General features: G+C 58.4%; 53 protein-coding genes and 1 tRNA gene (2 of these 54 running past the window's edge). 30 read left to right on the forward strand and 24 right to left on the reverse strand.

Annotated features, from left to right (window positions below; all coding sequences use genetic code 11):
* The 3 genes from MRK42_RS01075 to MRK42_RS01085 all read left to right on the forward strand — a co-directional run.
* Window positions 1-422, forward strand: partial view of a LysR substrate-binding domain-containing protein gene (locus tag MRK42_RS01075; protein WP_042025300.1) — the 3' portion only. 550 nt of this gene lie to the left of the window's left edge; 422 of the gene's 972 nt are visible here — the last part of the coding sequence; its start codon lies beyond the left edge, outside the window; the stop codon is at window positions 420-422.
* Window positions 423-525: 103 nt separating this feature from the next.
* On the forward strand, window positions 526-1365 hold the full coding sequence (locus MRK42_RS01080; RefSeq protein WP_354688769.1) for a PfkB family carbohydrate kinase: 840 nt from the start codon (window positions 526-528) through the stop codon (window positions 1363-1365).
* A 288-nt stretch (window positions 1366-1653) separates the two neighbouring features.
* Complete coding sequence (locus MRK42_RS01085; RefSeq protein WP_026456341.1) at window positions 1654-2106, forward strand: Rrf2 family transcriptional regulator; 453 nt, start codon at window positions 1654-1656, stop codon at window positions 2104-2106.
* A gap of 56 nt (window positions 2107-2162) precedes the next feature.
* On the opposite strand, the gene MRK42_RS01090 is transcribed toward MRK42_RS01085, so the two are convergent.
* Complete coding sequence (locus MRK42_RS01090) at window positions 2163-2687, reverse strand: ferredoxin-type protein NapF (protein WP_201981862.1); 525 nt, start codon at window positions 2685-2687, stop codon at window positions 2163-2165.
* 140 nt (window positions 2688-2827) lie between these two features.
* Here MRK42_RS01090 and MRK42_RS01095 point away from each other — a divergent pair, with 140 nt between their 5' ends.
* Both MRK42_RS01095 and rmuC read left to right on the forward strand, forming a co-directional pair.
* Entirely contained in the window at window positions 2828-3043 is a 216-nt protein-coding gene (locus tag MRK42_RS01095) for a hypothetical protein (RefSeq protein WP_026456343.1), read from the forward strand.
* A complete protein-coding gene (rmuC, locus tag MRK42_RS01100) occupies window positions 3040-4380 on the forward strand; it encodes a DNA recombination protein RmuC (RefSeq protein WP_042072552.1) in 1341 nt (446 codons plus the stop codon). Before MRK42_RS01095 ends, rmuC begins: the two co-directional genes overlap by 4 nt.
* Window positions 4381-4491: 111 nt before the next feature.
* Here rmuC and MRK42_RS01105 read toward each other — a convergent pair whose 3' ends face one another.
* The 6 genes from MRK42_RS01105 to glnA all read right to left on the reverse strand — a co-directional run bounded on the left by MRK42_RS01105 (window position 4492) and on the right by glnA (window position 11129).
* A complete protein-coding gene (locus tag MRK42_RS01105; RefSeq protein WP_354689036.1) occupies window positions 4492-4995 on the reverse strand; it encodes a class I SAM-dependent methyltransferase in 504 nt (167 codons plus the stop codon).
* Window positions 4996-5317: 322 nt separating this feature from the next.
* Window positions 5318-6319: an adenosine deaminase gene (gene add / locus MRK42_RS01110; protein WP_354688770.1), complete on the reverse strand. Its 1002-nt coding sequence runs from the start codon at window positions 6317-6319 to the stop codon at window positions 5318-5320.
* A gap of 142 nt (window positions 6320-6461) precedes the next feature.
* Window positions 6462-7880, reverse strand: coding sequence for a nitrogen regulation protein NR(I) (gene glnG / locus MRK42_RS01115; protein WP_354688771.1), 1419 nt, complete (start codon window positions 7878-7880; stop codon window positions 6462-6464).
* Window positions 7881-7889: 9 nt separating this feature from the next.
* Window positions 7890-8945, reverse strand: coding sequence for a nitrogen regulation protein NR(II) (glnL, locus tag MRK42_RS01120; protein WP_042025293.1), 1056 nt, complete (start codon window positions 8943-8945; stop codon window positions 7890-7892).
* 80 nt (window positions 8946-9025) lie between these two features.
* Window positions 9026-9604, reverse strand: a complete 579-nt coding sequence (locus MRK42_RS01125) for a DUF4124 domain-containing protein (RefSeq protein WP_042025292.1) — start codon at window positions 9602-9604, stop codon at window positions 9026-9028.
* A 115-nt stretch (window positions 9605-9719) separates the two neighbouring features.
* Window positions 9720-11129, reverse strand: a complete 1410-nt coding sequence (glnA, locus tag MRK42_RS01130; protein ID WP_026456606.1) for a glutamate--ammonia ligase — start codon at window positions 11127-11129, stop codon at window positions 9720-9722.
* Between the two features lie 354 nt (window positions 11130-11483).
* Here glnA and typA point away from each other — a divergent pair, with 354 nt between their 5' ends.
* Window positions 11484-13295 (forward strand): translational GTPase TypA, encoded by a 1812-nt coding sequence (typA, locus tag MRK42_RS01135; RefSeq protein ID WP_026456607.1) that lies wholly within the window; start codon window positions 11484-11486, stop codon window positions 13293-13295.
* A gap of 190 nt (window positions 13296-13485) precedes the next feature.
* Here the strand turns inward: typA and MRK42_RS01140 are convergent, their stop codons facing one another.
* The 5 genes from MRK42_RS01140 to def all read right to left on the reverse strand — a co-directional run bounded on the left by MRK42_RS01140 (window position 13486) and on the right by def (window position 19295).
* Window positions 13486-14928 (reverse strand): TrkH family potassium uptake protein, encoded by a 1443-nt coding sequence (locus MRK42_RS01140; RefSeq protein WP_354688772.1) that lies wholly within the window; start codon window positions 14926-14928, stop codon window positions 13486-13488.
* Between the two features lie 96 nt (window positions 14929-15024).
* On the reverse strand, window positions 15025-16401 hold the full coding sequence (gene trkA, locus MRK42_RS01145; protein ID WP_042025290.1) for a Trk system potassium transporter TrkA: 1377 nt from the start codon (window positions 16399-16401) through the stop codon (window positions 15025-15027).
* Window positions 16402-16487: 86 nt separating this feature from the next.
* Window positions 16488-17780, reverse strand: a complete 1293-nt coding sequence (gene rsmB / locus MRK42_RS01150) for a 16S rRNA (cytosine(967)-C(5))-methyltransferase RsmB (RefSeq protein WP_354688773.1) — start codon at window positions 17778-17780, stop codon at window positions 16488-16490.
* A gap of 45 nt (window positions 17781-17825) precedes the next feature.
* Window positions 17826-18770 (reverse strand): methionyl-tRNA formyltransferase, encoded by a 945-nt coding sequence (fmt, locus tag MRK42_RS01155; RefSeq protein ID WP_354688774.1) that lies wholly within the window; start codon window positions 18768-18770, stop codon window positions 17826-17828.
* Window positions 18771-18782: 12 nt separating this feature from the next.
* Window positions 18783-19295 carry a peptide deformylase gene (gene def, locus MRK42_RS01160; protein WP_026456707.1) on the reverse strand — a complete coding sequence of 171 codons (513 nt, stop codon included), beginning with the start codon at window positions 19293-19295 and terminating at the stop codon, window positions 18783-18785.
* A 108-nt stretch (window positions 19296-19403) separates the two neighbouring features.
* On the opposite strand from def, the gene MRK42_RS01165 reads away from it, so the two are divergent.
* The 8 genes from MRK42_RS01165 to MRK42_RS01200 all read left to right on the forward strand — a co-directional run bounded on the left by MRK42_RS01165 (window position 19404) and on the right by MRK42_RS01200 (window position 26039).
* Window positions 19404-20495: a LysM peptidoglycan-binding domain-containing protein gene (locus MRK42_RS01165; protein ID WP_354688775.1), complete on the forward strand. Its 1092-nt coding sequence runs from the start codon at window positions 19404-19406 to the stop codon at window positions 20493-20495.
* 1 nt (window position 20496) lies between these two features.
* Entirely contained in the window at window positions 20497-21612 is a 1116-nt protein-coding gene (dprA, locus tag MRK42_RS01170) for a DNA-processing protein DprA (RefSeq protein ID WP_354688776.1), read from the forward strand.
* Window positions 21605-22078, forward strand: a complete 474-nt coding sequence (locus tag MRK42_RS01175) for a DUF494 family protein (protein ID WP_354688777.1) — start codon at window positions 21605-21607, stop codon at window positions 22076-22078. The genes dprA and MRK42_RS01175 overlap by 8 nt, the downstream gene beginning before the upstream one ends.
* Window positions 22079-22133: 55 nt before the next feature.
* Window positions 22134-22691 carry a topoisomerase DNA-binding C4 zinc finger domain-containing protein gene (locus MRK42_RS01180; protein WP_082043443.1) on the forward strand — a complete coding sequence of 186 codons (558 nt, stop codon included), beginning with the start codon at window positions 22134-22136 and terminating at the stop codon, window positions 22689-22691.
* Between the two features lie 595 nt (window positions 22692-23286).
* Entirely contained in the window at window positions 23287-23847 is a 561-nt protein-coding gene (locus MRK42_RS01185) for an L-threonylcarbamoyladenylate synthase (protein WP_354688778.1), read from the forward strand.
* Window positions 23848-23948: 101 nt separating this feature from the next.
* Complete coding sequence (hemF, locus tag MRK42_RS01190; RefSeq protein ID WP_354688779.1) at window positions 23949-24857, forward strand: oxygen-dependent coproporphyrinogen oxidase; 909 nt, start codon at window positions 23949-23951, stop codon at window positions 24855-24857.
* 103 nt (window positions 24858-24960) lie between these two features.
* Window positions 24961-25782, forward strand: coding sequence for a shikimate dehydrogenase (gene aroE, locus MRK42_RS01195; protein ID WP_354688780.1), 822 nt, complete (start codon window positions 24961-24963; stop codon window positions 25780-25782).
* Complete coding sequence (locus MRK42_RS01200) at window positions 25779-26039, forward strand: DUF1488 domain-containing protein (protein ID WP_201942237.1); 261 nt, start codon at window positions 25779-25781, stop codon at window positions 26037-26039. Before aroE ends, MRK42_RS01200 begins: the two co-directional genes overlap by 4 nt.
* A 777-nt stretch (window positions 26040-26816) precedes the next feature.
* On the opposite strand, the gene yihA is transcribed toward MRK42_RS01200, so the two are convergent.
* A complete protein-coding gene (yihA, locus tag MRK42_RS01205; protein ID WP_026456286.1) occupies window positions 26817-27473 on the reverse strand; it encodes a ribosome biogenesis GTP-binding protein YihA/YsxC in 657 nt (218 codons plus the stop codon).
* Between the two features lie 142 nt (window positions 27474-27615).
* Here yihA and MRK42_RS01210 point away from each other — a divergent pair, with 142 nt between their 5' ends.
* The 4 genes from MRK42_RS01210 to hemN all read left to right on the forward strand — a co-directional run bounded on the left by MRK42_RS01210 (window position 27616) and on the right by hemN (window position 31488).
* On the forward strand, window positions 27616-28233 hold the full coding sequence (locus MRK42_RS01210; protein WP_026456285.1) for a c-type cytochrome: 618 nt from the start codon (window positions 27616-27618) through the stop codon (window positions 28231-28233).
* An 825-nt stretch (window positions 28234-29058) separates the two neighbouring features.
* A complete protein-coding gene (yihI, locus tag MRK42_RS01215) occupies window positions 29059-29631 on the forward strand; it encodes a Der GTPase-activating protein YihI (RefSeq protein ID WP_224210811.1) in 573 nt (190 codons plus the stop codon).
* A gap of 11 nt (window positions 29632-29642) precedes the next feature.
* Window positions 29643-30083, forward strand: coding sequence for a DUF2489 domain-containing protein (locus MRK42_RS01220; RefSeq protein WP_354689037.1), 441 nt, complete (start codon window positions 29643-29645; stop codon window positions 30081-30083).
* Between the two features lie 31 nt (window positions 30084-30114).
* Window positions 30115-31488, forward strand: coding sequence for an oxygen-independent coproporphyrinogen III oxidase (gene hemN, locus MRK42_RS01225; protein ID WP_026456282.1), 1374 nt, complete (start codon window positions 30115-30117; stop codon window positions 31486-31488).
* Window positions 31489-32154: 666 nt separating this feature from the next.
* Here the strand turns inward: hemN and MRK42_RS01230 are convergent.
* From MRK42_RS01230 to MRK42_RS01240, 3 genes are all read right to left on the reverse strand, one after another.
* Complete coding sequence (locus MRK42_RS01230) at window positions 32155-32523, reverse strand: CopG family transcriptional regulator (RefSeq protein ID WP_354688781.1); 369 nt, start codon at window positions 32521-32523, stop codon at window positions 32155-32157.
* A 1-nt stretch (window position 32524) separates the two neighbouring features.
* Entirely contained in the window at window positions 32525-33172 is a 648-nt protein-coding gene (locus MRK42_RS01235) for an AAA family ATPase (RefSeq protein ID WP_026456280.1), read from the reverse strand.
* A gap of 97 nt (window positions 33173-33269) precedes the next feature.
* The gene (locus tag MRK42_RS01240; protein ID WP_201981949.1) at window positions 33270-33446 is read right to left on the reverse strand and encodes a hypothetical protein; all 177 of its coding nucleotides are present in this window, start codon (window positions 33444-33446) and stop codon (window positions 33270-33272) included.
* Window positions 33447-34194: 748 nt separating this feature from the next.
* Between MRK42_RS01240 and arcA the strand changes: the two genes are divergently transcribed.
* The 4 genes from arcA to MRK42_RS01260 all read left to right on the forward strand — a co-directional run bounded on the left by arcA (window position 34195) and on the right by MRK42_RS01260 (window position 38984).
* Entirely contained in the window at window positions 34195-35415 is a 1221-nt protein-coding gene (arcA, locus tag MRK42_RS01245; RefSeq protein WP_026456279.1) for an arginine deiminase, read from the forward strand.
* A 62-nt stretch (window positions 35416-35477) separates the two neighbouring features.
* The gene (gene arcC, locus MRK42_RS01250) at window positions 35478-36404 is read left to right on the forward strand and encodes a carbamate kinase (RefSeq protein WP_026456278.1); all 927 of its coding nucleotides are present in this window, start codon (window positions 35478-35480) and stop codon (window positions 36402-36404) included.
* Window positions 36405-36453: 49 nt separating this feature from the next.
* Entirely contained in the window at window positions 36454-37458 is a 1005-nt protein-coding gene (gene argF / locus MRK42_RS01255) for an ornithine carbamoyltransferase (RefSeq protein ID WP_042025270.1), read from the forward strand.
* 122 nt (window positions 37459-37580) lie between these two features.
* Window positions 37581-38984, forward strand: a complete 1404-nt coding sequence (locus tag MRK42_RS01260; RefSeq protein WP_026458484.1) for a YfcC family protein — start codon at window positions 37581-37583, stop codon at window positions 38982-38984.
* A 186-nt stretch (window positions 38985-39170) separates the two neighbouring features.
* Here MRK42_RS01260 and MRK42_RS01265 read toward each other — a convergent pair whose 3' ends face one another.
* From MRK42_RS01265 to MRK42_RS01280, 4 genes are all read right to left on the reverse strand, one after another.
* Entirely contained in the window at window positions 39171-39662 is a 492-nt protein-coding gene (locus tag MRK42_RS01265) for an ArgR family transcriptional regulator (RefSeq protein ID WP_042025268.1), read from the reverse strand.
* A 200-nt stretch (window positions 39663-39862) separates the two neighbouring features.
* The gene (gene pyrI / locus MRK42_RS01270; protein WP_026455957.1) at window positions 39863-40327 is read right to left on the reverse strand and encodes an aspartate carbamoyltransferase regulatory subunit; all 465 of its coding nucleotides are present in this window, start codon (window positions 40325-40327) and stop codon (window positions 39863-39865) included.
* A 10-nt stretch (window positions 40328-40337) separates the two neighbouring features.
* A complete protein-coding gene (gene pyrB, locus MRK42_RS01275; protein WP_042025267.1) occupies window positions 40338-41258 on the reverse strand; it encodes an aspartate carbamoyltransferase in 921 nt (306 codons plus the stop codon).
* A 274-nt stretch (window positions 41259-41532) separates the two neighbouring features.
* Window positions 41533-42075, reverse strand: coding sequence for a hypothetical protein (locus MRK42_RS01280; protein WP_042025265.1), 543 nt, complete (start codon window positions 42073-42075; stop codon window positions 41533-41535).
* A gap of 201 nt (window positions 42076-42276) precedes the next feature.
* On the opposite strand from MRK42_RS01280, the gene MRK42_RS01285 reads away from it, so the two are divergent.
* Both MRK42_RS01285 and MRK42_RS01290 read left to right on the forward strand, forming a co-directional pair.
* A tRNA-Trp gene (locus tag MRK42_RS01285) sits at window positions 42277-42353 on the forward strand.
* 280 nt (window positions 42354-42633) lie between these two features.
* The gene (locus tag MRK42_RS01290; protein WP_026455960.1) at window positions 42634-44526 is read left to right on the forward strand and encodes a methyl-accepting chemotaxis protein; all 1893 of its coding nucleotides are present in this window, start codon (window positions 42634-42636) and stop codon (window positions 44524-44526) included.
* Between the two features lie 61 nt (window positions 44527-44587).
* Here MRK42_RS01290 and MRK42_RS01295 read toward each other — a convergent pair whose 3' ends face one another.
* Together MRK42_RS01295 and MRK42_RS01300 are read right to left on the reverse strand one after the other, a co-directional pair.
* Window positions 44588-45100 (reverse strand): lipocalin family protein, encoded by a 513-nt coding sequence (locus tag MRK42_RS01295; RefSeq protein ID WP_354688782.1) that lies wholly within the window; start codon window positions 45098-45100, stop codon window positions 44588-44590.
* Window positions 45101-45117: 17 nt separating this feature from the next.
* Window positions 45118-46020, reverse strand: a complete 903-nt coding sequence (locus MRK42_RS01300; RefSeq protein ID WP_216993242.1) for an AraC family transcriptional regulator — start codon at window positions 46018-46020, stop codon at window positions 45118-45120.
* 146 nt (window positions 46021-46166) lie between these two features.
* Between MRK42_RS01300 and yqhD the strand changes: the two genes are divergently transcribed.
* Entirely contained in the window at window positions 46167-47330 is a 1164-nt protein-coding gene (yqhD, locus tag MRK42_RS01305; protein ID WP_224210816.1) for an alcohol dehydrogenase, read from the forward strand.
* A 310-nt stretch (window positions 47331-47640) separates the two neighbouring features.
* Here yqhD and MRK42_RS01310 read toward each other — a convergent pair whose 3' ends face one another.
* Window positions 47641-48621, reverse strand: a complete 981-nt coding sequence (locus MRK42_RS01310; RefSeq protein ID WP_279458731.1) for an IS5-like element IS5 family transposase — start codon at window positions 48619-48621, stop codon at window positions 47641-47643.
* A gap of 415 nt (window positions 48622-49036) precedes the next feature.
* On the opposite strand from MRK42_RS01310, the gene pntA reads away from it, so the two are divergent.
* The 5 genes from pntA to MRK42_RS01335 all read left to right on the forward strand — a co-directional run bounded on the left by pntA (window position 49037) and on the right by MRK42_RS01335 (window position 56728).
* Window positions 49037-50563, forward strand: coding sequence for a Re/Si-specific NAD(P)(+) transhydrogenase subunit alpha (pntA, locus tag MRK42_RS01315; RefSeq protein ID WP_354688783.1), 1527 nt, complete (start codon window positions 49037-49039; stop codon window positions 50561-50563).
* Between the two features lie 11 nt (window positions 50564-50574).
* Window positions 50575-52059 carry a Re/Si-specific NAD(P)(+) transhydrogenase subunit beta gene (gene pntB, locus MRK42_RS01320; RefSeq protein WP_042025258.1) on the forward strand — a complete coding sequence of 495 codons (1485 nt, stop codon included), beginning with the start codon at window positions 50575-50577 and terminating at the stop codon, window positions 52057-52059.
* 423 nt (window positions 52060-52482) lie between these two features.
* On the forward strand, window positions 52483-53781 hold the full coding sequence (locus MRK42_RS01325; RefSeq protein ID WP_354688784.1) for an L-serine ammonia-lyase, iron-sulfur-dependent, subunit alpha: 1299 nt from the start codon (window positions 52483-52485) through the stop codon (window positions 53779-53781).
* 137 nt (window positions 53782-53918) lie between these two features.
* The gene (locus MRK42_RS01330; protein ID WP_026455966.1) at window positions 53919-55319 is read left to right on the forward strand and encodes an L-cystine transporter; all 1401 of its coding nucleotides are present in this window, start codon (window positions 53919-53921) and stop codon (window positions 55317-55319) included.
* Window positions 55320-55399: 80 nt separating this feature from the next.
* Window positions 55400-56728 (forward strand): CoA-disulfide reductase, encoded by a 1329-nt coding sequence (locus MRK42_RS01335; protein WP_354688785.1) that lies wholly within the window; start codon window positions 55400-55402, stop codon window positions 56726-56728.
* Window positions 56729-56820: 92 nt separating this feature from the next.
* Here MRK42_RS01335 and MRK42_RS01340 read toward each other — a convergent pair whose 3' ends face one another.
* Window positions 56821-57501, reverse strand: partial view of an outer membrane protein assembly factor BamD gene (locus tag MRK42_RS01340; protein WP_042025307.1) — the 3' portion only. 75 nt of this gene lie beyond the right edge of the window; only the last 681 of its 756 coding nucleotides appear in the window; the start codon falls outside the window, past its right edge — the gene reads right to left on this strand; the stop codon is at window positions 56821-56823.

The following is a 57501-nucleotide window of genomic DNA, read 5'->3' on the forward strand; positions in this document are numbered from 1 at the left end:
CTCTGGAACAGCTCTGCCAGTACCCCATCCTCAGCTACGAGAGTGGCGCAACCGGCCGTCAGGTGCAGGATGACGCGTTTCAGGCTGCTGGCCTCTCGCCGAGCTACTACATGACGGTGATGGATGCGGGGGTGATTAAGCGTTACGTGGAGCTGGGCTTTGGCATCGGCATCATCTCGTCGCTGGTGGCCAACGATACCGACAGCCCCGGGCTGGTCTCTATCAATCTGGAGCACCTGTTCAAACCCTGCCCGGCGCAGATCTGTTTCAGCAAGAGCATCCTCTTGCAGAACTACATGTATGACTTCATCAGCTCCTTCTCGCCCCACCTCACCAAGGAGGTGATCCAGAATGTGATGCAGCAGCCGACCCAGGCGCGTATCGATGAGCTGATGGCCGGGGTGGAGCTGCCCATCTATTGATCCGGATCGGATCCTGCCCCTCTGCCGGTTGCACCTCTGGGCTGGCTGAGCTCTACTCTGGGTTCTGCCCGTGCCGTTTTCAGACTCGTCGTTAGAGGTCGCTATGTCCCGGATTCTGCTGCTTGCCAATCTCAACTGTGATCATGTGCTCTCCCTCTCCGAACCCCTGGTGGCCGGTGCCCGTCTGCAATATGTGGATCAGGGGCGCAGGCTGGGTGGCGGCGCTGCCAACACCGGCATCGGGCTGGTCTGGGCCGGTCATGAGGTGACCATCGCCTCTCGCATCGGGCTGGACGAGACGGGAGACTGGCTGCTGGAACAGGCGGCCGGTTACGGGCTGGATTGTAGCCACGTGGAGCGCTTCGGGGGCGAGACCGGCGAACTGCTGATCCTGGTGGATGCCACCGGCGAGCGCACCATCCTCAGGCGCCCCCGGCGCCCGGATCTGCCCGGCGACATGCCGCTGGAGGGGGTGGACTGCCTCTATGTGAACTATCCGGGCACCGCCATGGTGGGTTATATGCGCCAGATGCTCGGCAAGAGCTTCGTGGTAGCCCAGTACCCCAAGGGCGGGCAGGTGCGCCGCCCCTGCCACGTGCTGATCGCCTCCCGTTCCGATCTCGGGGAGGTGGGCGATCCCTGGCAACACGCCCGCCAGCTGGCCGGTGAACAACTGGCGTGGCTGGTGCTGACGGAAGGCAAGGCCGGCGCCGTGGCCATTCATGACGAGGAGCAGATCCGGGTGGCGGCGCGGCCCGTCTCCGTGGTCGATACCACGGGGGCTGGAGATGCCTTCGCCGGCGGCCTGATCCACGGGTTGGCGCGGGGCATGGCAATCGAGGAGGCTCTGCAGTGCGCGGTGGATTGGGGGGCCTTTGCGGTCGCCTCCGAGAGCTCCATCCCTTCCCTTGCCCTCAAGAAATGGCTGAAACAGCCCCACTGAAGTTCCCCTGACAAGGGGCGAACGCGAGAGCTGGTAGTGTGCCAAGTTCTGGAAATTTCCCCGCCATAATGCCACCAAACGCCGGGATAACCCGGCAAGTTTGCGATCAATCAAAGAAAGTGTCGATTTATGTGCATCTTCATCGACACCCGGTTGTGCTGCTCTTAACCTGTCATTCCGCAACTCAGATTAAGAGACAGGCCCGCACAGGCGACGCGGTTGTCTCCTGCCTCTTAGCTCAATGTTGTCGTCCTGATTTCTGGCTTGTAGTAAGAGGCAAGTGCGACCATGCAACTGACACGATTTACCGACTATGCCCTGCGTACCCTGACCTTCCTGGCCGTCCAGCCGAGCGATCGCCTGTCGACCATCACCGAAGTGGCCGACACCTTCGGTATCTCCCGCAACCACGTGGTCAAGATAGTGCACCAGCTCGGGATCAAGGGGTACATAGAGACGGTACGTGGCAAGCATGGCGGCATCCGCCTTGGCCGTGCAGCGGTATCCATCAATCTGCGGGACGTGGTGATGGACATGGAGCATGTGCTCTGTCCGGTCGACTGCAAGCGCGAGAACTGTCGCCTCTCCGGCGGCTGCCGCATTCAGGGGATCCTGCGTCGCGCCATGAACGCCTTCCTGGAAGTGCTGGGTGAGTACACCCTGGCCGATGCGGTACGCGATCCTACCCGTCTGTGCCACCTGCTGGGTATAGAACAGGAGTCCATCCTGGCGATGGCGTGATCCGAAACGGGAACGAACAAGACATAAGAGGGGCCCTTGCTGGCTCCTTTTTCGTATCAGCGGTTGCCCGGCTGGCGGATCAGGGTGATGGCACCGTGCAGGCAGGCCAGTCCGCAGGCGCCACAGCCGTCACACGCTTCCATATTGACGCTGACTCCATCGGCGGTGGCCTTGATCGCCTGCTGGGGGCAGGCATCTTCACACAGCAGGCAGTAGAAGCCCTGACGGGCCTGGCAGCTGGCCTCGTCGATCTGGACCCGGGTCTGCACCTGGCGTCCCAGCTGCAGGTCGAGGGCGCCGGTGGGGCAGGCTCTGGCGCAACTGCCACAGTAGCTGCACTGGCCGCATTCGAGATCCAGCACCGGGGTGCCGGCGATCGGGCTGCCTTGATATTTTTCCCGGGAGGCGGGTTTGAGCAGGCCGCGCGGGCATGCCTTGAAGCACTCACCGCAGCGGGTACAGAGGGAGAGATACTGGGATTCCTCGATGGCCCATGGCGGGCGTGCTTCCTGGCACACTACGGCGGGTGCGCGGGAAGCCTGCCAACCTTGTGTCAGCCAACGGAGGAAATAATGAGTCATGCCCACCCCTAATACCTATTAGGGGTTAATTTTATCGGAGTTTATGGACGCAAGCCAGAGAATCGCGGCAGTCAGGATCGCAAGGGCGGTTGCCCTTGTGTAAGCTAGGCGGGTCTTTTTGCGTGACTGAATGAAAACATATGTGGTTATTTCTCTGGCGTGCCTCCCTGCTGTATGTGTTTCCTCTGCTGATGTGGATCTACTGTCGCATCAAGGGTATCGAGTTTGTCGAGCTTGATACCGGCGTCAACATGCACAAGTGGGTGGTGCTGGCCGCCTATCTCCTCTATGTGGTGATCTGGTTGCTGGCTAACCGCTATCTTGAACTCTTTCTGCGTCAACGGAGTCGCAAATGATCGAGCCCGGGCTCTGGGAGATCCTGCTGCCTGCCGCCGTGCTGGCCCTGGGGATTGGCTGGCTGGCCGGACGCCGGGCCAGTGCCGCCCAAGCCAGGGAGCTGTTGCTGGCTCAGGAGCGTTATCAGGCGCTGCAGGATCGTTTCGACGAGCTGCAGGATGAGCGGATGCTGGGTCAGCAGAAGCTGGATCAGCAGCAGACCCTGTTGATTAAGCTCACCGCCCGTCTCAAGGATGCCGAGGCGACCCTGCGCAGCGAGCGGCTGGCTGCCGCCGAGAAGCTGCAGTTGCAGCAGGAAGCGGAGCAGCGCCTCAGCCAGCAGTTCGAAAATCTCGCCAACCGCATCTTCGAGCAAAACTCGGGCAACTTCCGCGAACTGAATCAGAACAGTCTCGATCTGCTGCTGACACCGCTGAAAGAGCAGCTCGAGGGTTTTCGTCGTCAGGTAGGGGAAACCCACGCTCAGGAAACGGCCCAGCGTCACAGCCTCAAGTTCGAGCTGGAGCGCCTTGCCGAGCTCAATGCCCGCATGACCGAAGAGGCGGCGGCCCTGACCCGCGCCCTCAAGGGGGACAGCAAGCAGCAGGGTAACTGGGGCGAGGTTGTGCTGGCCCGCATCCTGAGCGAATGCGGCTTGCGCGAAGGGCACGAGTACCACACCCAGGTCAATATCGAGGTGGACAAGGGCAAGCGCTATCAGCCTGACGTCATCGTCCACCTGCCGCAGGAAAAAGACATCATCATCGATGCCAAGGTGTCGCTGACCGCCTACGAGCGCTGGTACAACAGCGACGACGAGCTGGAGAAATCGGTCGCCCTCAAGGAGCATGTCGCCTCGGTGCGCAACCATATCCGCGAGCTGGGCCGCAAGGATTACCAGCAGCTTCCCGGGGTGCGTACCCTCGACTATGTGCTGATGTTCGTCGCAGTGGAGCCCGCCTTTCTCACCGCCCTCGAAGCGGATCCCTCGCTGGTGCGCTACGGGCTCGATAACAACATACTGCTGGTGAGCCCCACCAACCTGATGGTGGCGCTGCGCACCATCGAAAATCTGTGGCGCTACGAACGGCAGAACCAGAATGCCCGTCATATCGCCGAGCGCGCGGGGCGTCTCTACGAGAAGCTGCGGTTGTTTGTCGAAGAGATGCAGCAGATGGGCGGCAGCCTGCACAAGGCGCAGGAGAGCTATGACAAGGCGATGGGGCGGCTGGTCAATGGCCGTGGAAACCTGATTGCCCAGGCCGAGCGTTTTCGCGAGCTGGGGGTGGAGGTTACCAAGACCCTGCCCGAGCCGCTGGTGGAGCGGGCGCTGGAGCGTGATCAGGCGCGGGATTAATCGCTCACTTTCTTCGGCGTCAGCCAAGGCCCAACCATGAGCGCTATGCACTCCGAGGGAGGGGGATCATACGCGATGGCTTGCCAGCGTCTTCATTACCAGGGGAAATAGTCATGGCTGTTTTTTCAAAATAGCCAAGTAATTACCATCGTCCTCCTTATGACGTATTTCAGTGGAGAGGCCATATATTTCGCCCTGATGGCGCAATGTGTCCTGATCGATATCCAGCCAGCTGACGGTTTCATCAGTTTCACCGTTATATGCAAAGGAGAGTTTGCGTATTGTCGTCAGGTTGGTTGTGCCGTTGGTGGAATTCAGAATGAGCCGGCCATTTGCCGACAGATATTGATGGGCAAGAGAGAGAAAGCAAGAGAGCATGGGAAGGCTCCCCACCGCGCCTATGCTACGGCCCAAAAGCAACCATGTATCGAATTCTGCATCGAAACGGGCGGAAAAGATGTCCGCGTTGATGACCCTATTGACCCCTCTCCAATGCATCACTTCACAAGCCAATGGTGATATGTCCAACGCGGTCACATCGCGGCGATGCTTTTGCAGGAATAGCGAGTGTTCACCTGCCCCCGCGCCTATATCTAAAATACGTCCACAACACAGGGAAAGGCTAAACGATCAATGGCATAGTAATCTGCCGGTCGAAAAAATATCGATAATGGGAGACGGTATGATTCTTGTCCCTCAATATTAATTTGTAGCATCTCATTACCTTGATTCAGGTAGTGATCTCGTAGAGCCTTGCCGAATATATCCAGATTCTTTTCCATGGCTATGTTTCCCCTCATGCCAAACTCGGCCAAGATATCTCATGTTGTCGATATTGAATTTGTGGAGAGCACGATGTTTTTGAAACTATGAGTCGTCATAGCCAAATAAAAACGGCCCACTTCAGTGGGCCGTTTTTATATAAATGGGAAGCTGATCAGCGGCTGGCGGCGCGGGCGCTCAGCGCGGCTTTTTCGGCATCGCTCAGGAAGGCCAGGGTCAGGCCATTTTGCTGGGCGGTGCGGATCTCGCTCGCCGTCATGCCGGCGGCCGGGGCGGCTACATCGTATTCGTAGGGCAGATCGATGCCTTCCACCGCCGGATCGTCGGTGTTGAGGCAGGCCAGTACGCCGGCGGCCAGGAATTGGCGGATCGGGTGCTCGGCCAGGCTCGCCACCGTGGTGGTCTGCAGGTTGGAAGTGAGGCAGGACTCGATGCCGATGCGGTGCTCGGCCAGATAGGCCATCAGGGCCGGATCCTGAATTGCCTTGACGCCGTGGCCGATACGTTCAGCACCCAGCTCGCGAATGGCTTGCCACATGCTCTCGGGGCCGGCGGCCTCACCGGCGTGCACGGTGACGCGCATGCCGGCATCCCGCACCTGGCGGAAGTGATCGGTAAACAGCTCGCCCGGGAAACCCAGCTCGTCGCCAGCCAGATCGATGGCGACCAGCCTGTCGCGATGGGCCAGACAGGCTTCCAGCTCGCTGCGGCACTGTTCGGTGCCGAAGGTGCGGCTCATGATGCCGATGAGGTTGGTCTTGATGCCGAAATCGCGGCTGCCGGCGGCCACGCCGTCGATGACGGCTTCTACCACCCCTTGCGGGTGCAGCTTGTGGGCCATCGCCATGTAAGCGGGGCTGAAGCGCAGCTCGGCATAATCGATGCCGGCGCGCAGCAGATCTTCCACGTTCTCGTAGGCGACCCGGCGACAGGCGTCATAGTCGGCCAGCACGGCCACGCCCCAGTCCAGCTTCTTCAGGAAAGCGACCAGGCTCGGCTCGTTCTCGACGATCTGGACGTGGGGGCGCAGCGCCTCCAGTTCATCGGCAGGCAGCCGGATATTGTGCTGACGTCCCAGCTCGAGGATGGTCTGCGGGCGGATGTTGCCGTCCAGATGGCGGTGCAGGTCGGTCAGGGGGAGAGATCTGTCAATCATGATATCGCCTTCTTCGAGTCGGGGTTGAAAGCCTGCCATTCTAGGGGGGGCTTTCAAAAAAGATACCCCGTTTGAAATCAAACGGGGCTCTTGTTGCGCAATGATTTACCAAGGCGTGATGGGAATCGTTTTTCCTCTGGACTCAGGAGAGGTCTAGCTCTTTCAGCTTGCGGGTCAGAGTGTTGCGACCCCAGCCGAGCAGGCGGGCGGCCTCCTGCTTGTGGCCGTGGGTATGTTCCAGCGCCGTCTCCAGCATGATCCGTTCGAACTGGGGCATGGCATCCGCCAGGATATCGATCTCTCCCAGCGCCAGCTTGGCGGCCACCCACTCCTGCAACTGCTGTTGCCAGCCGCCGGACAGGGCTGGCTGGCCCGGCTCGGCGGTATTGGTTATGGGGGTGAGCAGCTCGGTGGGCAGGTCGCTTACCAGCACCTCCTGCCCTGAGGCCATCACGGTGAGCCAGCGGCAGACGTTTTCCAGCTGACGGACGTTACCCGGCCAGGGCAGGCGGCTGATGTAGGCCTGAGTATCTGAATGCAGGCTCTTGGCTTCTACGTTCAGCTCCTTGGCGGCGCGCAGCAGGAAGTGGCGGGCCAGCTGGGGGATATCCTCGCGGCGCTCCTTGAGGGCCGGAATATGGATGCGGATGACGTTGAGGCGATGGAACAGGTCTTCACGAAACTCGCCGTCGGCGACCCGTTTCTCCAGGTTTTGGTGGGTGGCGGCGATGATCCGCACATCTACCTGCACCGGCTGATGGCCACCGACCCGGTAGAACTGGCCATCCGCCAGCACCCGCAGCAACCGGGTCTGTACATCCAGCGGCATGTCGCCGATCTCGTCGAGAAACAGGGTGCCGCCGTCGGCTTGCTCGAAGCGGCCATGACGGATGTTGTTGGCGCCGGTGAAGGCTCCCTTCTCGTGGCCGAACAGCTCGGATTCGATGAGATCTTTCGGGATGGCCGCCATGTTGAGGGCGATGAAGTTCTTGTGGGCGCGCGGGCTGTGCTTGTGCAGGGCGTGGGCGACCAGCTCCTTGCCGGTGCCGCTCTGGCCGTTGATGAGGACCGAGATGCTGGAGCGCGACAGCCGGCCGATGGCGCGGAATACCTCCTGCATCGCCGGTGCCTCGCCGATGATCTCCGGGGTATTGCTCGCCTCCTGCTGGCGCGCCTTGCGCTTGGTGCGCTGCTCCTTGAGGTGATTCTCGGCGCGCCGCACCAGGGTCACGGCCTCGTCGATGTCGAACGGCTTGGGCAGGTATTCGAAGGCGCCGCGCTGATAGGCGTTGACCGCGCTGTCGAGATCCGAGTGGGCGGTCATGATGATGATGGGCAGATCGGCCTGACGGCGGTGGATCTGCTCCAACAGGCTGAGGCCGTCGATCCCGGGCATGCGGATATCGGAGAGGATCACGTCGGGGGAGCGCAGCTCCAGGGCATGGAGCAGTGCTTCACCATCGGCAAAGCTCTCGCAGGTGAAGCCTTCGCTGCCGAGGGTGCGCTCCAGCACCCAGCGGATAGAACTGTCGTCATCGACGATCCACACTTTGGCGGTCATGGTGGTCCCTTACTTGCGAAGCGGTAGAAAGATGGTGAATTCGGTGTGGCCCGGCCAACTGATGCAGTCGATGCGCCCCTTGTGCTGGTCGATCAGATTCTGGGCGATGGAGAGGCCGAGCCCCGTGCCTCCCTCCTTGCCGGTGATCATGGGGTAGAACAGGGTGTCGCGGATGGCATCGGGAATGCCGGGGCCGTTGTCGATGATCTTGATCTCCGCCGCGAGCCGGTAACGCTGGCCGTGGATGGTGATCTGGAAGGCGGTGCGGGTCTTGATGCGAATAAGGCCGGTCTGATCGCCGATGGCTTCGGCGGCGTTGCGCACCATGTTGAGAAACGCTTGCTGTAGTTGGTCCGGCTCCATCTCGAACTCGGGAATGCTGGGATCGTAATCTCGCTCGATGCGTACCGAGGGGGGCAGCTCCAGCTCCACCAGACGGCGTACCTGCTCCAGCACCGAGTGGACATTGTGCATCTGGTGGCGACCGGGGCGCTGGGGACCGAGCAGGCGATCGACCAGTACCCGCAGCCGGTCGGCCTGCTCGATGATGATGCCGGTGTATTCGCGCAAGGAAGGATCTGGCAGTTCCTTTTGCAGTAGTTGGGCTGCGCCGCGCAGACCGCCGAGAGGGTTCTTGATCTCGTGGGCCAGGCCGCGTACCAGCTCCTTGGCCGCCTGCTGCTGGGCGTGTTGCTGCTGTTCCTGGCTGATCTTCTTCTGCTGATCGATCTTGCGCAGCTCCACCACCAGGAGTCGCTGCTCGTGATCGGCCATGGGGGTAGCGCTGAGTTCCACCAGGCGGGGCTCCCCTTCCACCACCAGGGTGACTTCGCTATCGGTGAAGCCCTGCCCCGAGATGAGGCAATGCTTGAGCCGCTGCAGATCTAGGGAGATGTGCTCCAGCAGGTGGGGCAGTTCGATGCCGATCAGTCGCCGTTCACTGAGGGAGAGCAGCTGTTCGGCCGCCGGGTTGACGAATTGAATGCAGAGCCGCTCATCCATGAGGATCACGGCGGTCAGCAGATTATCCAAGAGTGTCTTGGCACTATCCGAGCGGGTTGGCACAGGTTTCTCCCTAAAACGGTGCTTTGCACCTGTAATGCACCGATATGGTGCATTGAGTTTACCCGCATCGGTGCGCTATATCACCCCTGATTGGCCTTCGGGGTGGGTTTGGGAGCCGCAGCCACACTCGCTCTATGCAGGTAAAAGGTGACTGGAGTGGATTTAGCAAGGATCGTACCGTCTTTGGCGAGCAGCTCGAGCTGCGCCTCGTGGGCACCGCGATCGAGGTTTTCAACCCGGATCGCCAGGCTGTTGCTGACGATGGGAGCGGCCTTGCCATCAAGTTTCAGGCGTACGTCATATTGCGTCGGCGGCTGGGGGGTGATCTGTCCCTGAAACACTATGTTGCCGGTGTTGTCGCGCAGGGTGCTGCCTTGTTCCGGTGATAGCAGCTCGATGACCAGCTTGGCGGCCTCCTGTTCTTTCTTGGCATCGGCGCCGGTCAGGGCGTTGAAGTTCTCCACCTGCACCGAACGGGGTGAGCTGCCGATGAGGGGGGCCGTGCGCAGATCGACCTCCTGGGCCTTCTTGCCGGGGGGCGGGGCATCCGTGTAGTGGGTCACGCCATTGCCATCAACCCAAGAATAAACCTTGGCGGCCTCGGCACCGGCAGTGATCAGCAACAGGGTGAGCGTCCATGCGATGTAGCTTCTGTTCATCCATCTCTCCTTGACGGTATTTTGCTTAATCCTATCAGAGAAAAAACCCGCCAGATGGCGGGTTTTGTCACGATTAGGCAAGCTGACCGGATTTAAATGGACTGCGTGTCCGGGTTTAGACGGAGTAGTACAGCTCGAACTCCAGCGGGTGCGGGGTCATGCGCACGCGGTCAACGTCCTGCTGCTTCAGCTCCAGGTAGGAGTCGATGAAGTCGTCGCTGAACACGCCACCACGGGTCAGGAACTCGCGATCGCTGTTCAGGGCTGCCAGGGCTTCGTCCAGAGAACCGGCCACGGTCGGCACTTCTGCAGCTTCTTCCGGCGGCAGGTCGTACAGGTTCTTGTCCATGGCATCGCCCGGATGGATCTTGTTGATGATACCGTCCAGACCGGCCATCAGTTGGGCTGCAAACGCCAGGTACGGGTTGGCAGCCGGGTCCGGGAAGCGCACTTCGATACGACGGGCTTTCGGGCTCGGTACCACAGGGATACGGATGGACGCTGAGCGGTTGCGGGCGGAGTAGGCCAGCATGACCGGGGCTTCATAGCCCGGCACCAGACGCTTGTAAGAGTTGGTGGTCGGGTTGGCGAAGGCGTTGATGGCCTTGGCGTGCTTGATGATGCCGCCGATGTAGTGCAGCGCCATCTCGGACAGACCACCGTACAGGTCGCCGGCGAACAGGTTAACGCCGTTCTTGGCCAGGGACTGGTGGCAGTGCATGCCGGAGCCGTTGTCACCGAACATGGGTTTCGGCATGAAGGTGACGGTCTTGTTGTAGGCGTGAGCCACGTTGTGGATCACGTACTTCAGTACCTGTACTTCGTCAGCCTTCAGGGTAAGGGTGTTGAAGCGGGTCGCGATCTCGTTCTGACCGGCAGTGGCCACTTCGTGGTGATGCGCTTCAACAACCTGGCCCATCTCTTCCAGCACCAGACACATGGCTGCACGGATGTCCTGGGAGGAGTCAACCGGGGCAACCGGGAAGTAGCCACCCTTGACGAAGGGACGGTGACCCTTGTTGCCGTGCTCGTAGTTGGTACCAGAGTTCCAGGCAGCTTCTTCGGATTCGATCTTCACGAAGCTGTGACCCATGGTGTTGGAGAAGGTGATGTTGTCGAACATGAAGAATTCCGGCTCCGGCCCGAACAGCACTGTGTCGGCGATGCCGCTGGACTTCAGGAAATCTTCGGCGCGCTTGGCGATGGAGCGCGGGTCGCGGTCATAACCCTGCATGGTGGCAGGTTCCAGCACGTCACAGACGATGTTCAGAGTGGTCTCTTCGGTGAAGGGATCCAGTTTGGCGGAGGCCGGGTCCGGCATCAGTACCATGTCGGACTCGTTGATGCCCTTCCAGCCGCCGATGGAAGAACCATCGAACATCTTGCCGTCTTCGAAGAAATCTTCATCAACCTGATGAGCAGGGATGGATACGTGCTGCTCTTTACCCTTGGTGTCGGTAAAGCGCAGATCAACAAACTTGACTTCGTGTTCCTGGATCAGGGCCAAAACGTTCTGGGCTGACATGCTAAGTAACCTCCGGTGTTAAAACTCTTTTGGGTGAATGCGTCGTCGTATTCACATAAGCCAGTATCGTGCCAAGTTTGTGACAGCTTGATTTCAGGGCAGTCCCGGCAGGATGGCTCCCCAAAAGTAGGCGCTTTCGCGTCGGAATGCATCAAATTAGTGCGCCACTGGATCGTTTTGGTGCACTGAAATGGTGCGCAATAATGGAGTCACGAGACGCCCAAGCAGGCTTTGTGGGACGGGTCTATGATCCAGATCCGTTGATGTGCGCGAATGTACTGCAATTCTGCTAGGCAGATCACAAAGGCGAGAGTACAATTAGCGCCCAATTTTACCCGGTGTATTGAGGCGAGAATGTTAGATAATTTACGCAATATTGCGATTATTGCGCACGTTGACCACGGCAAAACCACGCTGGTGGACAAGCTGCTGCAGCAGTCCGGTACCCTGGACCGCTCCACGGAAGGTCAGGAACGGATCATGGACTCCAATGATCTGGAACGGGAACGTGGCATCACCATTCTCGCCAAGAACACTGCGATCCGCTGGAACGACTACCGCATCAACATCGTGGATACCCCGGGTCACGCCGACTTCGGTGGTGAAGTTGAGCGCGTACTCTCCATGGTTGACTCCGTGCTGCTGCTGGTTGACGCGGTAGACGGCCCTATGCCGCAGACCCGTTTCGTGACCCAGAAGGCATTTGCCCAGGGTCTGAAGCCGATCGTGGTGATCAATAAGGTTGACCGTCCGGGTGCCCGTCCTGACTGGGTAATGGATCAAGTATTCGACCTGTTCGACAACCTGGGTGCCACCGACGAACAGCTGGACTTCAAAGTTGTTTACGCCTCTGCACTGAACGGTTGGGCCACCATGGATCTGGACACTCCGTCCGAGAACATGGAACCCCTGTTCCAGGCCATCGTCGACAACGTGGAAGCGCCGAAAGCTGACACCAACGGCGCATTCCAGATGCAAATCTCCCAACTGGACTACAACTCCTACGTGGGCGTTATCGGTATCGGCCGCATCACACGCGGTCGCGTCAAGACCAACCAGCAGGTGACCGTGGTTGGCGCCGATGGCAAGACCCGCAATGGCAAGGTTGGCCAGGTGCTGGGTTACCTGGGTCTGTCCCGTACCGAAGTGACCGATGCGCAAGCGGGCGACATCATCGCTATCACAGGTCTGGGCGAGCTGAAGATCTCCGACACCATCTGCGACACCGGTGCCGTTGAAGCGCTGCCGCCACTCTCCGTTGACGAGCCGACCGTGAACATGACCTTCCAGGTCAACACCTCCCCGTTCGCTGGTAAAGAAGGCAAGTTCGTGACCTCCCGCAACATCCTGGAGCGTCTGAACCAGGAACTGGTCCACAACGTGGCCCTGCGCGTGGAAGAGACCGATGATCCGGACAAGTTCCGCGTATCCGGTCGTGGTGAGCTGCACCTCTCCATCCTGATCGAAAACATGCGTCGCGAAGGCTACGAGCTGGCGGTATCCCGCCCGGAAGTTATCCTGCGCACCGTCGATGGCGAACTGCAAGAACCGTTCGAAACCGTCACCGTGGACGTGGAAGAAGCGCACCAGGGTTCCGTCATGGAGCAACTGGGTCTGCGTAAAGGCGAAATGACCAACATGACCCCGGATGGCAAGGGCCGTGTTCGCCTCGACTTCATGATCCCGAGCCGTGGCCTGATCGGCTTCCAGACCGAGTTCATGACCCTGACCTCAGGTACCGGTCTGCTGTACCACACCTTCGACCACTACGGTCCGCACAAGGGTGGCAACATCGGTGAGCGTCAGAACGGCGTGCTGATCTCCAACGCAACCGGCAAGGCCCTGACCTACGCCCTGTTCGGTCTGCAGGACCGTGGTCGTCTGTTCATCGGTCACGCGACCGAAGTGTACGAAGGCCAGGTGATCGGTATCCACTCCCGCTCCAACGACCTGACCGTCAACTGCCTGAAGGGCAAACAGCTGACCAACATGCGTGCCTCCGGTACCGACGAAGCCCAGGTGCTGACTCCGCCGATCCGCATGTCTCTGGAACAGGCCCTCGAGTTCATCGACAACGACGAACTGGTAGAAGTGACTCCGAAGAGCATCCGCATTCGCAAGAAGTTGCTGACCGAGCTGGATCGCAAGCGCGCCGGCCGTGGTTGATATGATGCGTTGAGTGGCCATGGCCACTCCATGCAGGCAAGCGGGCCCAAACCTCTGGTTTGGGCCCGCTTTTATTGTCTGGCACTGCTCTGTTCAACCTATGCATTACTGATGGCGAGGCAGGGCAGTGGATAAACAAAAGCCGCGGGTCGTGAGACTCGCGGCTTTTTCATTGCTTCGTCGGTAGCGCTTACTGGCGCCAGAATGAGGGGAAGAAGAGCACGGCGACGGTCAGGATCTCGAGGCGCCCCAACAGCATACCGAACGACATCAACCACTTGGCCGAATCGGGCAGGCTGGCGAAGTTGGTGCTGGGACCGACCACAGGTCCCATCCCGGGACCCACGTTGGCCACCGCCGTGATGGCGCTGGAGATGGCGGTGAGCGGGTCCAGCCCGATGGCGCCGAGCAAGGCGGCGATCACCAGTATGATGGCGAAGTAGGCCAGCACGAAGGAGATCATGGAGCGGATGATGGCGTCATTGACGGTGCGGCCGTTGTATTTCTGTGGAAACACGGCGGAGGGGTGCATCAGCTGGCGCATCTGCTTCTTGAACAGGGCGAAGGCAACCTGAATACGGAATATCTTCAGGCCCCCCGCCGTCGAGCCGGAGCAGGCCCCCAGCGCCAGCAGCACGATGAAGAGAATGCTGGTGAGCGGCCCCCAGGTGCCGAAGTCGCCGAGGCCGTAACCCGTGGTGGTGAGTACAGAGACGATATTGAAGCTGCTGATGCGCAGGGCGTCCCAGAAATCGAATACGTCCCGCTGCCACAGGTAGAGGGTCATGATGAGGGTGACCCAAACTACCAGCCAGAAGAAGCCCAGCACCTGGGCATCCTTGAACAGGCTGTAGTCCCTGTGATTGAGGCTCTGCACATAAAGCAGGAAGGGCAGGCCGCCCAGGAACATGAAGACGGTACCGATCCAGTGGGCAGAGGGGGAGAAGTGGGACATGGATTGGTCAGAAGTGGAGTAGCCGCCGGTACTCAGGGTAGTCATGGCGTGATTGACCGCCTCAAACATGGTCATGCCGCTCGCCCAGTAGGCCATGAAGCAGAGCATGGAGAGCACCAGATAGACCACGACGATATTGTTGGCCACCGTTTTAGCGCGCGGAGCGCTCTTGTCGGACCAATCCGAGCTTTCGGTCTGGAACAGCTTCATGCCACCGACGTTGAGGTAGGGCAGTACTGCTACCGCCATCACGATGAAACCGACCCCGCCGAGCCACTGCAGGATGGATCGCCACAACAGGATGCTGTGGGCCATGTTGTCGAGCCCGGAGAGCACGGTGGAGCCGGTGGTGGTCACTCCCGACATGGTCTCGAAGTAGGCGTCAGCAAACGTGATGTGAGTGATGAAAACGAACGGCAAGGCGCCGAAGACGCAGGCCACCACCCAGACCGAGGTGGTGAGCAGAAACATCTCCCGTACGCCGAGGTGAAACTCCGCCTTGCGACCATAGTGGAGGCAGAGCAGGGCGGCGCCATGGGTGATGAGCACCGACTTGAGAAATTCGACGAAGCCTTCGGAGCCGGTCAGCAGTGCCAGCAGGGTGGGCAGCCACATGAAGAGCGCCAGCTTGGAGAGCACCAGTCCGAGGGTGAAGATGATAGGTCGCAGCTTGATCATGCCGGATAACCTGGTCGTTGATTAAAAAAAGACCCGGACCATTCCCTTGGAGGAAGCAGGCCGGGTCGGATTTGGCTGTCTGTACGCATTTGAACGTTACAGGAAGAAGGGGCTTGGCTGGAACAGTCGCTCCACTTCCGGAATGTACTTCTTGTCCACCAGGAACATGACCACATGGTCATCTTGCTGGATCTGCGTGCGGTCGTGGGCGATCAGTACTTCATCTCCTCGCACCACGGCACCGATAGTGGTGCCGGGCGGCAGTTTGAGTTCGCCTACCGTCTTGCCCACCACCTTGGAGGTGTTCTCGTCGCCGTGGGCGATGGCCTCAATGGCCTCGGCGGCACCGCGGCGCAGGCTGTAGACGTTGGCGATATCGGCCCGTCGCACGTGGGTCAGCAGGGCCGAGATGGTGGCCTGCTGGGGCGAGATGGCGATGTCGATGGAGCCACCCTGCACCAGATCCACGTAGGCACCGCGCTGGATCAGTACCATGGTCTTCTTGGCGCCCATCTTCTTGGCGAGCAGGGCCGACATGATATTGGCCTCGTCCTCGTTGGTCACCGCGATGAAGACGTCGATCTGGTCGATGTGCTCCTCGGCCAGCAGCTCCTGATCCGCCGCATCGCCGCAGAAGACGATGGTGTTCTCCAGCAACTCGGAGAGTTGCTCGGCCCGCTTCAGGTTGCGCTCGATGAGCTTGACGCTATAGCGCTTCTCCAGCTGGCGAGCGAGGCCGGCGCCGATATTGCCGCCCCCGACGATCATGATGCGCCGGTAGGGGCTCTCGAGTCGCTGCAGCTCCGACATCACGGCACGGATATGGCCGGCGGCGGCGACGAAGAAGACCTCGTCATCCGCTTCTATGATGGTGGTGCCTTGCGGGCGGATGGGGCGTCCCTGACGGAAGATGGCCGCCACCCGGGTCTCGATGTTGGGCATGTGTTCACGCAGGGTGGAGAGGGCATTGCCCACCAGCGGGCCGCCGTAGTAGGCCTTGACCGCCACCAGGCCGACCCGGCCACCGGCGAAATCCACTACCTGCAGAGCCCCCGGATATTCGATAAGGCGCCGCACATAGTCGGTCACCAGTTGCTCGGGGGCGATCAGGTGATCCACCGGCACGGATTCCGGCAAGAACAGACGATCCCGCTCGGTCAGATAGGCCGGTGAGCGGATCCGCGCCACCTTGTTCGGCGTGTTGAACAGGGAGTAGGCCACCTGGCAGGCGATCATATTGGTTTCGTCGCTGTTGGTGACGGCTACCAGCATGTCGGCATCCTGGGCCCCAGCCTCGCGCAGCACCTTGGGGTGGGCGCCGTGGCCATTAACCACCCGCAGATCGAACTTGTCCTGCAACTCGCGCAGCCGCTCGCTGTCGGTGTCGACGATGGTGATGTCGTTGTTCTCCCCGGCCAGGTTCTCGGCCAGAGTGCCGCCGACCTGGCCGGCGCCCAAAATGATGATCTTCATACGGACCGTTTACTCACGTTGGTGCGGTAAAAGGGGCCGCCAGCACAGGCCAGGCGGGACTCCCGAATGATGCCGGACTGCCGGGCTCACTGCTTGATCAGCTTGGCATAGTAGAAGCCGTCCATTTCGGCCTCGCCCGGCAGGAACTGACGCCCCGGGCACTCCGGCGTGTCCTCTGCGTGCAGTGGTACCAGGGTGGCATCCGGCGTCGCCGCCAGGAAGGCGCGGATCTGTTCGCGATTCTCCTCCGGCAGTACGGAGCAAGTTGCGTAGAGCAGGGTACCGCCGCTCTTCAGCTTTGCCCAGAGTGCGTTGAGGATGCGGCGCTGCAGCTCGGCCAGTTCACGGATGTCCTGATCCCGGCGCAGCCACTTGATGTCGGGGTGACGGCGGATGACGCCGGTCGCGGAGCATGGGGCATCCAGCAGGATGCGATCAAACTGCCCCTCTGGCCACCACTGTTCCGGTGCGCTGGCATCGCCGTGGATCACTTGGGCGGTGAGGCCGATACGCTCCAGGTTTTCCCGTACCCGAGTCAGGCGGTGTTCGTCGGCATCTACCGCGACGACGCCTGCCAGCTTGGGTTGGCGCTCCAGCAGGTGTGCTGTCTTGCCGCCAGGGGCGGCGCAGGCATCGAGCACCCACTCGCCCGGCTGCGGGTCGAGCAGGGCTGCGGCCTGTTGGGCCGCACCATCCTGTACCGAGCAGTCACCCACCTCGAAACCGGGTAGCTTGGCCACGTCGCAGGGGCGCTCCAGCAGGATGCAGTCCTCACCCTGTTCACCAGCCACCGCATTGATGCCGGCTTCGGCCATGCGTGCCAGCATCTGTTCGCGGCTCTGGCGCTGGCTGTTGTTGCGGATCCACATGGGCGGGCGCTGGTTGTTGGCCTCCATGATGAATTCCCACTCGTCGGGATAGGCCTGACGCAGGCGCTTGGTGAGCCACTCGGGATGACCGAGGCGAATGCTGGGGACGCGGTCGATGCGCAGCAGAATGACTTCGGCGCTGCGCTGAAAGTTGCGCAGCACGCCGTTGATTAGGCCGCGCAGGGAAGAGCCCTTGAGCAGCTTGACGGCATTGACGGTCTCGGCCACAGCGGCGTGAGCCGGAATGCGGGTGTAGATGAGCTGGTAGAGGCCGACCAGGATCAGGTAGTGGAAGATACGGCTCTTGTTCTTGAGCGGTTTGTCCATCATCTCGCCGACCGCCGCATCGAGGCGGGGCAGCCAGCGCAGGGTGCCGTAGCAGAGTTCTTGCAGGAGGGCGCGATCGCGAGGCGCAACCTTCTCTTGAGCAGCAGGCAGTACGGCTGAGAGGGACTGGCCCTGATCCAGCACCTGTTGAATGACTAGAGCGGCCTGTGCACGTGTTTTCATATGATTACCTTAGATGCGCAAGTCGGGGCCTGGGCCCCGCTTGGTTCAATTCAATTGCGTGCCGGGTTCAAACCAGTCGCGGCGAGAGTTGAGCAGATCCGTGACGGACATGGCTTTCTTGCCGGGCGGTTGCAGGGTCAGCAGGCGCAGCACACCCTTGCCGGTGGCGATATCGATCCCCTGCTTATCGGCCTTGAGCAGGGTACCGGCACTCTGGCCGTGTTCGTGCTCGATGACATCGGCCTGCCACACCTTGATGGTCTGGCCGGCGACCTCGCACCAGCTGATGGGCCAGGGATTGAAGGCGCGGATGCAGCGCTCGATGGCAACGGCGTCCATCGTCCAGTCGATGCGGGCCTCTTCCTTGGAGAGCTTCTGGGCATAGTTGGCCAGGGCATCGTCCTGCGGTTCGGCGGTCGTGTTGCCGGCAGCCATGGCATCGACGGTATCGACCAAGGCTTGCGGGCCCAGCTCTGCCAGCTTGTCATAGAGGCTGGTGGAGGTTTCGTCGGCTGCGATGGGGCTGCTCACCTTGCGGATCATGGCGCCGGTATCCAGCCCCACATCCATCTGCATGATGGTCACGCCGGTCTCGGCATCGCCAGCCCAGATGGCTCGCTGAATAGGAGCAGCACCACGCCAGCGCGGCAGCAGGGAGCCATGCACATTGATGCAACCCAGATGCGGGGTATCGAGCACGGCCTTGGGCAAGATCAGGCCATAGGCCACCACGACCATCAGATCGGCGCCCAGTGACGCCAGTTCAGCTTGCGCCTCTTCGTTGCGCAGGGAGGCGGGCTGGTAGACCGGCAGATTATGGGCGAGGGCCAGTTCTTTGACCGGGCTGGCGGTGAGTTTCTGGCCGCGGCCGGCCGGCTTGTCCGGCTGGGTGTAAACGGCGACGACCTCATGGTCGGAAGACAACAACGCCGCCAAGTGACGGGCGGCGAAGTCGGGAGTACCGGCAAAAATCAGTTTCAACTTATTCAATGCAGCAGATCCTCAAAGGGCTTTGCGATCTTCTCGGGCCATTTTTTCCAGCTTTTGGCGGATGCGCTGGCGCTTGAGCGGCGACAGGTAATCCACAAAGAGTTTGCCCATCAGATGATCCATCTCATGCTGGATGCAGATGGCGAGCAGATCGTCGGCCTCCAGTTCAAAGGGCTTGCCGTGACGATCCAGAGCCCGGATCTTGACCTGTTCGAAACGGGGAACCAGAGCCCGGCTGCCCGGGACGGAGAGACAGCCTTCTTCGATACCAGTGCTGCCACTCTGCGCAATTATCTCCGGGTTGATCAATACCAGAGGATGTTCACGGTTTTCAGAGACATCGATCACTATGATGCGCTGATGAATGTCGACCTGAGTCGCGGCCAGGCCAATGCCTTCCTCCGCGTACATGGTTTCGAACATATCATCTACAATCTGTTGTAACTCGGGTGTAAAGGTCTCGACAGGGGCTGCGATCGTACGCAGACGCTCATCGGGGAAACGCAATACATCTAGAATGGCCATAGTTTTTTCTTTAGTTTCGTATAAATGCAGTCAATATTGGCGTAATTCTAGTCATTTACGCCGACAAAAAACAGCAACACTTTGCGCGCAGAAGTAACAGGGAGTGTTATGTATCTGAAGCAAACCATCTTTGCCTGCCTGCTGGCTACCGTGAGTCAGGGCATTCTGGCCGATCAGCTGAAGCTGAAAGCAGGCTACCCCGAGAGCTATGTGGTGCAGAAAGGAGACACTCTGTGGGATATCTCCGGCAAGTATCTGGCCGAGCCCTGGCTCTGGCCCCGTCTCTGGAACATCAATCCGCAGATTGCCAATCCGCACTGGATCTACCCCGGTGATGTGCTGCACCTGAGCTGGGTCAATGGCGAACCACGCTTGGGCAAAGCGACGCAGGGGGGCAAGCAGGTCATCCGCCTCAGCCCCAAGAGCCGCTACGAGAACAAGGCCAACCCGATTCCCACGCTGCCCATCAGCGAGATAGGCCCCTTCCTGCAAACCGATCATATTCTGGCGGATACCCGCCAGCAGAAGAACCTGCCTTATGTGCTGGGGTCGGACAAGAAACATATTGGCATGCTGGAGGGGGATACTCTCTACGTGCAAGGAGACCTAGTGCCGGGCCAGAATTATGGCATCTATCACCCCGGCGTCATCTACAAGGATCGTGAAACGGGTGAGTTGCTAGGTCAGGAAGCGATTTTTGCCGGCACGATCCGTGCCGTGGCCCGCCTGGATGGCAACCGGACCGAGGCAACCCTGACCCATAACCAGCGTGAAGTCATGCAGGGTGACAAGGTGATGGTGTTGCCCGAGCAGGAGAATTTGCCAGCGGTATTTATGCCGAAGGCGGCGCCGACCATGACTCCGGGCTATGTTATCGACTTGCCCAACAAGACCCGTGGCGGTGGCAAATTTGACGTGGTGCTGATCAACAAGGGAAGCCGGGATCTGTTGTCGGCAGGGGATGTGCTGGACATTCGTCGCCCGGGTGCCGGCTTGGTGACCAAGAGTGGCAAAGTACAGTACAAAGAGTTTTCCTCTGTCTATGACAAGCTGTTTCACAGCAACAGCCGCAAAGCGGCTCTGCCTTCTGAAGCCATTGCCAGAGTCATGTTGTTCAAGGTGTATGACAAGCTGAGTTACGGTCTCATCATGCAGAGCAACGACATGGTGAGTTCGGGTTATCAGGTTACCCATTTCTGAGGTGAACTATCCCGACGGGCGGCTGGCCCTCTGGCTGACATTGGAAGCCGTCACGGGGATCGGCCCTGTGACGGCTTCTCGTTTGCTGGAACGGGTGGGTGGCGACATCCTGACATTGTTTGAGAGCGATGAAGCCAGTCTGCATGGCATGGGACTCTCTTCCGAGCAGATCAGACAGTTAAGATGGCCATCACCGGTTGTTGAAGGGGGGCTGAGGTGGGCCTGTGATCCCGGTAATCATCTTGTTCCTCGTGATCATCCGGCCTACCCGGCTTTGCTGGGTGAAATCCCGGCGGCCCCCTTGCTGCTCTATTGTCGTGGTGATTTGTCAGCCCTGGTGTTGCCGCAGCTGGCCATGGTCGGCACCCGTCATCCTACCTATGCCGGTAAAGACAATGCTGCGCGTCTGTGTGCCGAGCTGGTAGCGTGCGGGCTGGCGATAACCTCAGGACTGGCGCTGGGGATCGATGGCATCTGTCATCAGCAGGCCTTGACGAGTGGCGGTGTCACACTTGCCGTATTGGGCTCTGGCCTTGACTGCATCTATCCCAAGCGTCATCAGGGGCTGGCGGTTAATATTCTGGAGCGTGGTGGTTTGCTTGTCTCCGAGTTTGCGCCGGACAAGGGGCCGCTTGCCGAGCATTTTCCTCGCCGTAATCGCATTATCAGCGGCCTCTCTTTGGGGACTCTGGTGGTGGAGGCGACCGAACAGAGTGGCTCGCTGATCACCGCTCGTTATGCGCTTGAGCAGGGGCGCGAGGTTTTTGCGGTTCCCGGTGCCCCTCAAAATGAGCAAGCAGCGGGCTGCAACAGATTAATTCAACAAGGTGCCAAACTTGTGCTGAATGCGGCCGATATAGTGGAAGAGCTACCCATGTTGATGGGAACTTGGCAAAGGCAACGATTGGCCCCTGCGCCACAGATTAATAGCGAATTGCCTTATGCCGATTTGTTGGATAACGTAGGTTATGAGACCACGAGCGTGGATACCGTCGCCGAACGGGCTCAGCTCCCTGTCGAAGTGGTACTGGGCAGGTTGGTGGAGCTGGAACTGGCCGGGGCAGTGATGGCGGTAGCCGGTGGATACGTCAGAACGAGGAGGGCGAATCATGTTTGATGTACTGATGTACCTTTTCGAGACCTACATCCACAGCGATGCAGATGTGATGGTGGAACAGGACGAGCTCACCGACGAGTTGAGCCGTGCCGGTTTCGACAAAGACGAGATCGAAAAAGCGCTCAGCTGGCTGGAGCGGCTGGCCAATCTGCATGATAGCGAGCGGGAGGTGTACGTCACCGCCAGCGCGCAAGGCTCGATACGTATCTACGCTCCGCAAGAGCTGGCTCGCCTCAGCACGGAATGTCGTGGCTTCCTGCTCTTCCTGGAGCAGGCTCAGGTACTGAATGCCGAAACCCGTGAAATCTGCATCGAGCGCCTGCTCGAGCTGGACAAGCCGGATATCGAGCTGGATGACCTGAAATGGGTGGTCATGATGGTGCTGTTCAACGTTCCCGGTAGTGAAAATGCCTATCAGCAGATGGAAGAGCTGGTGTTTGACGAGTCAGACGGCGTCATCCACTGACAGTCCGCCGCCGCGCTGGTAGAATCTGGGGCATCTGGATTTCAAGGCGCGGCACATGTCAAAAATCGATCACCACCTCTTCTCTGCCCATGAGCATGCGTTCGAGCGCGAGCCCTGCCCGCAATGTGGCGCCGAGCTGGTGATCCGTCAGGGCAAACATGGCTTGTTTCTTGGCTGCTCCGCCTACCCTTCCTGCGACTATATCCGCTCCCTGACGCCATCCGGTCGTGATATCGAAAAAGTGCTCGAAGGTTCCGTCTGCCCGGATTGCGGTCATCCCCTGGCGATCAAAAAGGGGCGTTATGGCCTGTTTGTGGGATGCACCCAGTATCCAGCCTGCCAGCATATCGAATCCCTGCAGGAAAGTGATGACACCCAGATCCTGTGTCCTGATTGTGGCAAGGGGCATCTGGTGAGCCGAACCTCTCGCTATGGCAAGCAGTTTTACTCCTGTGATGCTTACCCCCATTGCAAATATGTGGTGAACGACAAACCTATCCCCATGCCATGTCCCGAGTGTGGTTGGGGCATCATGGTAGAGAAAAAAGTGAGGGGTGCGTTGCGCTGGGTGTGCCCGCAAAAGAAATGTGGCCATCAAAGTGAGCGGTTATAAGTCCGCTGCACAACCAGGTTGCAGCATTGCTAGTAAATTCAATCCTTTGGACTAGGGAAATTACCTGCCATACATAGCCCTTCGTTACCGTATCACTGGGTTCTGATCCAACCTTTCCCGTAATGCAGAGTGCTCTCGATAAGCTCAACTCGTTTGAGATCAAGGCTGAAGTCAGCGTCATCTCCGTACTCTGCCAGTCATCTCTCGGTCGGTGACCGACCTAGAGGCCCGTGGCTGCCAGGTCTCAATATGTGCCATTGGCCGGGCGGTTCAGCAGACAGGTCATTGCCGGCATCGCGCCCGCTCCATGATGGGGGTTCCCATCGATAGTGGTTTACTCAAAGAGCTGGTTGCTCAGATGCTGGTGGTGAGGGATGATGCGTGGGCAGCCAAGGGTGTGCCAAACGCCAGCTCAAGGTCGAGGAGATGGTAGCCAGGGATGCCGCACTGCAAGTACGACTCAACGTAGATTAAATGATGTGGCTGTTATCCGATTGGGCGTATTTTCCTCTCTGGAAAATGCAATCACAGCGGTGGCGGTCATGTAACAGGTTTAACCCAATGATGAGGTGGCAGCCCGACTGCCGCATGTATTATGTCCAACGAATTTCAACTCGCCGTTGCCGCCCTTCGCCAGGAAGGGGTGATTGCCTATGCCACCGAGGCCGTATTTGGTCTGGGTTGTGATCCTGATTCCGAGCCGGCGGTCCAGCGCTTGCTGGCCATCAAGCAACGTCCGGTGGAGAAGGGCCTTATCCTGATCGCAGCCGACCTGGCGCAGTTGCAGGATTATATCGACCTGGATCAGCTGAGCGATGAACAGCGCAAACGGGTCGAAGTGAGCTGGCCTGGCCCCTTTACCTGGATCATGCCCGCCAAACCAAATACCCCCTCATGGTTGACTGGCCAATTCGATACTCTGGCTGTTCGGGTGACGGCACATCCTCAGGTGCAGGCCCTGTGCCGTGCTTTTGGCAAACCGCTGGTCTCTACCAGTGCCAACTTGACCGGTGAGGAGCCTGCCCGCCGGGTGGCGGATATTGGAGAATTGCTGGCAAGCCAGCTGGCCTATATTCTGCCCGGAGAAGTTGGTGGTCAGGCGAATCCATCAGAAATCAAGGATGCCAGAACCGGCGCCATCATCCGGGCTTCCTGACCCGGACGGTGAACCTGGCTTGGCTATGACGGGCGTCGAGGGCGCCACAATCGCACAATAACAAGGACAGGGCGAACAGATCCTGCCTCACTGGAGACAAGATGAGCAAACCGGATGTGGCCAAGGTCAAGGCCTTCCTGTTGCAGCTACAGGACGAAATCTGTCGCGGTCTGGAACAGGCCGATGGAACTGGACACTTTGTTGAGGATGCCTGGCTGCGTGAGGGGGGCGGCGGTGGCCGAACCCGGGTGCTGCGTCACGGCGCCGTCATCGAGCAGGGGGGGGTCAACTTCTCCCGCGTGTATGGTGATGCGATGCCGGCATCGGCGACTGCCCATCGTCCCGAGTTGGCGGGGCGCCGGTTCGAAGCCATGGGGGTGTCGCTGGTGATCCACCCGCATAACCCCTATGTGCCGACCAGCCATGCCAATGTCCGGTTTTTCATTGCCGAGAAAGAGGGTGAAGAACCCATCTGGTGGTTTGGGGGCGGTTTCGATCTGACGCCGTTTTATCCGTTCGAAGAGGATGTGTGGCACTGGCATCAGGTATCCCATGAGCTTTGCCAGCCCTTTGGCGAGGAGATTTACCCCGAGTTCAAGGCGTGGTGTGACCGCTATTTCTATCTCAAGCATCGCAACGAGACACGTGGGGTAGGAGGCCTCTTCTTCGATGACTTGAATCGTTGGCCGTTTGCCGACTGTTTCGCCTTCATGCAGGCGGTGGGCCGAGGCTATCTCGAGGCTTATCTGCCGATTGTCGAGCGACGCAAGGCCTTGCACTATGGTGAGCGGGAGCGAGAATTCCAGCTCTACCGACGTGGCCGCTATGTAGAGTTCAACCTGGTTTATGACCGTGGCACTTTGTTCGGGTTGCAGACAGGGGGGCGCACCGAATCCATCCTGATGTCGATGCCGCCTCTGGCGCGCTGGGAATATGACTGGCAGCCTGCTGCAGGTAGCCCGGAGGCCCTGCTCTACAGCGATTACCTCACGCCTCGAGAGTGGCTGTGACAAAAGGGGCCGCCTGCGGCCCCTTTCTGTTGCCGAGATTCGGCTTGTCCCTGAGAGGGAAAACCCGTTAAATCGGGACATCGCCCTCTGCTGGAATGCTTTGATGGATCATTATCTGGTTTTTGGCCACCCGGTGCGCCATAGCAAATCTCCCTTCATCCACACCCTGTTTGCCAGACAGACTCAACAAGAGTTGGAGTACGGGCTGGCCGAGCCTGCCGTCGATCAATTTGCCGCGGCCTTGCACGATTTTTTTGTCCAGGGGGGCAAGGGGTGCAACGTCACGGTGCCATTTAAAGAGCAGGCGTTCGCATTGGTGAATCAACTGAGCCCTCGGGCCAAGCGGGCCGGGGCCGTCAATACCATCAAGCTGACTGACGATGGTGTGTTGCTTGGAGACAATACCGACGGCGCCGGCCTGGTAGCCGACCTGAAATCCCATGGGGTGTCTCTGGCTGGTTGCCGGATCTTGTTGCTGGGTGCAGGTGGCGCGGCTCGTGGGGTCTTGGCGCCGTTATTGGCAGAACAACCACGCGAACTGGTGATTGCCAACCGTACTCACGCCAGAGCCGAACAGCTGGCTGCCGAGTTTAGTGATTTGGGCACGGTAACGGCGCAAACTTATGAACAGCTGAGCGGATCTTTCGATCTTGTCATCAATTCAACCTCTGCCAGTTTGCAAGGTGAGTTGCCTCCGCTGTCGCCTGCCCTGATCCATGCTGAAATCGCCATCTATGACATGATGTATGGTGCTACGGACACCCCATTCATCGCCTGGGCCAGGCAACAGGGGGCCCGTCATACCATGGACGGACTGGGCATGCTGGTGGAGCAAGCTGCAGAAGCGTTCACCGTGTGGCGTGGCATCCGGCCAGGTACTAAACAAGTATTGAGAGAGCTGAAGCGTAATCTGGGGATCCTATGAACCAAGGTATTCTTTTTCCCGACTTGATGGAGTGGCAAGCTCAAGAGCAGCGGGTGCACTTCCCGGCCCAGCAGATGGGTGCGCTGATCAATTGCTACATCAGCCGCCGCAGACTGGAGAAAATGACCGGGCTTGTACTGACGAAGGAAGATGACATAGTGCGGGCATTCGAAAGTGTGCGCTTTGACATTGAGGATATAGCGGAAAAACTCATTGAAGAACAAGAGTTTGGCGAAGATGGCGCCATCTATCTTTGATTTTTTCAAGTTTTTTTTCTTTGCGTCGGAACTTCCATGGCCCGCCGTGGACTAACTAGATAGTTGAGGAAGTGCTAGCTAGTCACCTTTATAACTCCCCGGTATTCGTACTGGGGATTTTTTTATCTAAATGAAAAATAAAGATTTTTTGTCCAATCTTGGGTTTGGAATTTAATTACATAAATTCCTTTCACTTTTTGCTGCTTTGTTGTACGATTCTAGATGTAGGGTACAGAGGTAAGATGTTCTATCTTTCAGACCTTTTATTTCACGTAATTGAATGTGGCTGAATAGCAGCCCCGATGAGATTCTCGTCGGGGTGTTTTTTTATACGCAGCTTTTAGAGTAAATGCTTTAATTTCTCAGTGCATTTGTTAGAATGAGGTGCTTCTTGAGGAAATACCTATCGTCGTGGTTCTCAAGAATCAGCTTCTTCCCAATTTTTTGAACTTCTTGTTTCAGGCCGGGTGACAGCACTGTCATTCGGCCTCATTTTTATCCCGTCTCGTGCGTGCAATGTAATTAAATTACAATATTGTCTTTTTAGGTGATTTTATTACTTCTTGCACGCACCAGTGTGAAAACGATATCAGAATTTTGAAAGGTTAATTCTCTTTGAGAATTAAATCTCTATCTATCTGATAATTAAGGATGACTCTGTTGATGCGAGTAAGGGATGGGGATGGGGAGAAAGAATGGAGAGAAAATATCAATCTGAAACCCTTTCAATCAGCGGAGGGGGATCTCCGCCAATTGCAAGGAAAGACGAGGAGCGGATTACTCCTCGCTAGACTCCTGTTCGTCGGCATCGACGAGACCTTCATCCGCACCAGCCAGATACCAGTCGGTCAGGGTTTTCGCCAGCTTTTCTACGCCGATATTGCTGAGTGACGAGAAGGCTTCCACCTGGATCTGCGGGCCTAGGCTGGCAACAGCTTGACGTACCTTGATCACCTGATTGTTGCGGGGACCCGGGCTCAATTTGTCCGCCTTGGTCAGCAACAGCATCACCGGCAGCTCGCGGTGAGTACTCCACTCCAGCATATTCATATCGGTGTCTTTGAGCGGGTGGCGAATGTCCATCAGGATTACCAGTCCTTTCAATGACTCACGACGCTGCAGATACTCTGCCAGTGATTTTTGCCACTTGAGCTTCATTTCCAGCGGAACCTGGGCATAACCGTAGCCTGGCAGGTCGACCAGACGTTTGCCCGGTTCCAGTTCGAACAGGTTGATGAGCTGGGTACGGCCCGGGGTCTTACTGGTCCGAGCCAGGTTCTTGTGTTTGGTCAAGGTGTTCAAAGCAGATGACTTGCCGGCATTGGAACGGCCTGCAAACGCGATCTCGACACCCCCATCATTTGGCAGGTGACGGATGTCGGGTGCGCTGGTCACAAAATGCACCTTATTGAAATTCAGAATTTGTGTATCCAACGTAAATTCCCTATGGAGATAGAGGGTTATGGAGTTACTTTTTTGTAAAATAGTGTAAAATGGCGTCGCTTAAACGCGTTTATTTTAACATGCCTTCAGCGGCATGGGATCTGGAAGCCTAATAACGAAAAGTTGGAACGCCATGAAGAACCTAGTCATTACTCTTGCTCTGATGGTTGGCGTAACGGGGATGGCACAAGCCACAGGCGATGCCGCTGCGGGACAGACCAAGGCTGCCGTTTGTGCGGCGTGTCATGGACCGGACGGAAACAGCCTGGTTGATATGTACCCCAAAATTGCTGGTCAGCACGCATCATATATCAAAAAGCAGTTGATTGAACTCAAGGCAGCCGCTTCCGGCCAAACTGGTCGGGTCGCGCCCGTGATGGGGCCGATGGCATTGCCTTTGTCTGAACAGGACATGGATGACCTGGCGGCTTATTTCTCCAGCCAGAAGGTGACGCCGATCGCCGTCCCTGACGATGTCGTCGAAGCAGGCAAGGCTCTCTATATGGGAGGCGACTTGAGTCGTGGTTTGGCTGCCTGTACCGCCTGTCATGGTCCGCGTGGTTCCGGAGTCGAGCAGGCCAAGTATCCGAATCTGTCCGGGCAGCATCCGGCCTACATCAAGGATCAGTTGACCAAGTTCCGTGCTGGCACTCGGGATAACGATCCGAATGGCATGATGCGCGATGTGGCCAAGAAACTGACCGATCAAGATATCGATGTGTTGTCCAAGTATATTGCCGGACTGCACTGATTAAACGATCTCACCATAGAGTTGCATAACGGGGAGCTTCTGCTCCCCGTTGTTTTTGCTTTCACCTTCCCATTCTCGTAATAGTCCTTGCTGTTTGTAAGAGATCTTCCATGTATTGGGTCGGCCAAGGCTCAAATATTTCTGTGGAATTTAAAATAATCTCAATTAATCATGCAGTTAAATTGCAAGTTCACTTTTCTGATGTGTTGAGGTGGTGCCTGAGTGATTGAGCTGCTCTAAGGTATTGATACCATTAACGCAAAGGATTTCTCCGAAAGGCTCATTGCAGGATGCTGTGATCACAGGATGTCAGGCATGGTGGACGCCATGGGCTCTTTGGAGTCGGCAAGGGATTGAAGGATCAGGATGGTGACCATCTCCGGAGCGGGATGGGGGGGGCGGGATGCGCATTCTCCTTCGCGATAACAGGATGTTGTCGGCGTGGGTCAAGCAAGCACACGCACATTCAGGACGACTCAATAACAAGGTCAGGAAGACCCTACCCGGATATGATGCGATCATTTGCCGTTACGGACGGATGAAATACGCGGTCTTGCCATTTCGGGAGGTGTTCGCATACACATATCAAGGCAGCTTCGGCTGCCTTTTTTCTGTTGGGTCATTAACCCGGCCCGCCATTCTGTGTCAAAATACCAGCAATATGCCCAGAGGATACCGATCCTGCGGTGTTCAGTGGCCTGAAAAGGCCGGATTGGTGCGGGTTCCTGCTCTTGTTCCAGCCTCACTGCTCCCCGTATCGTGTCCCGCCGGGTGACACCACCCCGGATAGGGTTCAAACCAAGTTATTTTCGGAGTTAGCCATTCATGTCTGCCAAACAACCCACTCGCAAGCCTACTGGCAAGCGCAAAGAATCAGAAGCCAGTGCTCAGGAAGGTCGTGAGCGTAAACGGGCTGCCAAACGCAAGGGGCTGAAGGCGGGCTCTCGCCAGCAGGTCGAACAGCAAGGCAAAAAATCCGGCGCCAAACAGGCAAAAGATCCCCGTATCGGCTCTCGCAAGCCGATTGCTCTGATTGTTGAAGAGAAGAGCATCAAGGCGGCAGCATCCAAGCCGGTGAAAGAGAAGAAGCTGGCGATGACTCCGGAGCAAGAACTGGCGGCCATCGAGAATGATGATCGTCTGAATGCCCTGCTGGATCGTCTCGATGCCGGTGAGACCCTGGATGCTGCCGAGCAGGTATGGGTTGATCAGCGTGTTGATCGTTATCAGGAGCTGATGGATGAACTTGGCATCATCGACAACGACGAGGATGAAGAGGAGTTCTCCTTCGCCGATGAGGAAGCCGAATACGATGAACCTCAGCAGCCGGCTTCTGAAGAGGAGTTGTGGGATCGTTTCACCCAGGTTGATTATCAACCCGAGCCGAAGAAGAAGTGATGAATGGATGGATGCTGGCCGCCCTGTTGGGCGGCCTGATTTTGTCAGGTCTGGCGATTTATGCCGGCATGCTGCTGGCCCGGTTGAAACGGCAGCAAGAGAGACATTTGCAGGCTATCCTGGCGCGTAACGAGCGGATCCTGGATAGCGTGCGAGTGATCGCCCACGCCGTGTTGGAAGGACAGTGTGATTATTCCGAAGGGGCTATTCGCCTGACCAATCTGCTTGATGCCTTGCAGATCAAGGAAGGACGCGCTTTTGCTGCTGAATTTCCGGGCCTTTATGGCCTTTACGAGAAGGTGAAAGAGATGCCGACTCACGAGGCACGCCGTGCGCTCAAACGCAACGAAGTGATGAAGCTGGATCTTGAACGCAGTGGCTATGAAGCCGAGCTGGAGACCCAGATCCTCAAGGATGTCGCCCAGTTGAAAGATCTGCAGTTGAGTCAGTGAGCCATCAATAACAAGAAAAGAGGAAGCGAGCGTGCAAGCAGAACAGATTGTGTGGGATCAGGCCCTGATCGAAAAATACAACTACAGTGGCCCGAGATATACCTCCTATCCTACCGCGCTGGAGTTCAATGAGAGCTTCGGTTACGGCGATTTTGTCCAGGCCGCCAGTCAGTATCCCGAGCGCAATCTGTCGCTCTACGTGCACATCCCTTTCTGCCACAAGCTTTGCTATTACTGCGGTTGCAACAAGGTGATCACTCGCCACCAGCACAAGGCCGATGAATACCTTGATCACCTTGAGCAAGAGATCAAGGCGCAGGCCCCCCTGTTCAAACATCGTCTGGTGACCCAACTGCATTGGGGCGGTGGTACACCAACCTATCTGAACGAGCCCCAAACCCGTCGTTTGATGGGCATGTTGCGCGAACACTTCCGGTTTGCCGAACAGGGGGAGTTCAGCATCGAGGTCGACCCCCGCGAGATCGAACTCACCATGCTGGATGTACTGCGGGAGGTTGGTTTCAACCGCATCAGCCTGGGTGTGCAGGACTTCAACAAGGATGTGCAGCTAGCCGTCAATCGCGAACAGGATAACGACTTTATTCGCGCCATGCTGGAGCGGGCGCGTGAACTCGGTTTTCGTTCTACCAACCTCGACCTTATCTATGGTCTGCCACATCAGGATCAGAGCAGCTTCCATCACACCCTGGAAGAAGTGCTCAAAACGGATCCTGCGCGTCTCTCCATCTTCAATTATGCGCATCTGCCAAGCCGTTTTGCTGCCCAGCGCAAGCTGAAAGAAGAGGATATGCCTGCGCCACAAGAGAAGTTGGCCATGCTGCAGGACACCATCGCCTTCCTGACCGGGCGGGGTTACCAGTTTATCGGCATGGATCACTTTGCCAAACCTGATGACGAGCTGGCCGTAGCCCAGCGTGAAGGCAAGCTGCACCGCAACTTCCAGGGCTATACCACTCAGGGTGACTGTGATCTGTTGGGGTTGGGGGTTTCATCCATCAGTATGATCGGCGATGCCTATTCCCAGAACCAGAAAGAGCTCAAGGCTTATTATGCCCAAGTGAACGAGCTGGGCCATGCCCAGTGGAAGGGATGCTCGCTCAATCGGGATGACCTAATCCGCCGTGAGGTGATCAAGCGGCTGATCTGCGATTTTCGTCTGAACTTTGCTGCGGTAGAGCAAGAGCATGGTCTGGTTTTCAAAGAGTACTTCGCTGATGACCTCAAGCTGTTGCAGACCTTTGTCGACGATGGCCTGGTTCGTATGACCGATGAAGGCCTGGAGGTTTCGTCCACGGGACATCTGCTCATTCGCAACATTTGCATGTGTTTCGATGTCTACTTGCGTAACAAGGCGCGCCAACAGCAGTTTTCGCGGGTGATCTGACAATACACAACGGGCGCCAAAATGGCGCCCGTTGTGTATTTGCGACTGGGAAACACGCTCGATATGGGGTGAGCGGAAAACGCAGACAAAAAGATGGGGGCGACTTGCGTCGCCCCCGGTAGTCGTATCGCTCAGATCCTTGAACGAAGTTGCTCCCTGCAATCCCTGACTGTTTACCTCTTCCTTTAGGTTTCCCCTTCCCAATCCTTTGGGGTGTCCTTTAGCCATCTTGGCCTGACGAGTCATCCTTTCTCGCCGCACTTTCTCCATCCCGGGAGGTGTCCTTTACCACATCCTGTGGTGAGTCCATTTGCCCAACCCTGGCAGCCAGTCTTCCTGACCGACTTCATCGCGTCCGTGCATGAGTAACTATAAGGATTTTCCGGTTGTGTACAACGCCAGGGTGAAAAACGTTTTTATCTTGCTAATTTAAGAAAGTGCTAATGTTTTTGTTTTTTGTATAAAAACAATTGATTAAGTGTGTTGTTGTCATTTTTTAGGATCGCCTTTTCCGATTATTTCGAGGAACTTTTACGGCATTTGCTTACGGCTCGTATGGCAGATCTCTTACATGCAGTGGTTGGTTGCTGGTGCAACCGGATAGGGGGCTTGCCAGGAATGAAGTCAGGAGGGATGCCATAGGTAATGGCGAGGTGAAAGAGGGTATTAAAGTTGCTGGTTCAGTCGCTCATAGATGGTCTGGCGCTCCTCAGGGCTAAGGGAGGCGAAGTAGTGGGTGAAAAGACGCAGCAACAGAGATTTGTTCATGCCATCCTGTTGTGTCAGGCTACCCAGCTCGCTGATGGCCGCCGTACTCATGGAGAAAGTAGCCTTTTTATAGCTGGGTTTAAGGTGTTCACCACGTTCGATGAACGCCAACGCCGAGAGAGCCTCATCCCTGTGCAGGCTCAGTTCCAGGCTGACCACCTTGGGTTTGCCCTTGGCATAGAACTCCGCGTCCTCGATGAACTCGTCGATGGTAAATTTCTTCTGGTGATGCAACTGGTGCTTTTTCTTCAGGTCGGCAAGGCCCATATCACACTCCCAATGTCAGAAATTCTTTGGCGATGGTCCGGATCTCCTCGGCGGATTTGCCATCCGGCTCTATCTCCATTACCGAGAGCCCCTTCTCCTCGCTGTCGTCGTAGACATTGCGGCCATAAGTAATGGCATTGAGTACATCGACGCCAAACGATGCACAGACCTCCTTCGCCTCCAGAATACGCTTTGCCTGGTTGGGCAGGGCGGGGCACTGGGTCAGCACCACGGCCGCATTGAGGGTCGGATTGACCATCTTGCAGGTCGTAATGAGATCTTCCATATGCGGCAGGGTCTTGAGATCGCGGCGTTTGGGGCGAAGGGGGATCAGGGCATGGGTGGCGACTGCCATGGTGGAGCGCAATGCCCGGTTATCCTGGCCGCCACAATCGACGATGACGTAGTCGTAGCGATTCTTCAGGCTGATGAGATCGTTGCGGATATTGCCATACAGCTGCACGCAATTGATCTGGGGTAGGTCGGGATTGTCGTTGCGTTCCTGAATCCAGTCGGAGGTGGTGCGCTGCGGGTCGCAGTCGACCAGTAGCACTTCCCCCTGAAACTGGGTCCTGAGATAGACAGCCAGATTTTGTGCCAGGCAACTCTTGCCGCTGCCTCCCTTCTCTCCACCAACCAGCAGGATCATTGTCGCGCCCCTTTCCCTGATGACACAGCTGTTTTGAGTATAGGAGGGGCTTTCTTCAAGACAAGGCGAGAGGAGATGGCTCCTCTCGCGCAGCGGGCTAGTAACGCTGGATGCCACCTTGCCAGCGGCAGACATACTCGGGCACCAGCATCTGGGGAGCCTGATCGACCTGGCAGACCACCAGGGGCATGGCTGGGGCTCCCTCCGCCTGACTGATACCCGGTACCACGGGCAACAACAGGCTGGCGAGCAGCAGTAAGGATTTCATCTTCATAACGACTCCTTGTTAACACCGTTTATGTGTGATCTAAATCACTTTTTGAGTTAAGCCGAGGTTTGGAGTGGCGCAAGGAGGATGAATAAATTCAATTAATGAAAAAAGTGCCGAACTGGTCCCTCTGTCGCAGGATGAATGGTTGATTGGCAAGATGCTGGCTGTGTGCATATTCATGGAGCAAGACAGGCATCAGGAGGAGGATATGAGGCAAGGCTCATGAGGCGTGACGACAATGCCATGATCTGGAGCAAGAAAAGATTTATGCAGTGAGAATTTGAAATATGACTATTTATTTCTCTCGATAGCAGAATAAAAGCAGTGAATTATTCATAAAAGTGAATGCAAAATTCACATTAAAACTAGCGATGAAGTTAAATTATTGAAATATAACAATTTAATTGTTTTTAATTACCCCTTTAGAGAGAGGGTGATTGAATCAAATAGATTCATTTGTGAAATTTAAAGGCGTTTTTTTAGTTATCTATTCATGTTGTCTGAATGAGGAAATGCCATTTCTGCTACCCCAGTCAAAGATCTCTTCGTGAATTTATTCAGTTCTGAGTGAATGTGATCAATGTCTAAGTTTAACTTCATTGGCAGGTCTAACCTCGCTCTCGAAAGGCAAAGGCAGGATAGAACACAAGCCGAATACCCTACATAAAGAATATCCCGCCTTAGCCACGAGCATGAATAGAAGGAATCTATTCAATCACTCGCATGGACCACTGCTAAACGGAATATAATCATGAGCAAATTTTATGTAGGTTCTGAAGTTGGCCAACTGCGCCGTGTCATGTTGCACCGCCCCAACCTCAGTCTGAAGCGTCTGACCCCCTCCAACTGCCAGGACCTGCTGTTTGATGACGTCTTGTCTGTTGAACGCGCCGGTCAGGAGCACGACAAATTCGCTCAGGTGCTGCGCGATCAGAATGTCGAAGTTTTCCTGCTGACCAATCTGTTGGCTGAAACCCTGGATGTGCCCGAAGCCAAAGCCTGGCTGCTGCAAAACCAGGTCTCCGACTATCGCCTCGGTACTTCTTTTGCCAACGATGTGCGCTGCTTCCTGGCTGACATGCCGCATCGTGAACTGGCCCGCATTCTTTCCGGTGGCCTGACCTACTCCGAGATGCCTTACAGTGGCGTCAACATGGTAGTCGGCATGCACGCACCGACCGATTTCATCATCGAGCCACTGCCCAACCACCTCTTTACCCGTGACACCTCCTGCTGGGTCTATGGTGGCGTCTCCATCAACCCGATGGCCAAACCGGCTCGTCGCCGCGAAACCAACCATGTGAAGGCCATCTACCGCTGGCACCCCATGTTCGCCGGTCAGGACTTCATCAAGTACTTCGGTGACGAGGAGCGTGACTACGACAACTCCACCATCGAAGGGGGTGACGTACTGGTCATCGGCCGCGGCTCCGTGCTCATCGGTATGTCCGAGCGCACCACTCCGCAAGGGGTTGAGCACCTGGCCCGCAACCTGTTCAAACACGGTCAGGCCAAACAGGTCATTGCCATGGAACTGCCGAAACACCGCAGCTGCATGCACCTGGATACCGTCATGACCCACATGGATATCGACACCTTCTCCGTCTATCCGGAAGTCATCCGCAAAGATGTGAACTGCTGGAGCCTGACTCCGGGTGGTGCTACCGGCATGAACATCAAAGAGGAGGGTTACTTCGTCACCGCCATCGAGAAGGCCCTGGGCGTGGATCAGCTCAAGCTCATCACCACTGGTGGCGACAGCTTCGAGGCCGAGCGCGAGCAGTGGAACGATGCCAACAACGTACTGACCGTACGTCCTGGCGTGGTCGTGGGTTACGAGCGCAACACCTACACCAACGAGAAGTACGACAAAGCCGGCATCACAGTTCTGCCCATCCCGGGTGAAGAACTGGGCCGTGGCCGCGGCGGCGCCCGCTGCATGAGCTGCCCGATGGAACGCGACAGCATCTGATGATACGGCGTGGCGCCGGCAGAGGCTGGCGCCACACAGACAAGCACACGAGATCAACCACTATGAAAAAACCAACTGTCGTCGTCGCTCTGGGTGGTAATGCACTGCTCCGTCGTGGTGAGCCGCTTGAAGCCGACATCCAGCGCAAGAATATTGCAACTGCCGCCAAGACCATCGCTCGCATCGCCGAGGAGTACAACGTAGTGCTGGTGCACGGCAACGGCCCGCAAGTCGGCCTGCTCGCCCTGCAAAATAGCGCCTATACCAAGGTTTCTCCCTATCCCCTGGATGTGCTGGGCGCCGAGTCCCAGGGCATGATCGGCTACATGCTGATCCAGGAGCTGAAGAACCTGATGCCGAGCCGCAACGTCACCGCCCTGCTGACCCAGGTGCAGGTAGACCCGCAGGATCCGGCGTTCGCCAATCCGACCAAATTTATCGGCCCCGTCTATGAAGAAGCCGAAGCCCGCACCCTGGCCGAAGAGAAGCACTGGGTGGTCAAGGCTGACGGCAAGTTCTTCCGCCGCGTGGTGCCGTCCCCGCTGCCCCAGCGGATCGTGGAAGGCGATGCCATCGAAACCCTGATCGCCCAGGGCCACCTCATCATCTGTACCGGTGGTGGCGGTATTCCGGTGACCTGGAACGGCCAGACCCTGACCGGTATCGAAGCCGTCATCGACAAGGATATGTCTGCCGCCTACCTGGCCAAGCAGATCAAGGCCGACGCCCTGCTGATCCTGACCGATGCCGATGCCGTCTATCTGGATTGGGGCAAGCCGACCCAGCACCCGCTGCGGGTGACCAGCCCGGACGAGCTGGCAGGGGTCAAGTTCGATGCCGGTTCCATGGGGCCGAAGATCGAAGCGTCCTGTGAATTTGTCAAAGCGACCGGTGGCATGGTCGGGATCGGTTCTCTGGAAGATGGCCTGGCCATCCTCAAGGGTGAAGCCGGTACCAACATCGTCGCCACTCGCACCGTGAATGCGTAGTCAATAACACTGCCCTACTTGGTCTGAATAAATATAGAGAGAACTCATCATGGCTTTTAATCTGCGTAACCGTAACTTCCTGAAACTGCTGGACTTCACCCCGCGCGAAATCCAGTACATGATCGACCTGGCCATCGACCTGAAAAAAGCCAAATACGGTGGCTACGAGCGCAAGCACCTGGTCGGCAAAAACATCGCCCTGATCTTCGAAAAAACCTCTACCCGTACCCGTTGTGCCTTTGAAGTAGCGGCCTTCGACCAGGGTGCCCAGGTTTCCTACCTTGGCCCGAGCGGTTCCCAGATCGGTCACAAGGAGTCCATGAAGGACACCGCCCGCGTGCTGGGCCGCATGTATGACGGTATCGAATACCGTGGCTACGGCCAGGAAATCGTGGAAGAGCTGGGTGCCTATGCCGGTGTACCGGTATGGAACGGCCTGACCAACGAGTTCCACCCGACCCAGATCCTGGCCGACTTCATGACCATGCTGGAGCACGGCAAGGGCAAGCGTCTGGATCAAATCAAGTTCGCCTACCTGGGTGATGCCCGCAACAACATGGGTAACTCCCTGATGGTCGGCGCTGCCAAGATGGGCATGGACATCCGCCTGGTTGCTCCGAAAGCCTTCTGGCCGGAAGAAGAGCTGGTTGCCCAGTGCCGCCAGATCGCCGAAGAGACCGGTGCCCGTATCCACCTGACCGAAGATGTGAAAGAGGGCGTGCTGGGTGCCGACTTCCTTTACACCGACGTCTGGGTATCCATGGGTGAAGCGAAAGAAGCCTGGGATCAGCGCGTGAAACTGATGACTCCGTATCAGGTCAACATGGACGTCATCAACGCCACCAAGAACCCGGATGTGAAGTTCATGCACTGCCTGCCGGCGTTCCACAACGATGAAACCACCATGGGCAAGGAAGTGGCTGACAAATATGGCATGAAAGGCCTGGAAGTGACCGAGGACGTGTTCGAATCCGAGCACAGCATCGTGTTCGACGAGGCCGAAAACCGGATGCACACCATCAAGGCAGTGATGGTTGCTACGCTGGGCGACTAAGGTCGCAGTAGTGGTGCCGGGGGGTGACCCCCGGCTTTTCGACCATGTGACAGCGGAACAATACCTCTAACCCTACAACCCGCAGCCAGCATGGATACCACACCACAGAAGGAAGCTGGACCATGACCAAATTCAAGTTCCCGTCAGCCTACACGATACTGTTTGTGCTGATCGCCCTGGTAGCCGCCCTGAGCTGGGTAGTGCCTGCCGGCAAATACGAGATGACCATGAACGAAGCCCTCGGCAAGGAAGTGCCGGTGGCGGGTACCTACAAGCAAGTTGAGAGCAATCCCCAGGGGATCGTCGACGTGCTGCTGGCCCCTATCGACGGTCTCTACAACCACGATACCTATGAGGCAGGCGCCATCGACGTCTCCCTCTTCATCCTGATCATCGGTGGCTTTCTCGGCATCGTGACCAAGACTGGCGCCATCGACGCCGGTATCGAGCGTGTCACCGATCGCCTGCGCGGCCGCGAAGAGTGGATGATCCCCATCCTGATGGCGCTGTTCGCCGCAGGGGGCACCATCTACGGCATGGCGGAAGAGTCCCTGCCGTTCTACACCCTGCTGGTACCGGTGATGATGGCCGCCCGTTTTGACCCGGTCGTCGCCGCCGCCACCGTGCTGCTCGGTGCCGGTATCGGTACCCTGGGCTCCACCATCAACCCGTTTGCTACCGTTATCGCCGCCAACGCCGCCGGCATCTCCTTCACCGACGGTATCTGGCTGCGCGTGGCCATGCTGATCGCCGGCTGGCTGATCTGCGTTGCCTACGTGATGCGTTACGCCAAGATGGTACGCAACGATCCAAGCAAGTCCTTGGTGGCTGACAAGTGGGAAGAGAACCGTGCCCACTTCCTCGGCAACAAGAGCGACGAGATGCTGGAGTTCACCACTACCCGCAAAATCGTGCTTGGTATCTTTGTCGCCGCCTTCGCCGTGATGATCTACGGTGTGGCCGTACTGGGCTGGTGGATGGCCGAGATCTCCGGCGTGTTCCTGGCTTCCGCCATCATCGTGGGCCTCATCTCCCGCATGAGCGAGGAAGAGCTGACCTCCAACTTTATTGACGGTGCCCGTGACCTGCTCGGCGTGGCCCTCATCATCGGTATCGCCCGCGGTATCGTGGTGGTGATGGACAACGGCATGATCACCCACACCATCCTGAACAGCGCAGAAGGGATCGTGACCGGCCTCTCCACCGTGGTATTCATCAACGTGATGTTCGCGCTGGAAGTGGTGCTCTCTTTCCTGGTGCCGTCCTCTTCCGGTCTGGCCGTGCTGACCATGCCGATCATGGCGCCGCTGGCCGACTTCGCCAACGTGGGCCGCGACCTGGTAGTGACTGCCTATCAGTCCGCCTCCGGTCTGGTGAACCTGGTAACCCCGACCTCCGCCGTGGTCATGGGTGGCCTGGCCATCGCCAAGGTGCCGTATGTGCGCTGGCTGAAGTGGGTCGCGCCGCTGCTCGGCATCCTGACCATACTGATCGTGGTCTGCCTGAGCGTGGGCACCCTGATCTGACCACCCTCTTTCCATATTCAAACGGGAGCCTGCAGGCTCCCGTTTTTTTATATGTGCAACAGGCGGCTGTGGTTCTATCGCCTGGGTCATAAGGGGAGGGGCAAGCGAAGCGGAAGAGCGCTCCCGGTGACAAGCGGGCAATAAAAAGGCGACCCTGGGGTCGCCTCGCTGCATGCGGGGGAGGGCCTAGCGCGCCTGCTCTAGGGTGCGCACCACGGCGGCATGGGCCTGGCGGGTGCGGCTGATATGACGGGGGGCGACCAATACCACGTCGTTGCCCGCGACGGCGCCCATGATCTCCGGATTGGCATTGCGATCCAGCAGACGGGCCACCACGGTGGCGGCGCCCGGGGTGGTATGGATCAGCACCATCTGTTGGTTGTGCACCACGGCGCGCACCATCTCGTGGATGGAGCGGGTGCTACCGGCCGGTTCCAGCTGTTCGTCCACTAGGGTGTAGACCTTCTTGCCGTTGGCATTTTGCGCCTTGGCGACGCCGAGGCGGCGCAGCAGACGGGAGATGGTGGACTGGCTGATATCGGCGAAGCCGCGCTCCGACAGCTCGCGACGGATCTCTTCCTGAGTGCTGTAACAGTGCTGGCCGATGATCTGGCGACAGGCATCCAGCTGGGCCAGTTCGGGCTCCTGGGCAACGGGGCGGCTGAGTGTTTTGACCACGGCAACTTCCTTTGACGATGACAGGAAACAAGTGCTCGATATCTGCCATATTCGCTGGTTAGCAGCAAAAAATACTGGCAATCATGATGCTGGCAGGGAATGAGCTGGGATAACCATCTTTGGATGGCAAATTATAACTGACTGGGAATCTGGTGATGTGACAGGGTTCAAAAATGGGCCCCGTAGGGCCCATTCAGATATCAATAACGCTCGCTGACGATATCCTGGGTGAAGGACTTCTCGCAGTACTTGCACTTCATCCGGACCACGCCTTTTACCTCGCGTACCCGGAAGTAGCTGTCCACCGGCTCGTTGTGGGAGATGCAGTTGGAGTTGGGGCAGTGGAACACGCCGGCGATGAACTCGGGCAGTTCCAGCTGGTGCTTCTTCACCACGTTGAAGTCTTCGATGATATTGACGGTCGCTTTGGGGGCGAACAGCGCCAGCTGGTTGGCCTGCTGTTCGGTCAGGCGGGTGTTCTCGATCTTGATGAGGTCTTTCTTGCCCAGCGCGCCGGATTTCAGGTTGAAGCCGACGGTGATCCGCTCCTGGGTCTCCACCAGCTGGAACAGCTTGAGGATCTTGATGCCCTGGCCGGCGGGGACGTGGTCGATGACGGAGCCGTGACGGATGGCTTCGACTTGCAGTTGGTTCTTCTCAGACATGATGTTCCCCTCAGACAGTTTCGTTCAGTACCAGTGCCAGCAGAGCCTGGCGTGCATAGACCCCGTTTTCCGCCTGCTCGAAGTAGTAGGCGTGGGGAGTCTTGTCGACCGCCACATCGATCTCGTCGACGCGGGGCAGGGGGTGCAGGATCTTCATGGTGGGCTTGGCCCCTTCCAGGGTGGCCACTTCTAGCACGAACTTGGCGGCCATGTGCTTGTATTCGGTCTCGTCGAAGCGCTCTTTCTGGACGCGGGTCATGTAGAGGATGTCCAGCTCGGGCATCACCTCTTCCATGGTCTCGTGGACGCTGAACTGGATGCCTTTCTCTTCCAGCTCCTCGCAGATGTAGTCCGGCATCGCCAGCGCTTCCGGGGAGATGAAGAAGAAACGGCAGTTGAACAGACTCAGGGCCTGGGCCAGGGAGTGCACGGTGCGGCCATATTTCAGGTCACCGACGAAGGCGACGTTGAGGCCATCCAGCTTGCCCTGGGTCTCGCGGATGGAGAAGAGATCGAGCAGGGTCTGGGTCGGATGCTGGTTGGAACCATCACCGCCATTGATGACCGGCACGCGAGAGAACTCGGAGGCGAGGCGGGCTGCGCCTTCCTTCGGGTGACGCATCACTACCGCATCGCTGTAGGAGCCGATGATCTTGATGGAGTCGGCCAGGGTCTCACCCTTCTTGGCACTGGTGTTGCCACCGTCGGCAAAGCCGATGATGTTGCCGCCCAGGCGCTGGACCGCAGTCTCGAAAGAGAGGCGGGTACGGGTTGACGCTTCGAAGAAGCAGCTGGCGACCAGCTTGTTTTGCAACAGGCTGGTGTTGGGTTCAGCCTTCAACCGTTGTGCGGTTTCGACTACCAGTTCCATTTCGGGCCGGGTCAGGTCCGAGATGGAGATGACATGTTTCTTATAGAGTGGATTGGTCATCGTCTGCATTCCCTTTGGCATCAATGAAGGTTTTTCAGGCACAAAAAAAAGCCCCTGAAACAGGGGCTTTTTTCAAAAAATAACGGGAGATCTTTGGGTCGGAAACCGGAAACAACGGGGCCGCACTGGTGTGTTCCACCCGTTTGCAAGGCTGTTGTTTGCAATAAAAACGGCATCTTATGTCCCGACCTTTTTCAAAACCGGACAGATTATAGGGCTGGTTTTTTATTTGTCAAAATTTTATTTCAGATGCCTTTTTGGCGTTGAAAAACGTTTATGTGTCGTGAAGTTGCCGACAAACCCACACCTGGTGTTCGCTTTGCAATGGCTCGCTGTCACGGGCCATGGCGCGCAGATAACCGAGTCTGTGGTGTCCCTCCAGCAGACAGCAGGGACCTGGCAGCGGTTGTCCACTCGGGTGGTGATCCTCTTCCCCCGGGATCAGCACTATGATGGGTTCGGGCCAGGTGCCATGGCCCAGCATGTAGTCACCTAGCCAGGAGCGACGCACGTAACGATTGTTTTGCAGCATCTCGCCCCAGCGTTCGATCACCTCCATATGACGGGAATCGACTTGGGTGATCAGGCGCTCGGTGGGCCAGCGTTCACACTCGAAGCGGTAGTTGGCGAGATCGATAAAGCTCCAGTTGGACTCAAAACCGCGCCAATGGCGATAAATCCACTGAGAAAGCACATTTTCCGGAATAAAGGGCACCAGCGGGGCTACCCGGGCGAGATAATCGGACAGCGACTCCGTTTTGCTTTCATCCCTGAAGTTGAGCGGCGCCAGTTGCTGGAGCAATCGGTAATTGAGCATGGACAACCTCCCTGTTCCACACTTTACCCTACCCCCATTTATGGCCCATTCCTACCCTGATGAGGCTGCAAATACAGCAAGTTATCCCGCATTGCTGCGCAAATCACCGCGACTTGTTCGGGATTTGTGCAATCACAGCGAAAGTGTGAAAAAAGCCTTTACCTTTGATCTCCACTTTGTATACTACGCCTCGTTTGTTGCAGGGGCGTAGTTCCAATTGGTAGAACAGCGGTCTCCAAAACCGATGGTTGCGGGTTCGAGTCCTGCCGCCCCTGCCATTTTCAGAAAGGCCAGCTCATTGAGCTGGCCTTTCGCATTCCTGCACCTTCCTTATTCGCACTTTCTGACCCCATTTGCCCTCTGCGTCGCTGTCATCAATCTGGCGGCATACCTCTGCTTGTCAGCATGGAATTTTGTCTCTTTTCTCACCGATAGCGCCTTGTGTTGTTGATGGATGTGAAAATATACAGATTCACTAAAGTCTGTTCATCTCGCCGCCGATAACCACAAATGAGTAGGGCCTTTCCCTGCCCGATACAACAACAAGGATTCGTAGTCATGACACTCTCTTTGCGCGGCAAATTGCTGGCAACCAGCCTTGGCGTGGTGCTGCTGATGGCATCACTGCTCGGTGTGGTGGCATTTCACACCCTCAAATCCCGGACCATGAACGCCATCCAGAGCGAAGCGGTCAACTATGGTCACGCCTATTCGGTGGCCATCGGTGACTGGATGGCGGACCGCAAGAATGTGGTGCACGCCCTGGTCAGCCTGATCGCTGACAATCCCCAGGCCGAACTGGTACCTCACCTGAAGCAGGCCTTCACCTCGGGGGGCTTCGGGCTCACCTATTTCGGTTCGGAGCAGGGGGTGATGACCCGCCAGGATCCCTCGCTCAATACCGGCAACTATGACCCTCGCGAACGCCCCTGGTATCAGGATGCGGTCAAGGCGGGCCAACTCATCATCACGGCCCCCTATGTCAGCGTCACCATGCAGAAGCTGGTGGTGACTCTCTCCGAGCCGGTTCGTCATCAGGGGACGCTGGTGGGGGCAGTGGGGGCGAATCTGGCGCTCGACAAGCTGATCGATGAAGTGCTGGCGATGCAGGTGCAGGGGGAAGGCTACGCCATGCTGCTCGACAACAGCGGCCTGATTGTCGGCCACCCGAACAAGAAGCTGGCGCTCAAGCAGGTCTCCGAACTGGCGCCTGATCTGTCGGCCGCCACCTTCCAGCAGTGGGGACGCGAAAACAGCGAGCTGCATGCCGCCAACATAGATGGTCGTGATGTATTGCTGGCGGTGCAGCCAGTGCCCGGTACCGACTGGTTGCTCGCCATGGTGATGTACCGCGACGTGCTGGAAGCGCCGCTTACTACCCTGTTGTGGCAACTGATGGGGTTGACCCTGGTGTTGTTGCTGCTGTTCAGCACCCTGCTGACTGCCCTGTTCAAATATCTGTTTGCGGATCTGGGCCGGGTGGCAAACGCCTTGCACGACATCGCCCATGGCGAGGGGGATCTCACCGTTCATATCAAGACCCGCAGTCAGGATGAGGTGGGCCAGCTTGCCGAAAGCTTCAACCAGTTTGTGGCCCGCTTGCACGGCATCGTCAGCCGGCTGCGGGACGTCACTCTGGAGCTGGCTGGCCAGTCCCGCACCCAGGCCGCCGGCGCCCATGCCCGTAGTCAGCGAGTACGCCAGCAGCAGGACGAGATCGTCATGGTGGCCACCGCAGTGACCGAGATGGCCTCCGCCACCCAGGAGATCGCCGGCAATGCCGAGTTTGCGGCCACTACCGCCGGAGAAGCGGTGCAGCTGGCCGTCGCCGGTCAATCCCAGGTGGGCCAGAGCCAGCGCAGCATCACCGGGCTCGCAGATGAAGTGGCCGATGCCAGCCAGGTCATCCATGAACTGGATTCCCATGCCCAGAAGATCAGCGGCATTCTGGCGACCATCAGCGGGATCGCCGAGCAGACCAATCTGCTGGCACTCAATGCCGCCATCGAAGCGGCCCGGGCTGGTGAGCAGGGTCGTGGCTTTGCGGTGGTGGCGGACGAAGTACGGGTGCTGTCGCGCCGCACCCACGACTCTACCGCCGAGATCCAGCAGATGATCGAGACCCTGCAGCAGACTACCCGGCGCGCGGTCGACGGCATGGAGACCAGCCGTCAGCTGGCGGGCACCAGCGTGGAGGATGCCGAGTCCGCTAACCACAGCCTGGCCCGGATCAACGAGGCGATCGGCTCCATCAGCGACATGGCGACCCAGATCGCAGCGGCGGCCGAAGAGCAGACTTCGGTCACCAGCGAGATCAGTCGCAACACCGAGAACATTCGCCATGTCTCCCAGGAGCTGGCCGAGCAGGCAGGTGCAGAAGCAGCCCAGGCGGCCGAGCTCAAGGCACTGACCGAGCGGCTGGAGCAGGAGATAGGCCGCTTCCGGCTCTGACCTCCCGGTTATTTTCATGAACAAGGGCAGCCTGCGGGCTGCCCTTGTTGATCCTGACGATTCAGGGAGTCTGCTTGACCCAGATCAGCTGGTCGGTGGCAAAGCCCAGCCCCTTGGCCTTGGCGACCAGCGCAGCCACCTTCTCCTTGGGCGGATTGGGGGTGCGGGCGAGGATCCAGAGGTAGTCGTGGTTGTAACTGGTCACCAGCGAGAGCTGGTAGTCGGGGTCGAGATCGATAACGTTGTAGCCGCCATAGAAGGGCCCGAAGAAGCTCACCTTGAGCCGGGCCTCATCCGGCCGATCGACGAAGTAGGCCTTGCCCTTGGCCTCGCGCCAGCTGCCATCGCTCTGCTTGCCGCGGTTGATCACCCTGACGCCGCCATCGTCCCGCAGGCTGTAGGTGGCGCTCACCTGCTCCAGCCCTCGTTCGAAGCCGTGATCGAGACGGGCGATTTCGTACCAGGTGCCAAGATAGCGGTCGAGCTGGAAGCCGGTGACCGGGCGAATACCGTCGGCAAGGCCGGTGCAGGCCGTCAGCAGCAAGGTGGCAAGCAGATAAAGCAGTGAACGCATGAGTAGTCCCTCTCTTGTTATCCTTCGATGATACGCAGCTGGCCTTCCCGGAAGCGGGAAGCCTGATCCGTCGGCGTACTGCCGAAAAAGCGTTTGAACTCCCGGCTGAACTGGGAGTTGCTCTCGTAACCGACCCGGGCAGCCGCCGCCCCTGCCTTGACGCCGTCATGCAGCATCATCAGGCGCGCCTTGTGCAGGCGAAACGACTTGATGTACTGCAGCGGTGAGGTAGATGTGACTGCCTTGAAGTGGTGGTGGAAGGCAGACACGCTCATGTTCACCTCCCGCGCCAACTCTTCCATGGTCAGGTTGTCGGCGAAACGCTGTTCTATCATACGCAGCACCCGGGCGATCTGACCCACATGGTTGTGACGGTTGGCCAGCGCCTGCAGGGCCGGGCCACCTCCCTCGCCAAGAGCATAGAACAGCATCTCCCGCACCGTCTGCGGCCCCAGCACCCTGGCGTGGAGGGGGTTGTCCATCAGATCGATCAGCCGTTCGGCAGCGCAGAACATGGCCTCCGACATGGGCACCGAGTGTACGCCGCTCTTCTGCGGGGCTGGCGCGGGCAGGGCATCACCCAGCTCCAGCAGCAGCTCCTGCAGGGTGACCAGATTGATCTCGAGGGTGAAGCCGATGAGGGGCTGCTCGGGGGAGGCGAAGCATTCGCACTCGCAAGGCAGCGGCAGGGTCATCAGCAGATAATGGTTCGGGTCGTAGCGAAACACCTGATCCGCCAGATAACCCACCTTGTGCCCCTGCAGGATCACTATCATCCGCGGCTGGTAGAGCACCGGGGTGCGGCCATGGTACTCGGTGGTATAGATGAGGTTCACCTGCTCCACCGGGGAGGGGGTGATGCCGGGAGCGGTGACGTGGCGGGTCAGCCTGGTGGCCAGGTCGGTGTAACGGTCAGGCATGGAGCCCCTTGTTCTTTAAATTGGTGCGCTTGCAGAAATAGGCAATAAAAAAGCAGGATGTGACCTTGATGGTATGGCTGTTCAGGAGAAAAATGCAATCATGATTTCGCGGCCCTGCCGCACAGCTGTCAGAGAAGGTGATACCGATGAACAACTTTACCCTGCATACCCCGACCAAGGTCCTGTTTGGCAAGGGCCAGATCGCCCAACTGCGCGAGCAGCTTCCCGCCGATGCCCGCGTCCTCATCACCTATGGTGGTGGCAGCGTGGTGCGCAGCGGCCTGCTGGCGCAGATCCGCACTGAACTGGCGGGCATGACCCTGTTCGAGTTCGGTGGCATCGAGCCCAACCCCGCCTACGAGACCCTGATGGGCGCGGTCGAACTGGCCCGTGCCGAGAAGGTCGACTTCCTGCTCGCTGTCGGTGGCGGTTCCGTGCTGGATGGCACCAAATTTATCGCTGCAGCCACCCCTTACGATCCGGCCAGGGATCCCTGGCACATTCTCGAGACGGTCGGCAGCGAGGTGCGTTCCGCTATCCCGCTAGGCACTGTGCTGACTCTGCCTGCCACCGGCTCCGAGATGAACATGGGGGCCGTCATCACTCGCAAGCGCACCGGCGACAAGCAGCACTTCTTCTCCCCCTTCGTGATGCCGCGCTTCGCCGTGCTCGACCCCGTGCTCACCTATACCTTGCCGGCGCGTCAGGTGGCGAACGGCGTGGTGGATGCCTTCATCCACATTCTGGAGCAGTACCTCACCTACCCGGTCAACGCCAAGGTGCAGGATCGTTTCGCCGAAGGGCTGCTGCTGACTCTGATCGAGGAGGGGCCCAAGGCGCTGGCCGAGCCGGAAAACTACGACGTGCGCGCCAACATCATGTGGAGTGCCACCATGGCCCTCAACGGCCTGATCGGCGCCGGCGTGCCCCATGACTGGGCCACTCACATGCTGGGTCACGAGCTCACTGCCCTCTATGGCCTGGATCATGCCCAGACCCTAGCGGTAGTGCTGCCTGCCCTGCTCGAGGCCAAACGCGAGCAGAAACACGCCAAGCTGCTGCAATACGCCGAGCGGGTGTGGGATCTGCGCGAGGGCAGCGAAGTGGAGCGCATCGACGGGGCCATTGCCGCCACCCGCGACTTCTTCACCCGGATGGGGCTCAAGACCCGGCTGCGGGATTACGATCTGGGTTCGCTCGACATCGATGCCTTGCTGGGCAAACTGGCGGAGCACGGCATGACCCGACTCGGCGAGCACGGCGACATCGACCTGGTGCAGAGTCAGCATATTTATGAAGCCGCCTGGTAACGGCATACCCTTACCATCATCTGCGCGAAACGATTGAATACGTGGGGCCGACGCCCGCCATTTGGCGGTCGGACGGCCCTCTTTCGTTATTAAATTGTTACTTTATGGCATTTCGTTGCGAAAAATGAGACACGGCCGGATTTCATAATAACAAAAAACGCTAAGGAAAGTGCGAATAAGCAGGTCATTTCTTCCCAAGCTGGCTCGCTGATTAAAATTTCGCGGATCCGGGCCGATTGTTCTCCCGTAAACACCTCGAATTAGCCTATTTAGGCCGTTTTTTCGCCATTCCTGGCGTTATTTCCGGTTTTTAGTGAGATCTCTCCCACTGACGTATCATCTGGTCCACCCGAAACAGGTTGGCCAGGGTGAATAACATCGCCAGTTGGTTATCGTTTTTCTGTAGCCCCTTGTATCTGGCTTTCACGAAGCCGAACTGCCGCTTGATGATGCGAAACGGGTGCTCCACTTTGGCCCGGATGCGGGCTTTCATGTATTCGATGTTGATGGCCGTTTTGTTCTTGCGTGGATGCTGTTTCAAGGTTCTTACCTTGCCGGGGCGCTCGGCGATCAGCCAGTCCACATCCACCTCGGCCAGCTCCTCGCGCTGTGGCGCCCCTTGGTAGCCGGCATCGGCTGAGACAAATTGCTCCTCTCCATGCAGCAGATTACCCAGCTGATTGAGGTCATGCTCGTTGGCCGCGGTGGTGACTAGGCTGTGGGTCAGGCCACTCTTGGCATCGACACCAATGTGGGCCTTCATGCCAAAGTGCCACTGATTGCCTTTCTTGGTCTGATGCATCTCCGGATCGCGTTGCTGCTCTTTGTTCTTGGTCGAGCTGGGTGCCTCAATGATGGTGGCATCGACCAAGGTGCCTTGAGTCATCATGACGCCTGCTTCGGCCAGCCAGCGATTGATGGTCTTGAACAATTGGCGGGCCAGTTGATGCTGCTCCAGCAGGTGGCGGAAATTCATGATGGTGGTGCGGTCCGGCAAGGCGCTATCCAGGGATAACCGGGCAAACAGACGCATGGAGGCGATTTCGTACAGAGCATCTTCCATCGCGCCATCGCTCAGGTTGTACCAATGCTGCATGCAGTGAATGCGTAGCATGGTTTCCAGCGGATAAGGTCGCCGGCCATTACCAGCCTTGGGGTAAAACGGCTCGATGACTTCCACCATGTTTTGCCATGGCAGAATCTGCTCCATGCGGGACAAGAAAATCTCTTTTCTGGTCTGACGGCGCTTACTGCTGAATTCACTGTCGGCGAAGGTGAGTTGATGACTCATGATGGCCCTCGGAAATGCGGCTCCGGATGAACATTATGATCTCATATCACAGACTTGTTCGCACCTTCCCTAAGATAGAGGGCCGGTAAAACATTTTTTTTGACTGGTTGGATCACTTTTTTCAGCCGTTTTTACTGGTATAAGCCTCTAATTTGGTTTGTTTTTTTTAATCGCGACCAGGGATGGGCTGAATTCTGTACGAGCGCTGTCGGGACTGCGGTTGTAATAAAACTCCAAAATTTGATACTAATCACCTTCGCGCCTGAAAAGCGGGGGCCTGACCATGACAGGAGGTTGCGGTAAAGCCTACTGATTTTCATAACAAAGAGCCCTGGACCTGCACTTTGGTCCTGTCTTGTTTCGTCAGAAATGAGACACTGGGCAGCGATTGTTTATTAACCATCAGGGAATAGTCATGCAGATTGGAATACCGAGAGAGAGTCTCGCCGGTGAAACCCGGGTCGCAGCGACCCCGGCTACCGTCGAGCAGCTGAAAAAGCTCGGCTTCGAGGTCGCCATCGAGTCTGGCGCAGGCCAGTTGGCCAGCTTCGATGATGCTGCCTTCGAGGTGGCCGGTGCCAGCGTGGTGCCGAATGTCTGGCAAGCCGACCTTATCTTCAAGGTCAACGCGCCGACCGATGCCGAGATCGCACAAATTAAGGATGGTGCCACTCTGGTGAGCTTCATCTGGCCCGCCCAGAACCCCGAGCTGGTCAAGAAGCTGTCCGAGCGCAACATCAATGTGATGGCGATGGACATGGTGCCGCGGATCTCCCGTGCCCAGTCTCTCGATGCCCTCTCCTCGATGGCCAACATCGGTGGCTATCGCGCCGTGGTGGAGGCCGCTCACGAGTTCGGCCGCTTCTTCACCGGTCAAATCACCGCTGCCGGTAAGGTCCCGCCCGCCAAGGTGCTGGTGATCGGTGCCGGTGTGGCCGGTCTGGCCGCCATCGGTACTGCCGGCTCCCTCGGCGCCATCGTGCGTGCGTTCGACACCCGTCTGGAAGTGGCCGAGCAGATCGAATCCATGGGTGGGGAATTCCTCAAGCTGGACTTCGGTGGCGAGGATGGCTCCTCCAGCGATGGTTATGCCAAGGTGATGAGCGAAGAGTTCATCAAGGCCGAGATGGAGCTGTTCGCCCAGCAGGCTAAAGAGGTGGACATCATCATCACCACCGCCCTGATCCCGGGCAAGCCGGCCCCCAAGCTGATCACCAAAGAGATGGTCGACAGCATGAAGCCGGGCTCGGTGATCGTGGACATGGCCGCTCAGGCCGGTGGCAACTGCGAATACACTGTGCCGGGCCAGCTGCACGTCACCGATCGTGGTGTCAAGGTGATCGGCTATACCGATCTGCCGGGTCGTCTGCCTGCCCAATCCTCCCAGCTTTACGGTACCAACCTGGTGAACCTGATGAAGCTGATGTGCAAGGAGAAGGACGGCAACGTCGCCATCAACTTCGAAGACGTGGTACAGCGCAACATGACGGTGATCCAGGCCGGTGAAGTGACCTTCCCGCCGCCCGCCATCTCCGTCTCTGCTGCTCCGCAGAAGCCGGTAGCTGCCAAACCGGCCGCGAAGAAGGAAGAGGCCAAGCCCTCCAACAAGAAATTTGTCTGGGGTGCCCTGGGCATCGCCGCCTTTGGCTGGGTGGCTGCCGTGGCGCCGGCCGCGTTCCTCTCTCACTTCACCGTGTTCGTTCTGGCGTGCGTGGTCGGTTACTACGTGGTGTGGAACGTCTCTCACGCCCTGCACACGCCGCTGATGTCGGTCACCAATGCCATCTCCGGCATTATCGTGGTCGGTGCCCTGCTGCAGATCGGGCAAGGGTCGACCCTGGTCACCGCGCTGGCGTTTATTGCCGTGCTGATTGCCAGTATCAACATCTTCGGCGGTTTCACCGTCACTCAGCGCATGCTGAAGATGTTCCGTAAGGATTAAGGGGGTTTAACGTGTCTCAAGGACTGGTAACAGCATCCTATATCGTTGCCGCCGTGCTCTTCATCCTCAGTCTCGCGGGACTGTCGAAGCAAGAGACGGCCAAGCATGGCAACCTGTTCGGTATCGCGGGTATGGCCATCGCCCTGCTCGCCACCGTGTTCAACCCGGAGACCAGTGGTGTCCACTGGATCATTCTGGCCATGGTGATCGGCGGTGCCATTGGCGTGCGTCTGGCACTCAAGGTCGAGATGACCGAGATGCCCGAGCTGGTGGCCGTGCTGCACAGCTTCGTCGGTATGGCAGCGGTGCTGGTGGGCTTCAACAGTTTCATCGATCTGCACCCGTCGGCCCCGGCCGAGGTGGTGGTGCCCATCACCTCCAACCTGGACGCCACCCTGGCGGCCGCCCGTGCGGCGTTCGAACAGGCGGCCAGCGTCGCCCAGGTCGAGCACCTGACCGGCGCCATGCTGAACATCCACCTGGTTGAAGTGTTCCTGGGCGTCTTCATCGGTGCGGTGACCTTCACCGGCTCCGTGGTGGCGTTCGGCAAGCTGCGTGGTCTCATCTCCTCCAAGCCGCTGATGCTGCCGCATCGCCACAAGCTGAACCTGCTGGCCGTGGTGGTCTCTGTGCTGCTGATGATCTACTTCGTCAACGCGGGTGGCTCCACCTTCGCCCTGCTGGTGATGACCCTGATCGCGTTTGCCTTCGGCTGGCACCTGGTTGCCTCCATCGGCGGCGCCGACATGCCGGTCGTGGTCTCCATGCTGAACTCCTACTCCGGTTGGGCGGCGGCGGCGGCGGGCTTTATGCTCTCCAATGACCTGCTGATCGTCACCGGTGCCCTGGTGGGTTCCTCCGGTGCCATCCTGTCCTACATCATGTGTAAAGCGATGAACCGCTCCTTCATCTCCGTGATCGCCGGTGGCTTCGGCTCCGACGGCGTTGCCTCCAGCGGCGACCAGGAGATGGGCGAATATCGCGAGACCAGCGCCGAAGACGTGGCCGAGCTGCTCAAGAGCTCCAGCTCCGTCATCATCACCCCGGGCTACGGCATGGCGGTGGCGCAGGCCCAGTATCCGGTGGCCGAGATCACCCAGAAGCTGCGTGACCGCGGCGTCAAGGTGCGCTTCGGTATCCACCCGGTGGCCGGTCGTCTGCCTGGTCACATGAACGTGCTGCTGGCGGAAGCCAAGGTCCCGTACGACATCGTGCTGGAAATGGACGAGATCAACGAAGACTTCAGCGATACCGATACCGTACTGGTGATCGGTGCCAACGACACCGTCAACCCGGCCGCCATGGAAGATCCGGGCAGCCCCATCGCCGGTATGCCGGTGCTGGAAGTGTGGAAGGCGCAAAACGTCATCGGCTTCAAGCGTTCCATGAATACCGGTTATGCCGGTGTGCAGAACCCGCTGTTCTTCAAGGAGAACACCCAGATGCTGTTCGGCGATGCCAAGGCCAGCGTCGAGGCTATCCTGAAAGCACTGTAAGTGCCTGTCAGAAAACGAATAAAAGGAGGCTTCGGCCTCCTTTTTTATTGCCGGGGGCAATCCGAACACCCTGTACGTGAGCGAATTTTTATGCTGAGTTTTAAGTTTTTTGCAGAGTGAAATGTGTAATGCTTCACATTTTGTCGCACTTTATACAAAGGCGGGCATAATGGCGTGCAAAAAGGGGATGTGGCTCAACATTAGTTGAATACATTGGGCGTAAAGTCAACTTTGGTTGACTATGCTGGGCTGACCCGGATGGCGTATGTCGTGGTCGCTGCCACCACCAGGGGACGAATGTTAATCCGCATTCCGGCCAGGCAGGCCAAGAGATCACCTGACATCAGCAACCATACTCTTTATCAGGCTCGCCGCATGGCGGTGGCCACGAACAATCGAGATTGCCCCGCGGGCACCACGAAGATGAGACATACAGCAATGAACGCACAATGGACCGACTTTATTACCCTGCTCAAGCGTGAAGTGGTGCCGGCTCTGGGCTGCACCGAACCCATGTCGGTGGCGCTGGCCGCTGCCAACTGCCGCAAGTTGCTGGGGCAGGTGCCGACCCGCGTCAACGTCTGGGTCAGCGGCAACCTGTTCAAGAACGGCATGGGGGTCGGGGTACCCGGCACCGGCATGATAGGCCTGCCTGTCGCGGCGGCCGTCGGCATCACGGGTGGTAATCCGGATGCCGGACTGGAGGTGCTCAAGGGTCTCACCACCGAGCAGGTCGAGGCGGCCAAGGGACTGCTGCCGACCATCAAGGTGGATGTGAAGGATGTGCCTGACGTCCTCTACGCCGAGGTGCTGGCGAAAGTAGACGGCCACAGCGCCCGGGTGGTGATCTGCACCGATCACACCCGCATCATCCTGATGGAGAAGGATGGCGAGGTGCTGATGGCGCAAGACAGTGCTCCGGGCGTGCAGATCCAGCCCGCCAAGGCCGACAAGCCCACTATGAGCCTGCGCGAGATCGTCGACTTTGCCCTGCAGGTGCCCCTTGCCGATATCGACTTCATCCGCGAGGCTGCCTCGATGAACCAGGCCCTGGCGGACGAAGGGTTGCAGGGTTACGGCCTGCGCATCGGCAAGATCCTCACCGAGCAGGTGGAGCGCAAGCTGCTCTCCGACGATCTGATGACGCTGGCCATGCGCCTCTCTTCCGCCGCCTCCGATGCGCGGATGGATGGCGCCATGCTGCCCGCCATGTCCAACTCGGGCTCTGGCAACCAGGGCATCGCCGCCACCATGCCGGTGGTTGCCGCCGCCCGCTTCCTCAATGTGAGCGACGAGCAGCTCACCCGCGCCCTGGTGATGAGCCATCTGGTGGCCATCTACATCAAGACCTATCAGAACAAGCTGTCAGCCCTGTGCGCCGCCAGCACCGCCGCCATGGGGTCGGGGGCTGCCATCACCTGGCTGCTGGGCGGTCAGTTCGAGCAGATCAGCCACTGCATCAACAACATGATTGGCGATGTCTCCGGCATCATCTGTGACGGCGCCGGCAGCGCCTGTTCCATGAAGGTTTCCACTTCCACCTCGGCGGCAGTGAAGTCGTCGCTGATGGCCATCAACAACCTGCGCGTTCCCCAGAGCGAGGGGATCGTCTCTGACGACGTGGATCAGACCATCGCCAACCTGGGGCAGCTCTCCAAACAGGGGATGCTGGACACAGATATCGAAATCATCAACATCATGCGCGCCAAGCAGAAGTCATAAGTTTGCGAACAAAGGGGGCAGCAAGACCCCCTTGTTCATGTCATGACGGTTACGCCGTCTGACCGCAAGGTTGCCAGGGCAGGCATGAGGCCTGCTCTCGTTTCTCGGGCACGGCCCGCTTTTTGGGGAGTCATCACATGACACTTAGCGTTATCGGCAATCTGGCCATTGCGGCCCTCTTGCTGCTCTTCCTCTACCGGTTGCAGCAAAAACACGTGAGCTTCACCCGCCGGGTCTTTGCGGGCCTGGGGCTCGGTATCCTGTTCGGGGCGGCCCTGCAACTGCTCTACGGCACGGGGTCGGGAGTGATTACCCAGACCATCGACTATCTGGATATTGTCGGCAGCGGCTATGTGAAGCTGCTGCAGATGATCATCATTCCGCTCATCATGGTCTCCATCATCAGCGCCATCCTCAAGCTCAATGGCGGCACCGCCCTTGGCAAGATCAGCGCCATGACCATAGGAGTGCTGATCTTCACCACCATGATCGCCGCCGGGGCGGGCATCCTGATGTCCAACCTGTTCGGTCTGACCGCCGAAGGGCTGACCGCCGGGGCCGCCGAGAGCGCCCGTGGTGCTGCGTTGCAGACCACCCTGGGCTCGGTTGAAAGCATGTCGTTTGCCAAGATGGTGCTGGAGTTTATCCCGGCCAACCCCTTCCTCGACATGACGGGGGCACGCAAGACCTCCACCATCGCCGTGGTGATCTTCTCCATCTTCATCGGCCTGTCGGCCACCGGCATCGCCCGCAAGAAACCGGAGATCTTCGAGAGTTTCAGCCACTTCATCGCCGTGGCTCACGCCATCGTGATGCGCATGGTGACCCTGGTACTGCGTCTGACCCCGTTTGGCGTGCTGGCCCTGATGACCAAGGTGGTGTCCGGCTCCAACTATGCCGACATCCTGAACCTGCTCAACTTCGTGCTCGCCTCCTACGGCGCCATCGCCATCATGTTCGCCGTGCACCTGCTGCTGGTGAGCCTGGTGGGGATCAACCCGATGCGCTACCTGAAGAAGATCACCCCGGTGCTGGCGTTTGCCTTCACCTCGCGCACCAGTGCGGGCTCCATCCCGATGAACGTGCAGACCCAGACCAAGTCGCTGGGTATTCCGGAGGGGATCGCCAACTTTGCCGCCTCCTTCGGTTCCACCATCGGTCAGAACGGCTGCGCCGGCATCTACCCGGCCATGCTGGCGGTGATGATAGCGCCGACCGTGGGGATTGACCCTTTGGATCCCGGTTTCATCATGACGCTCATCGCCATCATCACCGTCAGCTCCTTCGGGGTGGCGGGGATCGGCGGCGGGGCCACCTTCGCCGCGCTGATCGTGCTCTCCGCTCTGGATTTCCCGGTGGCGCTGGCGGGCTTGCTCATCTCCATCGAGCCGCTGATCGACATGGGCCGCACCGCCCTCAATGTCTCAGGCTCCATCACCGCCGGGACCATCACCAGCCGCGTGCTGGGGCAGACCGACATGGCGGTGTTCAACAGCGACCATGAAGTGAGCCTGGACGGCGAAGAGTCCACCATCTGATCCGCAGCGGGGAGGGGAAGCCTTCCCGCCATTCATCACAGGGAGGGTTCGCCCTCCCTGCGTCATTGCGAGGAAATAGCATGAGAATCCTGATCATCGGTGGCGAAGCCGCCGGTATGAGCGCGGCGGCCAAGGCTCGCCGCCTGGCAAAGGACGCCGAGATCGTCGTCTACGAGGCCTCCGAGGTGATCTCCTTCGGCGCCTGCGGCCTGCCCTACTTCGTGGGGGACGAGTTCCAGGAGCCGGGCTACATGGCCGAATTCACTCCGGCGCAGTTCGCCGCCAAGGGGATCGAGGTCAAGACCGGCCACCGGGTGCAGAGCGTCGATGCTGCAACCCAGACCCTGCTGGTGGAGCACAAGGGCGACACCTTCAGCGACCGTTACGATCGCCTGATGATCGCCACCGGTGCTCGCGAGGTGATGCCTCCCATTCCCGGTCTGCAGCAGCAAGGTGTATTCGGCCTGCGCCGGATGGCCGACGGGCTGGCCCTCAAGGCTGCCGTGCAGGACAAGGCCAACACCCGTGCCCTGGTGATCGGATCCGGCTTTATCGGGCTGGAGGTGGTCGAGGCGCTGGTGCATCAGGGCAAGGAGGTGCGCCTTATCGAGCTGGCCGAGCGGGTCATCCCGGAGGCGTTTGATGAGGAGATCACCCAGCATATCGAAACCGAGTTGCGCGAGCAGGGGGTGTCCCTCCATCTCGGCGAGCGGGTAGAAGCCCTGCTGGGAGAGGGCCGGGTGACCGGTGTGCGCACCAGCCATGGCGAGTACGAGGCCGATATCGTGGTGGTCTGCACCGGGGTCAAGCCCAACACCGAGTTTCTGGCCGACACCGGCATCGCGCGTCTGGGTAATGGCGCCATCGAGGTGGATCGCCAGGGCCGTACCTCGCTGCCAAACGTCTGGGCCGCCGGTGACTGCGCCAGCGTCTGGCACAGCGTGAAACAGCAGCAAGTCTATGTGCCACTTGCAACCATTGCCAACAAGCTGGGCCGCATGGTAGGCGAGAACCTGGCGGGCGCCGAGCATGCTTTCCCGGGCACCCTGGGCTCGGCCGCGCTTCAGGTGCTGGGACTGGAGGCGGGGCGTACCGGTCTCTCCGAGAAAGAGGCGCAGCAGCTTGGCATCGACTATCGCACCGTGGTGATCAAGGACAAGTGCCACACCAACTACTGCCCGGGCCAGTCCGACATCCACGTCAAACTGATCTATGAAGCGGGTAGCAAGCGCCTGCTGGGTGGCCAGATCCTGGGTCGCAAGGGGGCTGTGCACCGCATTGACGCCCTGGCGGTCGCCATCACCATGGGAGTCACCACGGAGCAGCTTGGCATGCTCGACTTTGCCTACGCGCCGCCCTTCTCCCGTACCTGGGATGTGCTCAACGTGGCGGGCAATGTCGCCAAGTAAGGCTTGTCTTTCTGGCAGGAAGACTCCTGGTGACCATCACCCATAAAAAAACCGGAGCCAGTGGCTCCGGTTTTTCATTGGAAGTTTGCTGCTCAGCTGCGGCCGAGACGATTCTTCGGATAGTTTTCCGCCAGCACTTCCCGGGCATGTTTGGCCAGGGTCGGCATGTTCAGGGTGTCGTAGGCCTTGACCATGATCTCCAGTGCCTTTTCGGTTTCGGCGGTGTCGGGGTAGGTCTCGACGACTTGCTTGGCCCGGTTGGCGGCGGCTACCAGGGCATCGCGCTTCACATAGTACTCGGCGACGCTCAGGTCGTAGCGGGCCAGACGGTTCTTCAGACCGACCATGCGGGCACGGGCATCGGCGGCGTACTGGCTATTGGGGTAGTTCTGCAGCAGGGTCTTGAAGTCCTGGAATGCCTGACGGGCATAGGCCGGGTCCTTGTCGTCCCGGTCGATCCCGAACATATCCTGGAAGAAGTTGTAGTCCGCCGCCATGTTGGTCAGACCGCGCATATAGAAGACGTAATCGATGTTCTTGTGCGCCGGATTCAGACGGATGAAGCGGTCGATATTGGCGATCGCCTGGGCAGTGTCATCCTGCTTGTAGTAGGCATAGATGAGGTCGAGCTGCACCTGGTTGGAGTAGGCACCGAACGGATAGCGCGAGTCCAGCGCTTCCAGCAATTCGGTGGCCTGCACGTAGTTGCCCACGTCCAGTTTCAGCCGTGCTTTCTGGTACAGGGTCTCCGGCGGCTCGTCGGGTACCTTGGG

Source organism: Aeromonas sp. 19NY04SH05-1, from assembly GCF_040581895.1.
GTDB lineage: Bacteria > Pseudomonadota > Gammaproteobacteria > Enterobacterales > Aeromonadaceae > Aeromonas > Aeromonas enteropelogenes.

Bases quoted from the DNA above. Each gene is read 5' to 3' on its own strand.
- MRK42_RS01080 (WP_354688769.1), top strand. From the start codon at position 526: ATGTCCCGGATTCTGCTGCTTGCCAATCTCAACTGTGATCATGTGCTC.
- MRK42_RS01085 (WP_026456341.1), top strand. From the start codon at position 1,654: ATGCAACTGACACGATTTACCGACTATGCCCTGCGTACCCTGACCTTC.
- MRK42_RS01090 (WP_201981862.1), bottom strand. From the start codon at position 2,687: ATGACTCATTATTTCCTCCGTTGGCTGACACAAGGTTGGCAGGCTTCC.
- MRK42_RS01095 (WP_026456343.1), top strand. From the start codon at position 2,828: ATGTGGTTATTTCTCTGGCGTGCCTCCCTGCTGTATGTGTTTCCTCTG.
- rmuC (WP_042072552.1), top strand. From the start codon at position 3,040: ATGATCGAGCCCGGGCTCTGGGAGATCCTGCTGCCTGCCGCCGTGCTG.
- add (WP_354688770.1), bottom strand. From the start codon at position 6,319: ATGATTGACAGATCTCTCCCCCTGACCGACCTGCACCGCCATCTGGAC.
- glnG (WP_354688771.1), bottom strand. From the start codon at position 7,880: ATGACCGCCAAAGTGTGGATCGTCGATGACGACAGTTCTATCCGCTGG.
- MRK42_RS01125 (WP_042025292.1), bottom strand. From the start codon at position 9,604: ATGAACAGAAGCTACATCGCATGGACGCTCACCCTGTTGCTGATCACT.
- glnA (WP_026456606.1), bottom strand. From the start codon at position 11,129: ATGTCAGCCCAGAACGTTTTGGCCCTGATCCAGGAACACGAAGTCAAG.
- typA (WP_026456607.1), top strand. From the start codon at position 11,484: ATGTTAGATAATTTACGCAATATTGCGATTATTGCGCACGTTGACCAC.
- MRK42_RS01140 (WP_354688772.1), bottom strand. From the start codon at position 14,928: ATGATCAAGCTGCGACCTATCATCTTCACCCTCGGACTGGTGCTCTCC.
- trkA (WP_042025290.1), bottom strand. From the start codon at position 16,401: ATGAAGATCATCATTTTGGGCGCCGGCCAGGTCGGCGGCACTCTGGCC.
- rsmB (WP_354688773.1), bottom strand. From the start codon at position 17,780: ATGAAAACACGTGCACAGGCCGCTCTAGTCATTCAACAGGTGCTGGAT.
- def (WP_026456707.1), bottom strand. From the start codon at position 19,295: ATGGCCATTCTAGATGTATTGCGTTTCCCCGATGAGCGTCTGCGTACG.
- MRK42_RS01165 (WP_354688775.1), top strand. From the start codon at position 19,404: ATGTATCTGAAGCAAACCATCTTTGCCTGCCTGCTGGCTACCGTGAGT.
- MRK42_RS01175 (WP_354688777.1), top strand. From the start codon at position 21,605: ATGTTTGATGTACTGATGTACCTTTTCGAGACCTACATCCACAGCGAT.
- MRK42_RS01180 (WP_082043443.1), top strand. From the start codon at position 22,134: ATGTCAAAAATCGATCACCACCTCTTCTCTGCCCATGAGCATGCGTTC.
- MRK42_RS01185 (WP_354688778.1), top strand. From the start codon at position 23,287: ATGTCCAACGAATTTCAACTCGCCGTTGCCGCCCTTCGCCAGGAAGGG.
- hemF (WP_354688779.1), top strand. From the start codon at position 23,949: ATGAGCAAACCGGATGTGGCCAAGGTCAAGGCCTTCCTGTTGCAGCTA.
- aroE (WP_354688780.1), top strand. From the start codon at position 24,961: ATGGATCATTATCTGGTTTTTGGCCACCCGGTGCGCCATAGCAAATCT.
- MRK42_RS01200 (WP_201942237.1), top strand. From the start codon at position 25,779: ATGAACCAAGGTATTCTTTTTCCCGACTTGATGGAGTGGCAAGCTCAA.
- MRK42_RS01210 (WP_026456285.1), top strand. From the start codon at position 27,616: ATGAAGAACCTAGTCATTACTCTTGCTCTGATGGTTGGCGTAACGGGG.
- yihI (WP_224210811.1), top strand. From the start codon at position 29,059: ATGTCTGCCAAACAACCCACTCGCAAGCCTACTGGCAAGCGCAAAGAA.
- MRK42_RS01220 (WP_354689037.1), top strand. From the start codon at position 29,643: ATGCTGGCCGCCCTGTTGGGCGGCCTGATTTTGTCAGGTCTGGCGATT.
- MRK42_RS01230 (WP_354688781.1), bottom strand. From the start codon at position 32,523: ATGGGCCTTGCCGACCTGAAGAAAAAGCACCAGTTGCATCACCAGAAG.
- MRK42_RS01235 (WP_026456280.1), bottom strand. From the start codon at position 33,172: ATGATCCTGCTGGTTGGTGGAGAGAAGGGAGGCAGCGGCAAGAGTTGC.
- MRK42_RS01240 (WP_201981949.1), bottom strand. From the start codon at position 33,446: ATGAAGATGAAATCCTTACTGCTGCTCGCCAGCCTGTTGTTGCCCGTG.
- arcA (WP_026456279.1), top strand. From the start codon at position 34,195: ATGAGCAAATTTTATGTAGGTTCTGAAGTTGGCCAACTGCGCCGTGTC.
- arcC (WP_026456278.1), top strand. From the start codon at position 35,478: ATGAAAAAACCAACTGTCGTCGTCGCTCTGGGTGGTAATGCACTGCTC.
- argF (WP_042025270.1), top strand. From the start codon at position 36,454: ATGGCTTTTAATCTGCGTAACCGTAACTTCCTGAAACTGCTGGACTTC.
- MRK42_RS01260 (WP_026458484.1), top strand. From the start codon at position 37,581: ATGACCAAATTCAAGTTCCCGTCAGCCTACACGATACTGTTTGTGCTG.
- pyrI (WP_026455957.1), bottom strand. From the start codon at position 40,327: ATGTCTGAGAAGAACCAACTGCAAGTCGAAGCCATCCGTCACGGCTCC.
- pyrB (WP_042025267.1), bottom strand. From the start codon at position 41,258: ATGACCAATCCACTCTATAAGAAACATGTCATCTCCATCTCGGACCTG.
- MRK42_RS01280 (WP_042025265.1), bottom strand. From the start codon at position 42,075: ATGCTCAATTACCGATTGCTCCAGCAACTGGCGCCGCTCAACTTCAGG.
- MRK42_RS01290 (WP_026455960.1), top strand. From the start codon at position 42,634: ATGACACTCTCTTTGCGCGGCAAATTGCTGGCAACCAGCCTTGGCGTG.
- MRK42_RS01295 (WP_354688782.1), bottom strand. From the start codon at position 45,100: ATGCGTTCACTGCTTTATCTGCTTGCCACCTTGCTGCTGACGGCCTGC.
- MRK42_RS01300 (WP_216993242.1), bottom strand. From the start codon at position 46,020: ATGCCTGACCGTTACACCGACCTGGCCACCAGGCTGACCCGCCACGTC.
- yqhD (WP_224210816.1), top strand. From the start codon at position 46,167: ATGAACAACTTTACCCTGCATACCCCGACCAAGGTCCTGTTTGGCAAG.
- MRK42_RS01310 (WP_279458731.1), bottom strand. From the start codon at position 48,621: ATGAGTCATCAACTCACCTTCGCCGACAGTGAATTCAGCAGTAAGCGC.
- pntA (WP_354688783.1), top strand. From the start codon at position 49,037: ATGCAGATTGGAATACCGAGAGAGAGTCTCGCCGGTGAAACCCGGGTC.
- MRK42_RS01325 (WP_354688784.1), top strand. From the start codon at position 52,483: ATGAGACATACAGCAATGAACGCACAATGGACCGACTTTATTACCCTG.
- MRK42_RS01330 (WP_026455966.1), top strand. From the start codon at position 53,919: ATGACACTTAGCGTTATCGGCAATCTGGCCATTGCGGCCCTCTTGCTG.
- MRK42_RS01335 (WP_354688785.1), top strand. From the start codon at position 55,400: ATGAGAATCCTGATCATCGGTGGCGAAGCCGCCGGTATGAGCGCGGCG.